55 protein-coding genes (1 of these 55 cut by a window edge) are annotated in these 55,687 nt (G+C 58.1%); 25 read left to right on the top strand and 30 right to left on the bottom strand.

The genetic code is table 11. The annotated features are described in order from the left end of the window. On the bottom strand, positions 1-2,496 hold the 5' portion of the coding sequence (adhE, locus tag EHO01S_RS14580) for a bifunctional acetaldehyde-CoA/alcohol dehydrogenase (protein WP_024524655.1). The gene continues 174 nt to the left of window position 1, outside the view; 2,496 of the gene's 2,670 nt are visible here — the first part of the coding sequence; its start codon is at positions 2,494-2,496; its stop codon lies beyond the left edge, outside the window. 492 nt (positions 2,497-2,988) lie between these two features. On the opposite strand from adhE, the gene EHO01S_RS14575 reads away from it, so the two are divergent. The 6 genes from EHO01S_RS14575 (at position 2,989) to oppF (ending at position 9,923) form a co-directional block, all read left to right on the top strand. Continuing rightward, positions 2,989-3,633, top strand: coding sequence for a YchE family NAAT transporter (locus EHO01S_RS14575; protein WP_024524654.1), 645 nt, complete (start codon positions 2,989-2,991; stop codon positions 3,631-3,633). 749 nt (positions 3,634-4,382) lie between these two features. Next, entirely contained in the window at positions 4,383-6,020 is a 1,638-nt protein-coding gene (gene oppA / locus EHO01S_RS14570; RefSeq protein ID WP_024524653.1) for an oligopeptide ABC transporter substrate-binding protein OppA, read from the top strand. A 75-nt stretch (positions 6,021-6,095) separates the two neighbouring features. Beyond that, positions 6,096-7,016, top strand: coding sequence for an oligopeptide ABC transporter permease OppB (oppB, locus tag EHO01S_RS14565; protein ID WP_024524652.1), 921 nt, complete (start codon positions 6,096-6,098; stop codon positions 7,014-7,016). Between the two features lie 12 nt (positions 7,017-7,028). Next, entirely contained in the window at positions 7,029-7,937 is a 909-nt protein-coding gene (gene oppC / locus EHO01S_RS14560; RefSeq protein WP_024524651.1) for an oligopeptide ABC transporter permease OppC, read from the top strand. A 13-nt stretch (positions 7,938-7,950) separates the two neighbouring features. Beyond that, positions 7,951-8,922 carry an ABC transporter ATP-binding protein gene (locus tag EHO01S_RS14555; RefSeq protein WP_024524650.1) on the top strand — a complete coding sequence of 324 codons (972 nt, stop codon included), beginning with the start codon at positions 7,951-7,953 and terminating at the stop codon, positions 8,920-8,922. After that, positions 8,919-9,923 carry a murein tripeptide/oligopeptide ABC transporter ATP binding protein OppF gene (gene oppF / locus EHO01S_RS14550; RefSeq protein ID WP_024524649.1) on the top strand — a complete coding sequence of 335 codons (1,005 nt, stop codon included), beginning with the start codon at positions 8,919-8,921 and terminating at the stop codon, positions 9,921-9,923. The genes EHO01S_RS14555 and oppF overlap by 4 nt, the downstream gene beginning before the upstream one ends. Before the next feature lie 80 nt (positions 9,924-10,003). On the opposite strand, the gene EHO01S_RS14545 is transcribed toward oppF, so the two are convergent. Then, complete coding sequence (locus tag EHO01S_RS14545) at positions 10,004-10,333, bottom strand: HI1450 family dsDNA-mimic protein (RefSeq protein ID WP_035370700.1); 330 nt, start codon at positions 10,331-10,333, stop codon at positions 10,004-10,006. A 48-nt stretch (positions 10,334-10,381) separates the two neighbouring features. Then, on the bottom strand, positions 10,382-11,842 hold the full coding sequence (gene cls / locus EHO01S_RS14540; protein WP_024524647.1) for a cardiolipin synthase: 1,461 nt from the start codon (positions 11,840-11,842) through the stop codon (positions 10,382-10,384). A gap of 208 nt (positions 11,843-12,050) precedes the next feature. Here cls and EHO01S_RS18450 point away from each other — a divergent pair, with 208 nt between their 5' ends. Further along, positions 12,051-12,227: a YciY family protein gene (locus EHO01S_RS18450; RefSeq protein ID WP_071523921.1), complete on the top strand. Its 177-nt coding sequence runs from the start codon at positions 12,051-12,053 to the stop codon at positions 12,225-12,227. Between the two features lie 33 nt (positions 12,228-12,260). Here EHO01S_RS18450 and EHO01S_RS14535 read toward each other — a convergent pair whose 3' ends face one another. Both EHO01S_RS14535 and EHO01S_RS14530 read right to left on the bottom strand, forming a co-directional pair. Next, the gene (locus EHO01S_RS14535; RefSeq protein ID WP_035370686.1) at positions 12,261-12,752 is read right to left on the bottom strand and encodes a Dps family protein; all 492 of its coding nucleotides are present in this window, start codon (positions 12,750-12,752) and stop codon (positions 12,261-12,263) included. A 589-nt stretch (positions 12,753-13,341) separates the two neighbouring features. Then, on the bottom strand, positions 13,342-13,638 hold the full coding sequence (locus EHO01S_RS14530) for a YciI family protein (protein WP_024524645.1): 297 nt from the start codon (positions 13,636-13,638) through the stop codon (positions 13,342-13,344). 244 nt (positions 13,639-13,882) lie between these two features. Here EHO01S_RS14530 and EHO01S_RS14525 point away from each other — a divergent pair, with 244 nt between their 5' ends. Beyond that, a complete protein-coding gene (locus tag EHO01S_RS14525) occupies positions 13,883-14,788 on the top strand; it encodes a TonB family protein (protein ID WP_232238224.1) in 906 nt (301 codons plus the stop codon). Positions 14,789-14,834: 46 nt separating this feature from the next. Here EHO01S_RS14525 and yciA read toward each other — a convergent pair whose 3' ends face one another. Both yciA and EHO01S_RS14515 read right to left on the bottom strand, forming a co-directional pair. Beyond that, a complete protein-coding gene (yciA, locus tag EHO01S_RS14520) occupies positions 14,835-15,263 on the bottom strand; it encodes an acyl-CoA thioester hydrolase YciA (protein WP_024524643.1) in 429 nt (142 codons plus the stop codon). A 78-nt stretch (positions 15,264-15,341) separates the two neighbouring features. Beyond that, the gene (locus EHO01S_RS14515) at positions 15,342-15,881 is read right to left on the bottom strand and encodes a septation protein A (RefSeq protein ID WP_024524642.1); all 540 of its coding nucleotides are present in this window, start codon (positions 15,879-15,881) and stop codon (positions 15,342-15,344) included. A 245-nt stretch (positions 15,882-16,126) separates the two neighbouring features. On the opposite strand from EHO01S_RS14515, the gene EHO01S_RS14510 reads away from it, so the two are divergent. Together EHO01S_RS14510 and EHO01S_RS14505 are read left to right on the top strand one after the other, a co-directional pair. Beyond that, a complete protein-coding gene (locus tag EHO01S_RS14510) occupies positions 16,127-17,860 on the top strand; it encodes a SulP family inorganic anion transporter (protein WP_024524641.1) in 1,734 nt (577 codons plus the stop codon). 222 nt (positions 17,861-18,082) lie between these two features. After that, the gene (locus EHO01S_RS14505) at positions 18,083-19,561 is read left to right on the top strand and encodes a sodium:solute symporter family transporter (RefSeq protein ID WP_024524640.1); all 1,479 of its coding nucleotides are present in this window, start codon (positions 18,083-18,085) and stop codon (positions 19,559-19,561) included. Here EHO01S_RS14505 and EHO01S_RS14500 read toward each other — a convergent pair. After that, complete coding sequence (locus EHO01S_RS14500; protein ID WP_024524639.1) at positions 19,519-20,268, bottom strand: YciC family protein; 750 nt, start codon at positions 20,266-20,268, stop codon at positions 19,519-19,521. The genes EHO01S_RS14505 and EHO01S_RS14500 overlap by 43 nt on opposite strands. 106 nt (positions 20,269-20,374) lie before the next feature. Beyond that, complete coding sequence (locus EHO01S_RS14495) at positions 20,375-20,779, bottom strand: YkgJ family cysteine cluster protein (RefSeq protein ID WP_024524638.1); 405 nt, start codon at positions 20,777-20,779, stop codon at positions 20,375-20,377. A gap of 283 nt (positions 20,780-21,062) precedes the next feature. Here EHO01S_RS14495 and ompW point away from each other — a divergent pair, with 283 nt between their 5' ends. Then, positions 21,063-21,701 carry an outer membrane protein OmpW gene (gene ompW, locus EHO01S_RS14490; protein ID WP_024524637.1) on the top strand — a complete coding sequence of 213 codons (639 nt, stop codon included), beginning with the start codon at positions 21,063-21,065 and terminating at the stop codon, positions 21,699-21,701. 91 nt (positions 21,702-21,792) lie between these two features. Here ompW and EHO01S_RS14485 read toward each other — a convergent pair whose 3' ends face one another. From EHO01S_RS14485 to EHO01S_RS14455, 7 genes are all read right to left on the bottom strand, one after another. Beyond that, positions 21,793-22,107, bottom strand: a complete 315-nt coding sequence (locus tag EHO01S_RS14485; protein ID WP_024524636.1) for a BON domain-containing protein — start codon at positions 22,105-22,107, stop codon at positions 21,793-21,795. A 137-nt stretch (positions 22,108-22,244) separates the two neighbouring features. After that, positions 22,245-23,051: a tryptophan synthase subunit alpha gene (trpA, locus tag EHO01S_RS14480; protein WP_024524635.1), complete on the bottom strand. Its 807-nt coding sequence runs from the start codon at positions 23,049-23,051 to the stop codon at positions 22,245-22,247. Further along, entirely contained in the window at positions 23,048-24,241 is a 1,194-nt protein-coding gene (trpB, locus tag EHO01S_RS14475) for a tryptophan synthase subunit beta (RefSeq protein ID WP_024524634.1), read from the bottom strand. The genes trpA and trpB overlap by 4 nt, the downstream gene beginning before the upstream one ends. Positions 24,242-24,284: 43 nt before the next feature. Next, positions 24,285-25,658, bottom strand: a complete 1,374-nt coding sequence (trpCF, locus tag EHO01S_RS14470; RefSeq protein WP_024524633.1) for a bifunctional indole-3-glycerol-phosphate synthase TrpC/phosphoribosylanthranilate isomerase TrpF — start codon at positions 25,656-25,658, stop codon at positions 24,285-24,287. Positions 25,659-25,678: 20 nt separating this feature from the next. After that, a complete protein-coding gene (gene trpD / locus EHO01S_RS14465) occupies positions 25,679-26,695 on the bottom strand; it encodes an anthranilate phosphoribosyltransferase (protein WP_024524632.1) in 1,017 nt (338 codons plus the stop codon). Continuing rightward, positions 26,695-27,318, bottom strand: coding sequence for an aminodeoxychorismate/anthranilate synthase component II (locus EHO01S_RS14460; RefSeq protein ID WP_024524631.1), 624 nt, complete (start codon positions 27,316-27,318; stop codon positions 26,695-26,697). Before EHO01S_RS14460 ends, trpD begins: the two co-directional genes overlap by 1 nt. Then, positions 27,318-28,892 carry an anthranilate synthase component 1 gene (locus tag EHO01S_RS14455; RefSeq protein ID WP_024524630.1) on the bottom strand — a complete coding sequence of 525 codons (1,575 nt, stop codon included), beginning with the start codon at positions 28,890-28,892 and terminating at the stop codon, positions 27,318-27,320. The genes EHO01S_RS14460 and EHO01S_RS14455 overlap by 1 nt, the downstream gene beginning before the upstream one ends. Positions 28,893-29,246: 354 nt before the next feature. On the opposite strand from EHO01S_RS14455, the gene rnm reads away from it, so the two are divergent. From rnm to EHO01S_RS14440, 3 genes are read left to right on the top strand one after another with little or no spacing between them, the layout of a single operon-like run. Then, entirely contained in the window at positions 29,247-30,158 is a 912-nt protein-coding gene (rnm, locus tag EHO01S_RS14450) for an RNase RNM (protein ID WP_024524629.1), read from the top strand. Then, positions 30,155-30,775, top strand: coding sequence for an L-threonylcarbamoyladenylate synthase (locus EHO01S_RS14445; RefSeq protein WP_024524628.1), 621 nt, complete (start codon positions 30,155-30,157; stop codon positions 30,773-30,775). Before rnm ends, EHO01S_RS14445 begins: the two co-directional genes overlap by 4 nt. Positions 30,776-30,828: 53 nt before the next feature. Next, positions 30,829-31,080, top strand: a complete 252-nt coding sequence (locus EHO01S_RS14440) for a DUF2766 family protein (RefSeq protein ID WP_024524627.1) — start codon at positions 30,829-30,831, stop codon at positions 31,078-31,080. Between the two features lie 158 nt (positions 31,081-31,238). Here EHO01S_RS14440 and EHO01S_RS14435 read toward each other — a convergent pair whose 3' ends face one another. The 6 genes from EHO01S_RS14435 to EHO01S_RS14410 all read right to left on the bottom strand — a co-directional run bounded on the left by EHO01S_RS14435 (position 31,239) and on the right by EHO01S_RS14410 (position 35,165). Then, entirely contained in the window at positions 31,239-31,937 is a 699-nt protein-coding gene (locus EHO01S_RS14435) for an amino acid ABC transporter permease (RefSeq protein WP_024524626.1), read from the bottom strand. A 60-nt stretch (positions 31,938-31,997) separates the two neighbouring features. Continuing rightward, positions 31,998-32,768 carry an amino acid ABC transporter substrate-binding protein gene (locus EHO01S_RS14430; protein WP_024524625.1) on the bottom strand — a complete coding sequence of 257 codons (771 nt, stop codon included), beginning with the start codon at positions 32,766-32,768 and terminating at the stop codon, positions 31,998-32,000. Between the two features lie 189 nt (positions 32,769-32,957). Continuing rightward, positions 32,958-34,073 carry an SLC13 family permease gene (locus EHO01S_RS14425; protein ID WP_024524624.1) on the bottom strand — a complete coding sequence of 372 codons (1,116 nt, stop codon included), beginning with the start codon at positions 34,071-34,073 and terminating at the stop codon, positions 32,958-32,960. A 12-nt stretch (positions 34,074-34,085) separates the two neighbouring features. Beyond that, positions 34,086-34,481 (bottom strand): helix-turn-helix domain-containing protein, encoded by a 396-nt coding sequence (locus tag EHO01S_RS14420; protein ID WP_024524623.1) that lies wholly within the window; start codon positions 34,479-34,481, stop codon positions 34,086-34,088. Positions 34,482-34,527: 46 nt separating this feature from the next. Then, positions 34,528-34,755 (bottom strand): DNA polymerase III subunit theta, encoded by a 228-nt coding sequence (locus tag EHO01S_RS14415; protein ID WP_024524622.1) that lies wholly within the window; start codon positions 34,753-34,755, stop codon positions 34,528-34,530. A gap of 110 nt (positions 34,756-34,865) precedes the next feature. Beyond that, positions 34,866-35,165, bottom strand: coding sequence for a hypothetical protein (locus EHO01S_RS14410; protein ID WP_024524621.1), 300 nt, complete (start codon positions 35,163-35,165; stop codon positions 34,866-34,868). A 345-nt stretch (positions 35,166-35,510) separates the two neighbouring features. Here EHO01S_RS14410 and rluB point away from each other — a divergent pair, with 345 nt between their 5' ends. The 3 genes from rluB (at position 35,511) to EHO01S_RS14395 (ending at position 37,960) form a co-directional block, all read left to right on the top strand. Then, positions 35,511-36,386, top strand: a complete 876-nt coding sequence (gene rluB, locus EHO01S_RS14405; protein WP_024524620.1) for a 23S rRNA pseudouridine(2605) synthase RluB — start codon at positions 35,511-35,513, stop codon at positions 36,384-36,386. A 230-nt stretch (positions 36,387-36,616) separates the two neighbouring features. Then, positions 36,617-37,354 carry an adenosylcobinamide-GDP ribazoletransferase gene (cobS, locus tag EHO01S_RS14400; protein ID WP_024524619.1) on the top strand — a complete coding sequence of 246 codons (738 nt, stop codon included), beginning with the start codon at positions 36,617-36,619 and terminating at the stop codon, positions 37,352-37,354. A 9-nt stretch (positions 37,355-37,363) separates the two neighbouring features. Beyond that, on the top strand, positions 37,364-37,960 hold the full coding sequence (locus EHO01S_RS14395; protein WP_024524618.1) for an adenosylcobalamin/alpha-ribazole phosphatase: 597 nt from the start codon (positions 37,364-37,366) through the stop codon (positions 37,958-37,960). Positions 37,961-37,965: 5 nt separating this feature from the next. Here EHO01S_RS14395 and cobO read toward each other — a convergent pair whose 3' ends face one another. Both cobO and EHO01S_RS14385 read right to left on the bottom strand, forming a co-directional pair. Further along, positions 37,966-38,556 carry a cob(I)yrinic acid a,c-diamide adenosyltransferase gene (gene cobO / locus EHO01S_RS14390; protein ID WP_024524617.1) on the bottom strand — a complete coding sequence of 197 codons (591 nt, stop codon included), beginning with the start codon at positions 38,554-38,556 and terminating at the stop codon, positions 37,966-37,968. 68 nt (positions 38,557-38,624) lie between these two features. After that, positions 38,625-39,407, bottom strand: a complete 783-nt coding sequence (locus EHO01S_RS14385) for a YciK family oxidoreductase (protein WP_024524616.1) — start codon at positions 39,405-39,407, stop codon at positions 38,625-38,627. A 227-nt stretch (positions 39,408-39,634) separates the two neighbouring features. Between EHO01S_RS14385 and sohB the strand changes: the two genes are divergently transcribed. After that, the gene (gene sohB / locus EHO01S_RS14380; RefSeq protein WP_024524615.1) at positions 39,635-40,681 is read left to right on the top strand and encodes a protease SohB; all 1,047 of its coding nucleotides are present in this window, start codon (positions 39,635-39,637) and stop codon (positions 40,679-40,681) included. Between the two features lie 44 nt (positions 40,682-40,725). On the opposite strand, the gene EHO01S_RS14375 is transcribed toward sohB, so the two are convergent. Beyond that, the gene (locus EHO01S_RS14375; protein WP_024524614.1) at positions 40,726-40,977 is read right to left on the bottom strand and encodes a YciN family protein; all 252 of its coding nucleotides are present in this window, start codon (positions 40,975-40,977) and stop codon (positions 40,726-40,728) included. A gap of 400 nt (positions 40,978-41,377) precedes the next feature. Between EHO01S_RS14375 and topA the strand changes: the two genes are divergently transcribed. From topA to rlmA, 5 genes are all read left to right on the top strand, one after another. Next, complete coding sequence (topA, locus tag EHO01S_RS14370; protein ID WP_024524613.1) at positions 41,378-43,978, top strand: type I DNA topoisomerase; 2,601 nt, start codon at positions 41,378-41,380, stop codon at positions 43,976-43,978. A 209-nt stretch (positions 43,979-44,187) separates the two neighbouring features. Continuing rightward, the gene (gene cysB / locus EHO01S_RS14365; RefSeq protein ID WP_024524612.1) at positions 44,188-45,162 is read left to right on the top strand and encodes an HTH-type transcriptional regulator CysB; all 975 of its coding nucleotides are present in this window, start codon (positions 44,188-44,190) and stop codon (positions 45,160-45,162) included. Positions 45,163-45,925: 763 nt separating this feature from the next. Further along, positions 45,926-46,042, top strand: coding sequence for a DUF2627 domain-containing protein (locus tag EHO01S_RS18445; protein ID WP_071818514.1), 117 nt, complete (start codon positions 45,926-45,928; stop codon positions 46,040-46,042). Between the two features lie 41 nt (positions 46,043-46,083). Beyond that, a complete protein-coding gene (gene cspE, locus EHO01S_RS14360; RefSeq protein ID WP_024524611.1) occupies positions 46,084-46,293 on the top strand; it encodes a transcription antiterminator/RNA stability regulator CspE in 210 nt (69 codons plus the stop codon). Between the two features lie 182 nt (positions 46,294-46,475). Next, positions 46,476-47,339: a 23S rRNA (guanine(745)-N(1))-methyltransferase gene (rlmA, locus tag EHO01S_RS14355; protein ID WP_024524610.1), complete on the top strand. Its 864-nt coding sequence runs from the start codon at positions 46,476-46,478 to the stop codon at positions 47,337-47,339. A gap of 235 nt (positions 47,340-47,574) precedes the next feature. Here the strand turns inward: rlmA and EHO01S_RS14350 are convergent, their stop codons facing one another. The 4 genes from EHO01S_RS14350 to manX all read right to left on the bottom strand — a co-directional run bounded on the left by EHO01S_RS14350 (position 47,575) and on the right by manX (position 50,802). Next, positions 47,575-48,036: a DUF986 family protein gene (locus EHO01S_RS14350; RefSeq protein ID WP_024524609.1), complete on the bottom strand. Its 462-nt coding sequence runs from the start codon at positions 48,034-48,036 to the stop codon at positions 47,575-47,577. Positions 48,037-48,098: 62 nt separating this feature from the next. Continuing rightward, on the bottom strand, positions 48,099-48,962 hold the full coding sequence (locus tag EHO01S_RS14345) for a PTS mannose transporter subunit IID (RefSeq protein WP_024524608.1): 864 nt from the start codon (positions 48,960-48,962) through the stop codon (positions 48,099-48,101). 17 nt (positions 48,963-48,979) lie between these two features. Then, a complete protein-coding gene (locus EHO01S_RS14340; RefSeq protein WP_024524607.1) occupies positions 48,980-49,780 on the bottom strand; it encodes a PTS mannose/fructose/sorbose transporter subunit IIC in 801 nt (266 codons plus the stop codon). Positions 49,781-49,836: 56 nt separating this feature from the next. Next, a complete protein-coding gene (gene manX, locus EHO01S_RS14335; RefSeq protein ID WP_024524606.1) occupies positions 49,837-50,802 on the bottom strand; it encodes a PTS mannose transporter subunit IIAB in 966 nt (321 codons plus the stop codon). Positions 50,803-51,449: 647 nt separating this feature from the next. Here manX and EHO01S_RS14325 point away from each other — a divergent pair. Further along, a complete protein-coding gene (locus tag EHO01S_RS14325; protein WP_024524604.1) occupies positions 51,450-53,009 on the top strand; it encodes a TerC family protein in 1,560 nt (519 codons plus the stop codon). Here the strand turns inward: EHO01S_RS14325 and EHO01S_RS14320 are convergent. Continuing rightward, on the bottom strand, positions 53,006-54,598 hold the full coding sequence (locus EHO01S_RS14320) for an EAL domain-containing protein (RefSeq protein WP_024524603.1): 1,593 nt from the start codon (positions 54,596-54,598) through the stop codon (positions 53,006-53,008). The genes EHO01S_RS14325 and EHO01S_RS14320 overlap by 4 nt on opposite strands. 549 nt (positions 54,599-55,147) lie before the next feature. Between EHO01S_RS14320 and EHO01S_RS14310 the strand changes: the two genes are divergently transcribed. Next, entirely contained in the window at positions 55,148-55,525 is a 378-nt protein-coding gene (locus tag EHO01S_RS14310) for a YgiW/YdeI family stress tolerance OB fold protein (protein ID WP_024524601.1), read from the top strand. The last annotated feature ends 162 nt before the right edge of the window (positions 55,526-55,687 follow it).

Here is a 55,687-nt window from a genome sequence, read left to right as displayed (position 1 = left end):
CAGCTTGTCCACTTTCGCCAGGAAGTCGGCTTCCTGTACGCCCGCTTCACGGATGGAGGCCGGGATACCCAGTTCAGCCTTGATGCTTTCCAACCAAGCCAGCAGTTTCTCGATCTTTTGCGCGGTGCGGTCGCCCGGTGCGCTCAGACCCAGGTGGTCGGCGACTTCCGCATAACGACGACGCGCTTGCGGACGGTCGTACTGGCTGAATGCGGTCTGCTTGGTCGGGTTGTCGTTCGCGTTATAGCGGATGACGTTGGAGATCAGCAGGGCGTTGGCCAGACCGTGCGGGATGTGGAACTCGGAACCCAGCTTGTGGGCCATAGAGTGACATACCCCGAGGAAGGCGTTGGCGAATGCGATACCGGCGATGGTGGCGGCGTTGTGTACACGCTCACGCGCTACCGGATTCTTGGCCCCCTCTGCATAGCTGGCTGGCAGGAACTCTTTCAGCAGTTTCAGGGCTTGCAACGCCTGGCCGTCAGAGTATTCGTTCGCCAGTACGGAGACGTAGGCCTCCAGGGCGTGAGTCACCGCATCCAGACCGCCGAAGGCGCACAGGGATTTCGGCATATTCATCACCAGGTTGGCATCGACGATGGCCATATCCGGCGTCAGTGCATAGTCGGCCAGCGGGTACTTCTGACCGGTAGCATCATCGGTAACGACGGCGAACGGCGTAACTTCAGAACCGGTACCGGAGGTGGTGGTAATGGCGATCATCTTCGCCTTCACGCCCATTTTCGGGAACTTGTAGATACGCTTACGGATGTCCATAAAGCGCAGCGCCAGCTCTTCGAAGTGGGTTTCCGGGTGCTCATACATCACCCACATGATCTTGGCTGCGTCCATCGGAGAACCGCCGCCCAGCGCGATGATGACATCCGGCTTGAAAGAGTGCATCTGCTCGGCACCCTTGCGCACGATGCTTAGGGTCGGGTCAGCTTCGACTTCGAAGAACACTTCGGTTTCGATGCCGTGTGCCTTCAGCACATTCGTTACCTGATCGGCATAACCGTTGTTGAACAGGAAACGGTCGGTCACGACGAAGGCGCGTTTGGCACCGTCGGTTGCCACTTCATCCAGCGCGATCGGCAGCGCGCCGCGACGGAAGTAGATAGACTTCGGAAGTTTATGCCACAACATGTTTTCTGCTCGCTTCGCTACCGTTTTTTTGTTGATCAGGTGCTTCGGACCCACGTTTTCAGAGATGGAGTTACCGCCCCAGGAGCCGCAGCCCAGCGTCAGGGAAGGTGCCAGCTTGAAGTTGTACAGGTCACCGATCCCCCCTTGGGAAGCCGGGGTATTGATCAGGATACGGGCGGTTTTCATCTTCTCGCCGAAGTAGTTGACGCGAGCACCCTGGTTGTCTTGGTCGGTGTATAGGCAAGAGGTGTGGCCGATACCGCCCATGGCGACCAGTTTTTCCGCTTTGCTTACGGCGTCTTCGAAGTCTTTGGCACGGTACATCGCCAGGGTCGGAGAGAGTTTCTCGTGGGCGAACGGCTCGGAGTCATCAACCACGCTGACTTCACCGATCAGGATCTTGGTCCCTGCCGGTACGGTGATGCCAGCCATCTCGGCGATTTTCGTCGCCGGCTGCCCAACGATAGCCGCATTCAGCGCGCCATTTTTCAGGATGATGTCTTGAACGGCTTTCAGCTCTTTACCTTGGAGCAGGTAGCCGCCGTGGGTGGCGAAACGCTCACGGACTGCGCCGTAGACAGCGTCGACCACGATGACGGACTGTTCAGAAGCACAGATGACGCCATTGTCGAACGTCTTGGACATCAGAATAGAAGCAACGGCACGTTTGATGTCAGCAGTTTCGTCGATCACGACCGGTGTGTTACCCGCGCCGACGCCGATCGCCGGCTTACCGGAGCTGTATGCGGCTTTCACCATACCCGGGCCGCCAGTGGCCAGGATCAGGTTGATGTCCGGGTGGTGCATCAATGCATTGGACAGCTCGACGGACGGCTCATCGATCCAGCCGATGATGTCTTTCGGTGCGCCGGCGGCGATGGCTGCCTGGAGTACGATGTCAGCCGCCTTGTTGGTGGCCTGCTTGGCGCGTGGGTGCGGAGAGAAGATGATACCGTTGCGGGTCTTCAGGCTGATCAACGCCTTGAAGATTGCGGTAGAGGTCGGGTTAGTGGTCGGTACGATACCGCAGATCAGGCCAGTCGGCTCGGCGATGGTGATGGTGCCGAAGGTGTCGTCTTCAGACAGAATGCCGCAGGTCTTCTCGTCTTTGTAGGCGTTGTAGATATATTCGGAGGCGAAGTGGTTCTTGATTACTTTATCTTCCACGATGCCCATGCCGGATTCGGCGACGGCCATCTTAGCCAGCGGAATGCGAGCATCGGCCGCGGCCAGCGCAGCAGCGCGGAAGATTTTGTCGACTTGTTCCTGTGAGAAGTTAGCAAACTCGCGTTGGGCGTTTTTTACACGGGCGACCAGCGCATCGAGTTCAGCAGTATTGGTTACAGCCATGAATGCTCTCCTGATAATGTTAAACTTTTTTAGTCAATCAGCCGCACAAGGCACACAAGTATAGCTGGCGGTGTCACCTTTGCCGGGTTATGGCTGCCGCCCGGGCTGCTAATTTGCTAAAACAGCTTAAGCTACGAGGTAAGACGCTCAGGCATACAGCCGTTTCACCTTACCAAGATGCTCATCCCTAATTCATCTTTTTTGATGTAACGAAGCTTACTCATTCTTGGGTATTTGTTTTGTGATTAGAGTCACGAAAACGCCAAGCTGACTCCATTCAGCATGGCGTAATTGATAATGATTATTAGTAGCGTGAAAAAAGCAGTGCTTAACGGTTAAAATCACGGCGCGGCGTATCGCACACAATGGAGAGTAGGATAAGCGGCATCTCTGGTTAAATGACAAAATTCTATGGCGGGATGATAGATCGGCGCAGGTATTTCTATTACATTAGCGCGCGATGACCATCATCTTTAACTTGTGGAGCGCATAGTGAGTCAGTCTCTGCTGGACTTGTCCGGGTATATCAAATTTTTTATTGGCCTGTTCGCCTTGGTAAACCCGGTAGGGATCTTGCCCGTCTTCATTAGTATGACCAGCTATCAGGCCGTTGCAGCGCGCAATCGGACTAACCTGACCGCGAATCTCTCAGTGGCGATCATTCTGATTACCGCGTTGTTGCTGGGGGACTCCATCCTCTATTTCTTCGGTATTTCCATCGACTCCTTCCGTATTGCGGGCGGTATCCTGGTGGTGACCATCGCCATGTCGATGATCAGCGGTAAGTTGGGGGAGGATAAACAGAACAAACAGGAGAAGTCGGAGACGGCAATCCGTGAAAATGTTGGCGTGGTACCACTGGCGCTGCCTCTGATGGCCGGCCCTGGCGCCATCAGTTCGACCATCGTCTGGAGTTCACGTTACCACGGCTGGCAGAACCTGCTGGGCTTCTCGCTGGCGATTATCTTATTTGCCTTTTGCTGCTGGCTCTTGTTCCGTGCTGCACCGTTGTTGGTGCGGTTGCTGGGCCAGACCGGGATCAACGTGGTAACCCGTATCATGGGGCTGTTGCTAATGGCCTTGGGGATTGAGTTTATCGTGACCGGGGTGAAGGCGATCTTTCCGGGATTATTGTAAGTCCGTCGGCGGTGTGGCGTGTCGCTTGCGGCGCGCCTAACCAAGGGACGGCGCTTTTTATAGGCTATCTATTTTTTAATATATTTTATCATTTTCTATTTTGTTTTCCTCTCTAACTATTACTCAGGGTTAATTCACCTATTCCCGTCCTAATTACGCAAAATTGTCCTACACAATCGTTGCTATTGTGTACATTCTTCCGCGTTTAGCCGAAAAATTCTCACTAACAATTAGTCTTTATATCTAGAAAAAAGACATGAATTGTAATTTTATTTTGCTTTTTTTCTGTTCGGCGAAACATTAGCCAATTCAAATGGTGGTTAGTGTATATTTTATTTTATATCAGTAAGTTAAGATTGATTTTTGTCATGGCTGAGGGCAGTCTGTGAGAAAGCACGGATTAAAACAGTGCATTGGGCAGTGAGTCGACTCAAGGCGTGCGCTATGTGGCCATGCGTGGCTGTCGGCATTACAGAGGGTTCTCTCGGTATGGCATGTTACAGCGCCAGCGCGCTGATTATGCGTCCTCTCCCGTGGTGTCATTGCGCGTACTGCGCCGCTCCTGTCCACCATTAACCTTACGGCGTATGACGTCGTGATTTCGTTACCCGGCAACAATAATGCCGACGCTCCCATGAGGGCGCGTCAGGCCAGCCGTCGCGCGGACTCGTTCCTCCGGTGCGATAGCCATAACTCATCATGTTGACCAGCCTGCAAACAGGCTTCCTTTGAATACGGGAGTGGTAGTAATGAGCAAACACATCATCAAAAAACCTATGTTAACCCTCGCCATCTGTAGTGCACTGGGCGGCATCGTTTTTTCGGCCTCGGCGGCCGAGGTGCCGGCCGGTGTAAAGCTGGCGGCGAAGCAGGAACTGGTCAGGAATAATGGCTCCGAAGTCTCTTCCCTCGATCCGCATAAAATCGAAGGGGTGCCGGAAAATAACGTCACCAACGACCTGTTGGAAGGGCTGACGCAGCACGATCCGCAGGGGCATACCATTCCCGGCGTGGCCGAGCGCTGGGAGAGCAAAGATAACAAGGTGTGGGTCTTCCATTTGCGCCCGGATGCTAAGTGGTCGAATGGGGAGCCGGTCACCGCCGAAGATTTCGTCTATAGCTGGCAGCGGATGGCCGACCCGAAGACGGCGTCGCCCTATGCCAGTTATCTCCAGTATGCTCATGTCGCCAATGTGGATGACATCATCGCCGGCAAAAAAGATAAGTCGACCTTGGGCGTGAAAGCGCTGGATGATCACACCTTCCAGGTAACCCTGAGCGAGCCGGTGCCCTATCTGCCGGAGATGACCGCGCACTACGCGATGAAGCCGGTCAATAAGGCGGCGGTCGAGAAGTACGGTGAAAAGTGGACCCTGCCGCAGAACTATGTCAGCAATGGTGCCTATAAATTGAAAGACTGGGTCGTCAACGAACGCATCGTGCTGGAGCGTAACCCGCTGTACTGGGATAACGCTAAGACAGTGATCGACAAAGTGACCTTCCTGCCGATCGCCTCGGAAGTGACGGATGTGAACCGTTACCGGACTGGCGAGATCGACATGACCTACAACAACATGCCGATTGAGATGTTCCAGAAGCTGAAGCGCGAAATTCCCGAGCAGGTCAAGATCGATCCTTACCTGTGTACCTACTACTACGAGATCAACAACCAGAAGCCGCCGTTTAATGATCCGCGCGTGCGTGAGGCCCTCAAGCTGGGGTTGGATCGCGACATCATCGTCAACAAGGTGAAGAATCAGGGCGATCTGCCGGCCTATAGCTTTACCCCTCCCTATACCGATGGTGCCAACCTGACGCCGCCAGCCTGGTTTGGCTGGACGCAGGAGCAGCGTAACCAACAGGCGAAGAAGCTGCTGGCCGAGGCAGGCTATGGCCCGGACAAGCCGCTCACCTTCAACCTGTTGTACAACACCTCGGATCTGCATAAGAAGCTGGCGATCGCCGCCGCCTCTATCTGGAAGAAGAACCTGGGCATCGACGTGAAACTGGAGAACCAGGAGTGGAAGACCTTCCTCGACTCGCGTCACCAGGGGAACTACGACGTGGCGCGTGCGGGCTGGTGTGCTGACTATAACGAGCCGAGTTCCTTCCTCAACATGATGTTGTCCAACAGCAGCAACAACACGCCGCATTACAAGAGCGCGGCCTTCGATCGCATCATGGCCGGCGCCCTACAGGCGAAGGATAAGGCCGAGCGTGCGCAGGTCTATCAGCATGCCGAGCAGCAGTTGGATAAAGACTCCGCCATCGTGCCGGTCTATTACTATGTTAACGCCCGTCTGGTGAAACCTTACGTCGGTGGCTACACCGGCCAGGATCCACTGGATTATGTCTACGATAAGAATCTCTACATCATTCAACACTAATAACTGTGCGGCCGGGTGACCGGCCGCCGGGTAGACGACCACCGGCCATTGCGGCCGGCGTACAGGGTTTGGGCCATGCTAAAATTCATATTTCGTCGCTTCTTGGAAGCGATACCGACACTGTTCATCCTGGTGACCATCTCTTTCTTTATGATGCGTTTAGCACCGGGCAGCCCGTTCACCGGGGAGCGCACGCTGCCGCCTGAGGTGATGGCCAACATTGAGGCTAAGTATCATCTCAACGATCCCATGTGGAAGCAGTACGGCCACTATTTGTTGCAACTCTCCAAGGGAGACTTTGGGCCATCGTTCAAATATAAGGATTATTCGGTTAACGATCTGCTCGCCGCTTCTTTTCCGGTCTCTGCCAAGTTGGGGCTGGCCGCCTTTGTGATGGCGCTGGTGTTTGGGATTTCGGCCGGTGTCATCGCCGCCTTGAAGCAGAATTCACGCTGGGACTATTTGGTGATGACCTTTGCCATGACCGGCGTGGTGATCCCCAGTTTCGTGGTGGCGCCATTACTGGTGTTGATCTTCGCCATCTCGTTGCATTGGCTGCCTGGCGGCGGTTGGAACGGCGGGGCACTGAAATACATGCTGTTGCCGATGGTGGCCTTGTCGCTGTCGTATATCGCCGGCATCGCGCGTATCACCCGTGGCTCGATGATCGAGGTATTGCACTCGAACTTCATCCGTACCGCACGCGCCAAGGGGCTACCGATGCGGCGCATCGTGTGGCGTCACGCGCTGCGTCCGGCGCTGTTGCCGGTGCTCTCCTACATGGGGCCCGCTTTCGTCGGTATTATCACCGGTTCGATGGTGATCGAGACTATCTACGGCCTGCCGGGGATCGGCCAATTGTTTGTCAATGGGGCGTTGAATCGTGACTATTCACTGGTGCTCAGCCTGACCATCCTGGTCGGTACGCTGACCATTCTGTTTAATGCCATCGTTGACGTGCTGTATGCCGTAATCGATCCCAAGATCCGCTATTAACAGGAGGCGTTTATGCGAGTCAATAAGAGTAACGCCGCCGCGGTCGAGCGTTTCAGTGAGCAGTTGGATGTCGAGGGGCGCAGCCTATGGCAGGATGCCCGTCGCCGTTTTATGCATAATCGGGCGGCGCTGATCAGCCTCTTTGTCTTAACCCTGATCGCGTTGTTCGTCATACTGGCGCCGATGCTGTCATCTTTTGCCTATGATGACACCGACTGGAACATGATGTCCTCCGCGCCGGCATGGGAGGGGGGGCACTATTTCGGCACCGACTCCTCGGGGCGTGATTTACTGGTGCGCGTCGCCATCGGCGGGCGCATTTCGCTGATGGTCGGCGTCGCCGCCGCGTTGGTGGCGGTGGTGGTCGGCACGCTGTACGGCGCGCTCTCCGGCTACTTGGGCGGGAAGGTGGATTCGGTGATGATGCGTTTGCTGGAGATCCTTAACTCTTTCCCCTTTATGTTTTTCGTTATCCTGCTGGTCACCTTTTTTGGCCAAAACATCCTACTGATCTTCATCGCTATCGGCATGGTCTCTTGGTTGGATATGGCGCGTATCGTGCGCGGTCAGACCTTGAGCCTGAAACGTAAGGAGTTTATCGAGGCGGCGCAGGTTGGTGGGGTCAGTACCGGGCGTATCATCTTGCGTCACGTGGTGCCTAACGTATTGGGGGTGGTGGTGGTCTACGCCTCGTTGCTGGTTCCCGGCATGATCCTGTTCGAATCGTTCTTAAGTTTCCTCGGTCTGGGAACACAGGAGCCGCTCAGCAGTTGGGGCGCGTTGCTGAGTGACGGCGCTAATTCGATGGAGGTCTCTCCCTGGCTATTGATCTTTCCGGCCTCGTTCCTGGTGATCACCCTATTCTGTTTTAACTTTATCGGCGATGGGCTGCGTGACGCCCTCGATCCGAAAGACCGCTAAGGAGCGTGCACAGATGAAGTCCTGTTTGCTCGATGTCCGTGATCTTCGCGTGACCTTTGCTACGCCGGACGGTGATGTTACGGCGGTCAACGATCTTAACTTTACCCTGGCGGCCGGCGAAACCTTGGGGATCGTCGGCGAGTCCGGCTCCGGTAAGTCGCAGACTGCCTTTGCCCTGATGGGGCTGCTGGCGGCCAACGGGCGCATCAGCGGTTCGGCCCGTTTCGACGGGCGTGAGATCCTCAATCTGCCGGAGTCGGCGCTCAATCGGTTGCGCGCCGAGCAGATCGCCATGATCTTCCAAGACCCGATGACCTCACTCAATCCCTATATGCGGGTGGGGGAGCAGCTGATGGAGGTGCTGATGCTGCACAAGGGGATGAGCAAGGCGCAGGCGTTCGACGAATCGGTACGCATGCTGGATGCAGTGAAGATGCCGGAGGCGCGTAAACGCATGCGCATGTTCCCTCATGAATTTTCTGGCGGGATGCGGCAGCGAGTGATGGTCGCCATGGCGCTGCTGTGTCGCCCGCGCCTATTGATCGCCGACGAGCCGACCACCGCGTTAGATGTGACGGTGCAGGCGCAGATCATGACGCTACTCAATGAACTGAAGCGGGAGTTCAACACCGCCATCATTATGATTACTCACGATTTGGGCGTGGTGGCCGGTATCTGCGATAAGGTACTGGTCATGTACGCCGGGCGCACCATGGAGTACGGCCAGGCTCGCGATGTGTTCTACCATCCGTCTCATCCTTACTCCATCGGCCTGTTGAACGCGGTGCCGCGCTTGGATGGCGAAGAGGCGGCGCTGTTGACTATTCCCGGTAATCCGCCCAACCTGCTGCATCTGCCGGCAGGCTGTCCATTCCAACCGCGCTGTCCTTACGCCGATGCCGGCTGTGAGGCTACGCCGCCGTTGGCGGCCTTTGGCGACGGGCGCTTGCGCGCCTGCTTTAGAACGGTGGAGGAATTGGCATGAGTGGGCAGCTAAACGATAAGAAGGTCTTGTTGGAGGTGGCCGATCTGCGTGTGCATTTCGACATTCGTGACAGCCGGGCTTGGTTCTGGCAGCCGCCCAAGCGCCTTAAGGCGGTAGATGGGGTGACGCTGCGGCTGTATCAAGGCGAGACCCTGGGGGTGGTGGGGGAGTCGGGCTGCGGTAAGTCAACTTTCGCCCGCGCGTTGATTGGGCTAGTGAAGGCAACCTCCGGCAATGTCAGCTGGTTGGGGCGTGATCTGCTGGGGATGAACGAGGCGCAGTGGCGTGAAGTGCGTCGCGATATTCAGATGATCTTTCAGGACCCATTGGCTTCGTTGAATCCACGGATGACCATTGGCGAGATCATTGCCGAACCGTTGCGTACCTACCATCCCGAGATGGGGCGTACGGAGGTACGAGATCGTGTCAAGGCGATGATGATGCGTGTCGGCCTGTTGCCTAACCTGATCAACCGTTACCCGCACGAGTTCTCCGGGGGGCAATGTCAGCGCATCGGCATCGCGCGCGCCTTGATCCTGGAGCCAAAGTTGATCATCTGTGATGAGCCGGTATCGGCGCTGGATGTGTCAATTCAGGCGCAGGTAGTCAACTTGCTACAGGAGTTGCAGCGTGAGATGGGATTATCACTGATTTTCATCGCCCATGATTTGGCGGTGGTGAAACACATCTCCGATCGGGTGTTGGTGATGTATTTGGGGCATGCGGTAGAGCTGGGAACCTATGACGAGGTATACCACAATCCGCAGCACCCCTACACCAAGGCGTTGATGTCGGCGGTGCCAGTGCCGGACCCCGATAAGGAGCGCAATAAGCGTATCCAATTGTTGGAGGGGGAGCTGCCGTCACCGATCGATCCGCCCACCGGGTGCGTGTTCCGTACCCGCTGCCCGTTAGCTGGCCCGGAGTGTGCCGAGACACGGCCTTTGCTGGAGGGGAGCTTCCGCCATGCCGTCTCCTGTCTGAAGGTCGATCCGTTGTAAGCGCTCGGCATTGTCTTTGCGTCGCGTAATAAAAAACCGCCGAAATTGGCGGTTTTTTTTCAGGGTGCGCGCTGGTGGGTTTATTCCTTCCACAGAATGTGGCACAGCTTGTGATCTTTCTCGCGGCAGATCAGGACGCGGGCGAAGACATCGTCGATAGTATCGTTTTCGCCATCGCCGTTGGTGAGGCCAATGACCACTTCGGCGAAGAAATCGGGATTGAGGTCGAAGTCGACGTGCTCCTGCCAATCCTCCGCTGGGTCGAACAACTCGGCAGCGCCGCGCTGCTCAAACTGGAGATTGAACAGCAGCACATCGGCCGGATCCAGGTTGTCCGCCGCCAGCTCCAGGAAAATGTCGTAGGCCTGATCCAAGGTCTCTTCTTCGCTCAGGCGGTTGTTTAAGTCCATCATGTTACTATCTCACGAGGGCCGTAGCCCGGTTAAATACCCTGCATCTTACAGCAGGGGACTGAAAAAGTAGAATAGCCGCTCGACCATGCGTTGCCACAGCGGGCGCTTTAGCCAGGTCAGCGGATCCAGCAGGGTTGAGCGTGCGATGTAGTCATCTTGCACGCAAGCCAGATCGCTGCCGAACCCATCATCGTCGATCACCAGGGTAATCTCAAAATTAAGCCATAGGCTGCGCATATCCAGATTAACGGTACCGACCAGGCTCAGTTGACCATCGACCAGTACGCTCTTGGTGTGCAGCAGGCCGCCTTCGAACTGGTAGATCTTGACGCCGGCGGCCAACATCTCAGTGAAGAAGGCGCGGCTAGCCCAACCGACCATCATTGAGTCGTTTTTCTTCGGTACGATGATGGAAACATCCACCCCACGTTGTGCGGCGGTACAGATGGCGTGCAGCAGATCGTCGCTAGGGACGAAGTAGGGCGTCGTCATCACCAACTGCTGGCGGGCGGAGTAGACGGCGGTCAATAGTGATTGGTGGATTAGCTCCTCGGGGAAACCGGGGCCAGAGGCGATCACCTGGATGGTATGACCGGATTCTTTCTCGAACGGCAGGATACTACAGGTCGGCTCCGGTGGCAGGAGGCGTTTACCGGTCTCCATCTCCCAGTCAAAGGCATAGTAGATCCCCATGGTCGTCGCGACCGGCCCTTCCATGCGCGCCATGACATCGACCCATTGTCCGACGCCGGCATCCTGCTTGAAATAGCGCGGATCGACCAGGTTCATGCTGCCGGTGTAGGCGATGAAGTTATCGACCAATACCACCTTGCGGTGTTGACGCAGATCCATGCGGCGTAGGAAGACACGCAGCAGATTGACTTGTAGCGCCTCGACCACCTCGATACCTGCCTCACGCATCATCGCCGGATAGGGACTGCGGAAGAAGGCCACGCTGCCGGCCGAATCAAGCATCAGGCGGCAATGAACACCGCGCCGCGCCGCGGCCATCAAGGCTTCCGCCACCTGGTCGGCCAGTCCTCCCGGTTGCCAGATATAGAACACCATTTCGATGCTATTATGCGCTAGCTCGATGTCCCGGATCAGCGCCTTGAGGGTCTCATCGCTAGAGGTGAGCAACTGTAACTGGTTGCCTTTGACCCCGGCGATCCCTTGGCGGCGTTCGCACAGTTGGAACAAGGGAGCCGCCACCTCGCTGTTATGGGTGGCGAAGATGCTGCGACAGTTGCGTAAGTCGGCCAGCCAACGGGCCGTAGAGGGCCACATGGCGCGCGCCCGTTCGGCGCGCCGCTTGCCGAGATGCAGCTCACCAAAGGAGAGGTAGGCGATGATCCCCACCAACGGCAGAATATAAATAATCAGCAGCCAGGCCATTGCGGAGGGGACCGCACGGCGCTTCATTAAAATCCGTAATGTGACGCTGGCGATGAGCAACCAGTAGCCGAAGATCGCCAGCCAACTGATTACTGTATAAAAAGTGCTCATAATCGCAGAATGTCCTTACACAAATCGATCAATTGAGAGTGTACGCACAGATATAGAAAGAAGAAACCTTTAGCGGCTAAATATATAGCGAGGGGGGAGAAACAAGGCGAGAACGTGTACTCCCCGGCTTTTTTGTGGTGTGGTGGCGTCGGGACTTGGTTTGTCTTCCTAGGGGGGTATAATCGCAACGCAGCTATCTGGAGGAAGTATGCGACACAGTCGAAATGAAGTAGGGCGTTGGCGGATGCTGCGCCAGATCCATCGGCGCCGCAGCCATTGGTTGGAAGGCCAATCACGCCGTAATCGCCATATCTATTGCATTCGCCGTTTACACAGAATTCAGCATCATCGTTCCTTGCTCTATTCCGTTGCCTATGAGTGGTAAACGCTCAGCCCCGCTTCCGCGGGGCTGACGTCATTATTGGCCGAGATAGGCGTTCAACATCCACACCTGTTTTTCCTGCTGCTTAATATAGTCGCTCATCAACGCGACCGTCCCCTCATCGCCAGCCTCGGTGGCCAGTTGTAGGATTGCGCGTTGTTGTTCGAGCAGTAAGGCGTAACCGGAGAGCAGTCCGTGCAGCGTGCCGCGATCGTCACAGACCGCGACATCCTCTTTGATGGTGGCGATCTTCAAATAGTCGCTGAAGGCATGATGCGGCTGCTCCCCCAGGGTCAGGATGCGTTCGGCCAGTTCATCGACTTTCAACAACAGATCGTTGTAGGTCTCCTCAAACTTGACATGCAACGCGAAGAATTGCGGGCCGCTGATGTTCCAGTGATAGCCGCGTACGTTCATATACAGGATCTGATAGTTGGCCAGCAACGTGTTCAGGGCCGTGGCTAATTGGTTGGATTGTTGAGGATCGAGACCGATGGCGGTTTTCGTCAGCTGTTTGTTGTTTGCCATATTCATACTCTCCTTGAGGACGTGGGTATTGCGATAGGCGATACGGATGAAAACAGTATAAATAGTGCGGGATCCGGCTAATCCTCTTCATCCTGCCAGAGTCGGCGTGTGAGATCTAGCGTGTCATCGCGAGGAGTGACTCGCCTTCCGATGTGCGCCAGGAGGCGTTGCGCCATTGCCCGTGCGCGGCGCCGCTCATGTTGCTCGGTTGAGTGTGGGACTGGGGGGAGGCGTTACGCACGCATTGTTGCCAGGCTGCGCTGATGTGTCGCTGGCCTAAGGGGGTCGCTGTACGCGATGGTTATTCGCTAGCTGGCGGTGGTGGCGTCCATGTCGCTGGGATGGGGGAAGGTGACGGCAGCGTGTGGGAGTGAGAATAAAAGCAGCGAATGCATTTATCCTAATTATCATGATATTGCGGCGGCTGAGGAATCAGGGTAGACTGCCCGGCATCACAGCAATGTGACAGAAAAACGCATTTAGCATTTTAATGAAATCTTCATGTAGCCACGGCTAAGTGCGTTTCTCTGAGGTAAGGAAAAGCCCGCTTTATGCGGGCTTTTTTCGCGCCGTCGTCCGGTGGGTCGCGTCAGAAGACCTGCTTGTAAGGGGTGACACTGACTTGGCGGTAGACACCGGCGGCGACATAGGGATCGTTCCCTGCCCACGCCTGCGCCTCGGTCAGCGAGGCAAACTCGGCAATCACCGCCGAACCGGTGAAGCCGGCTGCGCCGGGATCGTTGCTATCGATGGCGGGCAAGGGGCCTGCCGTTAATAGGCGGCCTTGATCGCGCAGGGTCTGGAGCCTGGCCAGATGGGCAGGGCGGGCCGCCAGACGTTGCGCTTGTGTGTCGGGTGCATCCTGGGCATAAATCAGGTACAACATACTCATCTCCTTATCATGGGGTTCGGCGAATCGCGGGGCCGCTAAGGCACAGGTTAAGGTATCGGTGCAGGGGGGGCAATATTCCTGCCGCGCTCGACGTGGATAATCCGTGCCATCGCACAGTTTTTTCTCTCCGCTCAGCTCGTAGTTGAATATGATTGTCATTTGCATTTAAACTAATGTCTATACGCCATGTCCATTTACCCATTGAGTTATCCACATTTTGTCGGCTGATAAATCTATCTTGCAGCATTTTTTTCTGGTGCGTCGGCTTTCATGGCCGATGGCGCTGTCGCTAGCGCTGCACTCTTCGCTGATCGCCGCGCTGCTTTATGCCTCCTATCATGAGGTGCGTCCACTGCCGGTGAGCCGCCTCGGGCAGATCAACGCGATCATGGTCAACCCGGCGATGTTTGCCACGGTGGGGGGAGGCGCGACCGCCTCTGCAACGCCGTCGGCGCCAGCCTCTGTCGCCCGACCACCAGCGCCGGCCATGCCTCCGGCACCAGCGCAGAAAGCGCCGCCGGAGACGCGGAGCAAGTCGGTCGCGCCTTCACCGGTGGCGCGTGCGGAGGCGAAGGCTGTGCACAGCCCACCACAGCCAGCGCAGCGAGCCGAACAAGCCAAGCGCCAGGCGCTCGTGCCGCGCGCCGCGCGGCCGTCCACCGTTGAGCAAGCACCGACACCGACGCGCAGCCAGACGGCGCCGCGGACGCACAAGTCGCGCCAAGTCGTGGCGGCGCGTCATGCGTCGAGCGAAGCCGCGGATAGCGCTACGCCATCGTCCGTGGCAGCGGCAACGGCACAGGCGAGCCCAGCCATACCGTCATCGGCTCGTGGCGACGGCGGGTCGGGGGCGGCGGCGAATCGCCATAGCGCTGGCGGGCCGCAGGCCGTCAGCCGTCGGGAGCCGGATTATCCGGTCCGAGCATTGGCGCTGCATATCGAAGGGCGAGTTAAGGTCAGCTTTGATGTCGATGACAGCGGGCGGGTCGATAATGTGCGCATCGTGAGCGCCGATCCGGCGGGCGTGTTTGAGCGGGAAGTGAAGCGTGCCGTACGCCGCTGGCGCTACCAACCGGGCCGCCCTGGTCACGATGTGAGGGTGACGGTCTATTTCCGTATCGATGGGCGCAGCACGGTAGAATAAATGCAGTGGGCCGGCTGGTCAGCCAGCCCTGTCGGTGGGGCGGGGATTATTCATGCATCCCGTGGCGAAAGTTAGCCTTGCCGCTCGGTAAGGCTCGCGACTTGTTGTCATCGTTGACCGCAACATAGGTAAATACCGCCTCGGTAACGCATTCGCGCTGGCCGATGGGTTCAGAGGCGACCTTCTTCACCCAGACCTCAATATTGACGGTAATGGAACTGCGCCCGGTACGGATGCAGCGTGCGTAACAGCAGACCACATCGCCTACCGCCACCGGTTTTAGGAAGGTGATGGCGTTGACCGCCACCGTTACGACACGCCCTTCGGCGATCTCTTTGGCTAGGATTGCGCCGCCAATATCCATTTGTGACATGATCCAACCGCCGAAGATGTCCCCGTTAGCGTTGGTGTCGGCTGGCATCGCCAAGGTACGCAGAACAAGCTCACCTGCCGGTAAACGAAGTTTTTCGCTCATAGTTGTTGTCAGTCTTTACAGTATCAATGCCCAAACTCACGCCGACCGCTTGGGCCGGCGCCCACTCATCGTATTTATTTAATTTTTCTGCTCTTCCGCCATGTGTCGGTAGATGTAAATACCACTCAGCAGGGTAAACAGCAACGTCAGGATCGTTAGGCCAAAGACTTTAAAATCGACCCAAACACTCTGGGGCAACCAGAAGGCGACATAGATATTCGCCAAGCCGCAGGCCAGAAAGAACAGCGCCCAGGCCGTATTCAGTCGCGACCAGACGCTATCGGGTAATTGCAGCTCTTTCCCCAGCATGCGCTGGATCAGCGGCTTCTTCAGTACCAGTTGGCTGACCAGCAGTGCCAAGGCGAAAAGGGTATAAATTACGGTGACCTTCCATTTGATAAACAGATCGTTATGGAAGACCAGTGTCAGGGTGCCGAAGATGGCGACCATGATAAAGGTGATCAGCGTCATCTTCTCTACCCGGCGATACTTCAGCCAGGTCAACACCAAGGTGGCGGCGGTTGCCGCGATTAGCGCGCCAGAGGCGACATAAATGTCATACAGTTTGTAACAGACGAAAAATACCACCAGGGGTAAAAAATCTAACAGTTGCTTCATTCGGCAATCCATCCTTTCATCGACCGGGCGACTATACCTGATTCGGCGCGTCGACGGTATCTTTGTCAGCGCCGGAACGTGCGCCCACGTGTATTGATTATCTCCGATCCTGCATTATGCCGCCGAATGGGCGGCGGCTTTATTTTTTTGCAAAAGATTACATCCCATGGGGCGGCTGGGGCGACTTGACCAATGTCGCCCGACTTACCATGATGAGAGAGCGCACCTTTTAGGATAAATGGCTTATGCAATGGAATTTTTTGCGTCGTTGGATGCCGGGATTGTATCTATTAATGCACTATCGTCGCGAATGGCTCGGTGACGATCTCCGCGCCGGGTTGTCGGTGGCGGCGGTAGCCTTGCCGGTCGCGCTGGCTTACGCCGATCTGGTCGGTGTGAGCGCGGTGGTGGGGATTTATTCGTGCATCTTGCCGATGATCGCCTATGCGCTATTCGGCTCGTCGCGACAGGTGATCGTCGGGCCGGATACCGCCACCTGCGCGGTGATCGCCGCGGTGGTCACGCCGCTAGCGGCCGGCGATGTACAGCGTCAGTGGCAGTTGTGCGTCATGATGAGCCTGATGACCGGTATCTGGTGTCTGGTAGCCAGCCGTTTTCGGCTGGGCGCGTTGGCCGACTTGCTCTCCCGTCCCATTTTAACCGGGCTACTCAATGGCCTGGCGCTGACCATCATCGTCGATCAGTTGGCTAAGATGATGGGCTACCAGCCCGCCTCACGCGAGGTGATCGAGCGTATCTTATCCTTGCCCCATGATGTCCTCGGTAGCCATTGGCCGACGCTGTTGCTGTCGCTGCTGGTGCTGGCGGCATTACTGGCGCTACGTCGTTGGCGCCCCGGATGGCCGGCGGCGTTGTTGGTGATGATGCTGGCGATGTGTGTGATGGGGGGGTTCGATCTACGACGCTACGGGATTCAGACCATAGCGGGCTTCGACGGCGCGTTGCCACTGGTGCAGTGGCCCAGTTTTCAGCCGGCGTTGCTGCGCGATCTGGTGATGCCCTCCCTTAACCTGGCGTTGATCAGCTTCGTTAGCCTGATGCTGACGGCGCGTAGTTTCGCCAGTAAGAATGGTTATGACGTCAACGCCGATGACGAGTTTCGCGCTTTGGGGATGGCGAACATGGCTGCGGCCTTGTCTCAGGGATTCGCCATTAGTGGCGCCAGTTCACGCACCGCCGTCAATGATGCCAACGGCGGTAAGAGTCAACTGGTCTCCATCATCGCGGCGTTGACCATCGCCACGGTGTTGTTTTCCTTGGGCCACTTGCTGCATTACATTCCGGTGGCGGCATTGGGGGTGGTGTTGATCTACGCCTCATGGCTGTTGTTGGATATTCGCTCGCTGGCCGGGCTGCGTAAGCGTAACCCCTCCGCTTTTCGTCTGGCGCTGTTTACCTTCGCCAGCGTGCTGCTGGTGGGGGTCATGCCGGGGATCGGGCTGGCGGTGCTGTTGGGACTCTTGCAGTTTTTCCGTACTGTCTTTCGCCCCAGCGAACAGCTTCTGGGGGTGAACGACGAGGGAATGATCCACTCGCTCGGTAATGGCAATGCGGTGCGGGCGGTGGAGGGGGTGTTGATCTACCGCTTCAACTCGCCGCTGACTTATTTCAATATCGCCTATTTCAAGCGCCGGATCCTCAATCTGGTGGAGGGGATGCCTTTCCAGACGCGTTGGGTGGTGATCGACGCGGTATCCTGCTTTACCTACCCCGATGTCAGCGTGTTGGCGGGCATTGATGAGCTGAAGCGCGATCTGCGTCAGCGTAAGGTGCATCTGGTGCTGGCCGGGCGCAAGACCGATCTCAAACGCTGGTTTGGCCGCAATCGTGCGGCCGGTGAGGAAAAGGGGCTGCTATTTGTCGCCGATCTCTATCTGGCACTGAAGCTTATTCAGAGTAGCCAGTGCGCAAACGAAGCGCCGGCTCCCAGCGTAAATTCCGCCGCTATAGTGCGCTGATACCCGCGCGTTTTATGTTGCCTTCCGGCACGCCGTCGCGCAGCCCCATGCCGCGCGTGACAGTGGACGCGCGGCATGGGGCTGCGCAGACGCCGACACACCTATTGTGGTATAGCATGACATCAAAAACGACGCGGTAATCCGTGCGAGCATGGCGGACATAGTGCTGGGGGCGGTCCCCACTGGATGCCCCCATTCATCGTTGAGTCGCGGGTTATCGTCATGGAAAGCAATACCACGATTTATGTCATTATTGGCATCTACATGCTGGCGATGATTGGGATTGGCTTATATGCCAAACGTAAAATCAAAAATAGCGAAGACTATCATCTGGCGGGGCGGCGTCTTGGCCCCATCATGTTGGCGGGAACATTGGCGGCAACGGAAATCGGGGGTGGCAGCTCGGTCGGCGTCGCGGCGAAAGCCTATGGGGCTTGGGGGGTGTCGGCGGGGTGGTATGTCGTCGCGACCGGATTGGGAATTTTTCTGGTGTCGTTTATCGCTCCCTTTATGCGCCGCGCGTTGGCAACGACGGTGCCGGAAATTATCGGTCGCCGTTATGGTCAGGCCAGTTACCTCATTACCGCCATTCTGTCGTTATTCGCATTAGTGGCGCTGGGCGCGGCGCAGATCACCGCCACGGCGACCATCGTGCATGTCCTCACCGGCTTTAATAGTACCTATGCAACCATTATCTCTGGGGTGATCGTGGTGTTTTATACCTGGCTCGGTGGCATGTGGAGCGTGACGCTGACGGACTTTGTTCAGTTTTTCCTGATCGTGTTCGGTTTTGCCATCGCCATACCGGTGGCGCTGTCCATGTTGGATGGCGGCTGGCAGTTTGTCGTGCAGCGCGTGCCGGCACAGCAGTTTGAATTTACTCATCTGGGGTGGAAGACGATCATCGGATTGACAGTCATGTATTTTATGACCTTTGCGACGGGGCAGGAGGCGGTACAGCGTTATTATTCGGCACGTAATGAGCGCGTCGCGCTAGTCGGGTCGCTGTTGTGTAGCCTATTCATGGCGTTGTATGCCTTTATCCCCGCGGTTCTGGGACTGATCGCCTTAGCGGCATTTCCCGATATTAATCCGAACAATGCGCTCGCGATGGTTTCCAGCGGATTGCTGCCCCCCGTTATCGCCGGATTGTTGCTAGCGGCGGTGATCTCGGCGACGCTCTCTAGCGCCTCGGGCGATCTTCTGGGAGCGGCGAGCATCTATACGCGTGATATTCATCGTCACTATGTCGCACAGAGCATGACTCCTGAGCAAGAATTGATATTAAGTCGAGCGGTGGTCTTGGTGACTGGCCTGTTGTCGATCGCCTTAGCCCTGTGGCGTGGGGAGATTATCAGCCTGTTGATGTTCGCCTTTACGCTACGGGCCACGGGACCGTTCGCCGCTTATTTATTTGCCTTGCTATGGGAGCGGGCGACGCCGCATGCCGGCCTGTGGTCGATCCTCTTCGGTTGTGCGGCGGGGTTAGCCTGGCAACTGGCCGGAGAGCCTTATGGCATTATGGCGATCATCGTTGGTTCATTGGTTAGCCTGGTGGTTTTCCTAGGCGTGGCCTGGATTGAACGGTGTTTGGGGATTGCCCCGGCGCCCTCTGCCTACTTAACGGATTCCCCCGCTCAGGGGCGGGGGAGGCATGATCAAGCAGGGGTGCGCAGCAGCATATACAGGCGCGAGAGGTAGAGGATCAGTCCGACGGAGATCAGGTTGCTCAGCGTTCCCATGATCACCATCCCCAGTGTGGGGTGCAGTGCGGCGAGCGTATCGACCAGCAGCAGCAGTACCAGCTTCATTAGCATCCAGAGCAGGATGGCAGGACTTATCAGGCGCACATTGGCGAAAGAGAGGCGAAAACTGCTGCGGATCGCCGTGATGACGCCACAGCGCTCTGCGCTCATGATCATCGGCGACAACGCCAAGCCGACGGCCAGGATGATCCCCGGTAAGATAAACAGCGTGATACCCAATTGCACCATCAAGGTACACAGCAGCATCAGCAGCAGCAGACGGGGGAGCAGCGGTGCGGAGAGGCCGATCGCCCGTAAGGCGCTGAGGCGGGTGCCGCTCGATGCCTGGGCGATTAATACCAACATCCCCCCCAGTAACAAAACATTCCCAATCAGAACGGAAAAACTGGCGGCGGCGGACACTTTCAGCAGCGTCATCTGCTGCTCGGGGGTCATCTGGCGGATCATATCCTGTAACCCTCGCGCCGCGCTGACATGATCATCGTTAGCCAATTGGGTCAGTGCTTGGCTACTGGGGCTAAAGGTTTGGTTCAACGCCACGCTGATAAATGCCGTCAATAACGCCAACAGGATGATTGGGGTCATCTGGTGGCGGAAAAAGTTAACGCTGTCACGGTAAAGGCTCCGGGCCGTGATGGGCATGCAGTGCTCCTTGGCATCTCGCCGGGCGGTACAGGTAACGCCCGAGGTGAAAAGTATGATGCGCGATTGTACCCCGTTAACTGCGCCGGTGGCACCCCGCAATTTTTCAGCTGGCGATTTCTTCCGCGTTTGTTTGGCGTGCCCGCGTGTGGGGTGCGAGAGGTGGTAGGCCATAGGCGGCACGCGCCCGATCGCAGGCCGGATTCGGCTGGCCGTTTTCTCCGGCGGGGATAAACTCCCGGCACGGCGTTGGCCGTAGCGCATAGGCGCGGCAACTGACGGCTTGGCCGACCTCGCCGCACAGGTAGATACAGCGTGGCGCTTTACTGTTGGTACCTCGCATACAGCGCATCAATGATGAGATTTGCTCCGTATCGCAGGCGGGCAACTGGCCGCCGCCGTCATCGGCTTCGGCCCAGTAGAAGGAGACGCGAAAATAGGCGCAACAGGCACCGCAGTGGACACAAGGATTGGTTTGAATGGTGAGTGGAGTCAGCGTTGAATGAGCCATGATGATGTTTTACCTAGATTAATCACCGCTATCTGTCATTACGCTAATCCTTGATCTCCTCCGTCGTCAAGGTGCGATGGCGAGAAATTTGCGCGCTTACTTTTCGCTGTTATGGCGATTTTTGATGTGCATCAAAATACCTATCTTTGGTTAATTGGATTTTTTCCCAAAAATATCATTTTGTTTCTTTTCCATATAAAAGATGTGATCCGCGGCGGATCAAAAATCACCCGATGTGGTTATATTGCAGGCGCACACAATAACCATATAAAGGAAAGGGATGATGAAAAAGTTTAGCGTCGCGCTCTGTCTTGCTGCGGTCTTAGCGCCGGTGGTGGCCTCAGCTCATCAGGCGGGGGATTTTATTTTCCGTGCTGGCACCGCCACGGTGCGTCCGACCACCAGTTCCGATGACGTCTTGGGAATGGGGGAGTTTAAGGTCGATAACAATACTCAGCTGGGGTTGACCTTCGGCTATATGGCGACGGATAACATCGGTGTCGAGCTGCTGGCGGCCACGCCGTTTCGCCACAAGGTGTCGCTGGGGGGCTTGGGGAATATCGCCACCGTGCATCAGCTACCACCGACTCTGATGGCGCAGTGGTACTTCGGGCGTGCCGAAGACAAACTGCGACCTTATTTGGGGATTGGGGTTAACTACACGACCTTCTTCGATAATACCTTCGATCAGAATGCTAAGAATCTGGGGTTGAACGATCTCAAGGCGACCAGTTCGTGGGGCGTGGCCGGCCAGGCAGGATTGGATTATCTGGTCAGTGAGAACTGGATGATTAACGCCTCGGTGTGGTACATCAACATCGACACCAAGGTGAAATTCCGTGATGGGGCGGGCGATCAGACTAGCATCAAGACCGAGATCAATCCGTGGGTGTTCATGTTCGGTGCCGGTTATCGCTTCTAAGCTATACGCCCTGTTTAGCATTGGCGATGGCGGGGATGCCCCGTCGTTTATCATTCCCCGCCGCGCCGCGGCGGGGGAGTCCAGGACAAGCCTAGCGGATACGCATGTCGTTCTCGACCGAGCGCACCCCGTTGACCCCGCGGGTGATCTGCACCGCCCGTTGCGCATCGGCGCGGGAAGAGACAAATCCACTCAGTTGTACCCGTCCCTTATAGGTTTCGACGCTGATCTCGGTAGACTTGATGTTCTTGGCGTTGAGCAACGCGCTCTTCACCTTGGTGGTGATCACGGTGTCATCGATATAGTTGCCGGTACTCTCCTGGGTAGCCGATCCAGCACAGCCAGCCAGTGGCCCGGCTAACACAGCAGCCAGCCCGAGCGCATAGAGATGCTTCGACCATTTCATCTTGTTCTCCTTCGGCGGTAGCATGAAAGGCGCGCCGTGCAGCACGGCGTCCCGATACATCATTAATAATATCAATGAGTCGTCAGAGGGCAAGGTGAAATCGGCGACCGTGGGCGTGCGATCGCCGTGGCGGCGAGTTATGGATGTGCGGCGGCTCGCATCGTCTGAACGAAGTTGTGCAACTGGCGCAGCATTTGGGGCGGATCGTCGCGGTACTCGGCGATCAGGCTGACGACGGCCGAACCGGAGATGGCGCCTGCTGCCCCCGCCGCCAAGGCGGTGTGCACCTGCTCGGGAGTGCGGATGCCGAAGCCCTGCAACGCCGGGGCCCCGCCCAGCTCGCGTAAACGCTGGGTGAGATGGCGTAGTGGAGGCAGGTCGGCGTTTACGGCACCGGTGACGCCGGCGCGCGACAGCAGGTAGATATACCCTTGGCTATGATTCGCCAGGCGTTGCAGTAGCGCCTCGTCGGCGTTGGGCGGGCAGATATAGATCGGGGCGACCCCGTGGCGTAGTGCCGCCGCATGGAAGGGGGCGGACTCCTCCAGCGGCACGTCGGCGATCAGGACGGAATCGACCCCCACCTCGGCGCAGCGGCGGTAGAAGGCGTCGATACCCGGATTGACTATCAGGTTGGCATACATCAACAACCCGATGGGGAGCTGAGGGTACCTTGCCCGGATGCGGCTCAACAAGTCGAAGCAGCGTTCGGGCGTGACGCCGGCCTGGAGGGCGCGCAGGGTGGCGTTCTGGATCACCGGGCCGTCGGCTAACGGATCGGAGAAAGGAATCCCCAACTCCAAGGCATCGGCACCGGCCTGTACCAGCGTATCGATGATGCGTAGCGATAGCTCGGGCGTCGGATCGCCTAAGGTGACGAAAGGGACAAAAGCGCCTGCACCGTACTGGCGTAAGTGTGAAAACAGAGTCTGATAACGCGTCATTGCATTTCTCCCCGAGCTTGCAGAATGTCGTGAACGGTAAAAATATCCTTGTCGCCGCGCCCCGAGAGGTTTACCACTAACAGCTGCTCTTTTTCCGGCTGTTGGCGGATCAGCGTCAAGGCGTGGGCCAGGGCGTGAGCCGACTCCAGCGCCGGGATGATCCCCTCTTGGCGTGAGAGTTGCATGAAGGCCTGCAACGCCTCCTCGTCGCTGGCGGAGACGTAGTTGGCACGGCCGATGCTGTTCAGGTGGGCGTGCTGTGGCCCGACGGAAGGGAAATCCAATCCGGCGGAGAGGGAGTAGGACTCCTCGATCTGTCCATCGGCGGTCTGCATCATCGGTGAACGCATGCCGAAATAGATGCCGACCCGGCCATGCTTGAGCGGTGCGCCATGTTGACCGCTCTCGATCCCCAGTCCGGCTGGCTCGACCCCGATCAGGGCGACCTCGCTATCGTCGATAAAGTCGGCGAACATGCCGATGGCGTTGGAGCCGCCACCAACACAGGCCAGCACCGCATCGGGCAGTCGTCCTTCGGCTTGGAGGATCTGGCGACGCGTTTCGGCACCGATCATGCGCTGGAATTCACGCACTATCGTTGGGTAGGGATGGGGGCCGGCGGCAGTGCCCAGCAGGTAGTGGGCCTGGTCATAGTTAGCGGACCAGTCACGTAGCGCCTCATTACAGGCATCTTTCAGGGTGGCCGAGCCGCTGTGTACCGGGATCACCTCGGCGCCCATCAGGCGCATGCGGAACACGTTAGGGGATTGGCGGGCGACATCCTTGGCCCCCATATAGACCCGGCATTTCAGTCCTAATAGGGCGCAGGCGAGCGCCGTCGCCACACCATGCTGGCCGGCACCGGTCTCGGCGATGATCTCGCGTTTGCCCATGCGTTTCGCCAGCAGCGCTTGACCGAGCACCTGGTTCGTCTTGTGGGCGCCGCCGTGTAACAGGTCTTCACGCTTTAGATATAGCCGGGTAGCGGTGCCGGCGGTCAGGTTGCGGCACAGGGTCAGGGCGGTAGGGCGACCGGCATAGTTGTGCAGCAGATCGTGAAACTGGCGCTGAAACGCGGCATCGTCGCGTGCCGCTAAGAAGGCCGCCTCCAACTGATTTAGCGCTGGGATCAGAATCTGGGGCACGAACTGGCCGCCAAATTCGCCGAAGTAGGGGTTCAGTAAGCTCATAACATTATCATCCTGTTAGTAATGGCAAAAAGTTTCGCGGCGTTCAGGGGCGCAGCGCCAGAAACGCGGCCTGTAGCTTGGCGCGCGCCTTGATCCCTGGGCTGGATTCGAGTGCCGAATTAAAGTCGAGGCCGCAGACGCCGAGCGCCGCCGCCTGGCGGCAGTTATCGGCACCGATTCCCCCGGCCAGCATCACGTTATCCAATGCTTGACCGGCCAGTAGCCGCCAGTCGAAGGGGCGGCCGCCGCCGGGATGCGTCGCGTCAAACAGGTAGCGATCCACCAAGCGCAGGTTGCGCGCCGGCAGGGTGTCGCCTACCGCCAACGCCTTCCAGATCTGGCAATGCGCGGGTAGCAGGGGACGTAGGCGGTCGATATAGGCCTGATCCTCGGTGCCATGGAGTTGCACGGCGTACAGTCCCAGGCGTGTGGCTGTTAGTGCGACGCGCGACGCTGGGGCATCGCGAAAGACGCCGACGTAACGCAATGGGGCACCCTGCATGACGTGTTGCGCCGTGGCGAGGTCGACACAGCGCGCGGAGCGGGCGGCGAAGATCAACCCGCCATAGATCGCGCCGGCCTGATAGGCTGCGGCGGCATCCTCTGGTCGAGTCAGACCGCAGATCTTGTTGTCGCCAAAGCGTAGCCGACAGACGGCGGCGCGTAGATCCGCCTGCGCCATCAGGGCGCTACCGATCAGGAAGCCCTGGACGCGCCGGCCCAGATCGCGCAACTGGGCGTACTGGCGGATGCCGGACTCGGCGATCAGGGTGACAGAGGCTGGCGCCAGTGCCGCCAGATGGCGAGTACGTTCGGTATCGACGCTCAGGTCGTGCAGGTTGCGGTTATTGATGCCGATGACTCGGGCTCCCAGCGCCAGCGCGCGCGCCATCTCCGGTTCGTTGCTGACCTCGGTCAACACCCCCATCGCCAAGCTGGCGGCGATCGCGGCGAGTTGGCGATAGCGGTCGTCATCCAGTATCGACAGCATCAACAGGATGGCGTCGGCCCGATAGTGGCGCGCCAGGTAGATCTGGTAGGGGTCGATGATGAAGTCCTTGCAGAGCACCGGTTGCGTGACAACGTCACTTACTGCGCGTAGGTAGGCGAAGTCACCCTGAAAGTCATCGCTATCGGTCAATACCGAGATCGCCGCCGCGTGGTCGCGGTACACCCGGGCGATGGCCTGGGGATCGAAGTCGGCGCGGATCACCCCGCGTGAGGGGGAGGCTTTCTTACACTCCAGGATTAAGGCGCAGCGTTCGCCGCGGAGCGCGTGGTAAAAGTCGCGCTTGGCGGGCTGTAGCGTCGGGCGAAAGGTCGCCAACGGCTGGCGCTGTTGGCGCATGGCGATCCAACGTCGTTTATTCGCCACGATGCGTAACAGCAGGCTGGGGGGGGAGGTCAGGGTGGTCATCGTCAGCTCCTTGGATAACATTAGCCGCGCGCGGCCAGGGCGGTGACACAGTGATAGGCGCGACCGCTGCGTAGCGTCTCCAGCGCCAGACGGGCGTTGTCAGCCAGATTGTGCCGGCCAAACAGGCGTAGCAGCAGGGCGACATTGGCGGCGACGGCGCTTTGGTGTGCTGGTTCGCCGTGCCCTTGCAGCAGTCGGGTGAGCAGGTGCCGATTCTCCTCCGGCGCCCCACCGCGCAGGGCGCTCAGTGGGTAGGCCGGCAGCGCGAAGTCCTCGGCGGTCAGCTGGTAATGGCGGAGTGTGCCGTCATGCAGTTCGGCAACCTGGGTCGGCGCGTGCAGCGCGACTTCATCCAGCCCGCCGCCATGCACGACCGCCGCATGGTGGTAGCCCAGTTCACGTAGGCTCTCGGCCAGCGGTAAGACCAGTTCAGGACTGTAGACGCCGATCAAGGCGTGGCTTGGCCGTGCGGGGTTCACCAGCGGGCCGAGAAGATTGAAGATGGTACGCGTCTTCAACTGCTGACGTACCGGCATGGCATGGCGAAAGCCGCTGTGATAATGCGGGGCAAACAGGAAACATAATCCCAACTCGTCCAGTGCTTGGCGCGCCGCCTCGGCGCTCATGTCCAGGCGGATCCCCAACGCTTGCAGCACATCGGATGATCCACTCTGGCTGGAGACGCTACGGTTACCGTGCTTGGCGATACGTATGCCACAGGCGGCGGCGACGAAGGCGCTAGCGGTGGAGATATTGATGCTATTGCTGCCGTCGCCGCCGGTGCCGACGATATCGGCGAACGCATAACTCGGGCGGGGGAAGGGGTGCGCATGCTCCAGCAACGCCGTAGCGGCACCAGCGATCTCATCCGGATGTTCACCTCGGACTTTGAGGCTGATCAGCACCGCCGCCAGTTGGCTCGGCTCAAGCTGGCCGCGCATGATGGCGCTAAATAACTGTTGGCTCTCGGTACGGCTGAGCACCTGGGCCTGGTACAGTTTCTCCACGATCTGTTGTTGATAGGCGGTTAAGGGCATCAGGGTGCCTCCATGGTGAGAGGGAAAACGGTCGCTGCAACGTCGGCGGATTGCGCCCAGGCGATGCTCTGCTCCAGCAGTCGCGCACCGTGCGGGGTTAGCAGCGATTCGGGATGAAACTGGAAGCCACATACACGGTGGTGATCGTGACGCACCGCCATCACCATCTCTCCGGCCCAGGCATTGACGCACAGCGTGGCGGGGATCTGACTAGCGACCAGCGAGTGATAGCGCGCCACGGTCAACGGGACGGGCAGATCGGCGAACATCGCCTGGCCGTCGTGCTCAATGGCACAGGTGCGGCCATGGAGGATCTCGCGCGCCGGACTGACCTGACCACCATAGTGTTGGACGATAGCCTGATGACCAAGACAGATGCCGATGATCGGCAGACGACCACACTGGGCGCGCAATAGAGCGGGCATACAGCCGGCCTCGGCGGGAGTCCCGGGACCGGGAGAAAGCATCAGGATCGGGCGGCAGAGGTGAGCCAATTGATGCTGGATCGTCGCCAGATTGACGTTATTGCGGTAGATCACCACCTGATGGCCCGCGCTACGTAACTGATCGACCAGGTTGTAGGTGAAGGAATCGATATTATCGAGCAACAGAATGGTGGCCATCATCGTCCTCCCGGCGTGTGTTGATAGGCGTCATGCGCCTGGAGAATGGCGTTGAGCACCGCGCGCGCCTTGTTGCGCGTCTCTTCGGCTTCGGCCTGAGGCTGCGAGTCGAGCACCACGCCGGCGCCGGCTTGTACGCTGGCGATGCCATCTTCGACATAGGCCGCGCGGATGACGATACAGCTATCCAGATCGCCGTGTGCCGTGAGGTAGCCGACGGCACCGCCGTAGCTGCCGCGCCGCCGTCCCTCACAGGCGGCGATCAGCTGCATGGCGCGGACTTTGGGCGCACCGCTCAGGGTGCCCATGTTCATGCAGGCCTGGTAGGCGTGTAGGGCATCGAGATCGGCCCGCAGGGTGCCGACGACACGCGACACCAGGTGCATCACCACGGAGTAGCGATCGACGTGGGTTAACTCGGCGACGTAGCGTGAGCCTGGCTCGCAGATGCGCGCCAGATCGTTGCGCGCCAGATCGACCAGCATCAGATGCTCCGCCAACTCCTTAGGATCGGTGCGCATCTCCAGCTCCAGACGGCTGTCGAGATCCGCATCGAGGCGACCATCGGCGTGCCGTCCGCGCGGCCGGGTCCCGGCGATGGGATAGATTTCGATCTGTCGGCTGTCGGCGTCGTACTTCAACGCACTCTCCGGCGAGGCGCCAAATAGCGTGAAATCGCGATCCTGCATAAAGAACATGTACGGGCTGGGGTTACTTCGCTTCAACTGGCGGTAGGCCGCCAGCGGCGCCGGACAAGGTAGGGAGAAGCGGCGCGAGGGCACAACTTGGAAGATCTCGCCGGCGCGAATGGCTTGTTGCAGTGAGCACACCACTTCAGCGAAGGCGGCGTCATCCCGATCGACGCTTACCGTCAGAGGCGCCCCGCTCGGTACGGGGCAGGGTAGCCGTGGGCGCGCCAGCTGCGACTGGAGCGTCGCCAGGCGCTGGTTCAGCCGCCGCCGCTCGGCAGGATCGGCGCTGAACAGGCTGGCTTGCAGACGGGCGCTGCCCTGACGATGATCGAGGATCAATAGGCTTTCCGCCAGATAGAAGCAGAAGTCGGGACAGCGCGGTCCCGCGCTGAGGGACGGCAGTGCTTCAAAACCGGCGACCAGATCGTAGGCGAACAGGCCGCCGAGCAGCAGGGCTTCACGTTCATTCGGCGGTGTCGGCAGCGTGGCGAGCAGCGCACGTAGGGCATCGAACACCGAGGGACTGCGTAGCCGGCTCTCTTCGTCCAACTCGGCGCAGGGTACGGGAAAGGTGAGCAGATACCCCTGTGGCTGCCGCTGACAGGGGATTGTTGCGGGAAGTACGCTGTCCAGGTGAGCTAACAGCGCGTGACCATTGGCGCTTAGCGCCTCAAGGGTCACCTGACGTCCCCGGGCGGTGATGCGCAAGGCGCTGTCGATGATCAACAGGCTTCGCAGATGGCGCTTACTGGCGATCTCGGCAGATTCCAGCAATAGGGTAGATGGGCGTTGGCCGCATAGCTGCTCGAAGGGCAGTGTCGGATCGGCGGTGTAAACGGCGCGGCGCTGTAATACGGTGACGATGGGGTGACTCGAATGCATAACGGCAGATCCCTGGTGGCGATAGCGCGACGGGCAGAAAAAAGCCCGCTGGATGCGGGCGGTAGTTGCGTTGGCAGAGTGACGCTGCGCCTCAACAAACCGCCCAGGCATGAGAGCGACGCCAACCGCCGCAGAGGAGGAGAGCAAGGGGGGCGTTACGTGTCATCATGGACGACTCCTATCCGGTTATCAGTGATCTTGTGTACTAGTAAACTAGTTTAATGATTCGATGTCAACGCCATGGTGCACTTTTTCGCCATCGATGACGCCGGACGTGCCTCTGGTCTTGGATTGGGTTAGTGCCGTCGGGATTAACCCGCTATGATAGAGGGAGAAGTCAGAAGGCGGAGAGTCATGGTGTTAGCGAATTCCCCGGAGTCGCGTCCGGTATTGTTTGATCTGCACAGCCATAGCCAGGCGTCGGATGGCTTACTCACTCCCGAGGCGCTGGTGGCGCGCGCGGTGATGCGCGGTGTAAGCACGCTGGCCATCACCGATCACGATACGCTGGCGGGCATCGTCCCTGCGCGACAGGCGATCGTCGCACAGGCGTTGCCGTTGACCTTGGTTGCCGGCGTAGAGATCTCTACCTTATGGGAACATCATGAGATCCATATCGTCGGTTTGCAGGTGGAAACGACCAGCCCGGCGCTGGTCGACTTTCTGGCATTGCAGTCGCAGCGGCGTGACGCGCGTGCCGTCGAGATGGGGCAGCGCCTGGCACGCGCCCGTATCGAGGGGGCGTTGGAAGGCGCCCAGCGTCTGGCTCAAGGCGCACAATTGACCCGCGGTCACTTTGCCCGTTATCTGGTGGAACGCGGTTATGCCACCCGTTGTAGCGATGTGTTTAAACACTTTCTGGCGCGAGGTAAGACCGGTTATGTGCCGCCGTTATGGGGAGGCATGGCTGAGGCGGTGGCGGCGATCCATGCCGCCGGCGGCGTAGCGGTGTTGGCGCATCCGGGGCGTTATCGTCTCAGTGCCAAGTGGCTGAAGCGTTTGTTGACAGCATTCTGCGCCGCTGGCGGCGATGCGTTGGAGGTGGCGCAATGCCAGCAAGCGCCACATGAGCGTCATCAGTTGGCGTTGTTGGCACGCCAATTCTCTTTGTTGGCCTCGCAAGGCTCGGACTTTCATCAACCCACCCCCTATCTCGATCTGGGGCGGGCACTTTCCTTACCCGATGGGGTGACCCCCGTCTGGGCGCATTGGGCTCTGGCGCCACAGGCTCCCCAACCCGGCGCGAGTTTACTGGAGGCGTTATGAGTCAATTGTTTTACATCCACCCGGAGAATCCGCAACCGCGGCTGATCAAACAGGTGGTCGAGATCCTGCGTAAGGGAGGGGTGATTGTGTATCCCACCGACTCCGGCTATGCCCTGGGCTGCATGCTGGAGGAGAAAAACGCCATGGAGCGTATCTGCCGTATCCGGCGCATCGACAGTAATCATAACTTCACCTTGGTGTGTCGCGATCTCTCCGAACTATCCAGCTATGCCTTTGTCGACAATGCAGCTTTCCGCTTGTTGAAGAATAATACTCCGGGCGGTTACACCTTTATCCTTAAGGCGAGTAAAGAGGTGCCGCGTCGCCTGATGAGCGAAAAGCGCAAGACCATCGGGCTGCGTGTGCCCTCCAATCCGATCGCCCAAGATCTGTTGGCTGAGCTCGGCGAACCGTTGATGTCGACCACCTTGATGCTGCCGGACAGTGAGTTTGCCGAGTCCGATCCAGAGGAGATCCAAGAACGGCTCGGGAAGCGGGTCGATCTGGTTATCCACGGCGGTTACCTGGGACAGCAGCCAACCACGGTGATTGATCTGACGGACGATAACCCGCAGGTGGTGCGTGTCGGCTCCGGCGATCCTACCCCCTTTGAGTGAGGCGGCGAGCCAGAGCGTATGCCTCGTTAATCCATGATGAAAAAGGAAAAAAAATGTCGCAGATGTTGACTGAACGCGATGAGTTGGCCTCCGATCTGGTGGCTTGTCAGTTGGTGATTAAACAGATCCTGGATGTGATCGAGGTGATCGCGCCAGCCGAAGTGCGCAGTAAGATGGCGCAGCAACTGAAGAGCATCGATTTTACTCAGCCCGGCATCGATGCGGTGACGCAGCGAGGTGTGCAGAAGGCTATCGCGTTGATCGAGTTGAAGTTCAACCGGCAGGGTGATACGGCAGCACACTAAGGTGATGTTCTGCACAGTTTAACGCAAATAAATTGTTAAAAAAATGTAGTATGATAATCTCTGTTTGTTGAATAATATCGACATAGAGTTTCTCATTGTGTATTAGCCCGCAGGCAGCACCTGCGGGTTTTTTTTGGCGCCGAGTGGGATGGTGCGCGCTATTCATAGCGGCGGTAGTAACGCTCTAAGCGCAACTGGAGTTTGCCAAGTAGGGTGCTGAAGACCAGGTAGATCAACGCCGTCTCGCTGTAGATGATCAGTGGCTCGTAGTTAACGGCCACGATGCGTTGGGCGGCGAGGAACATCTCCGGCACGGTGATCACGGCGGCCAGCGAGGTGTCTTTGAGCAACGAGATAAAGGAGTTAGACAGCGGCGGTAGGCTGACAAAGACTGACTGCGGCAAAATTACGCGACGTAGGGTCTGACTAGCGCTCATCCCGATGGCACTGGCCGCTTCCCATTGTCCGCGCGGTACCGACAAGATAGCGCCGCGCATGATTTCCGAGCTGTAGGCGCCGACGTTCAGGGTAAAGCCGATCAACGCCGCCGGGAAAGCGTCCAGGGTAATACCGGCGCTCGGCAAGCCATAGAAGATCAGAAACAGTTGCACCAGCAGGGGTGTACCGCGGATCACCCAGACATAGAAGTCGGCGCAGATGCGTAGCGGCCAGGTGCCGTATAAGCGGATCAAGGCGGTGGCGAGCCCCAGTAATACGCCGCCGACAAAGGAGAGCAACGCCAAGGGCACGGAGAAACATAACGCGGCCGAGAGCAGGGGCCAAAACGCCTCCATCACCGGTTGCAGCCAGGCGGGATGAGGCAGGAGGTCGAACAGTGAGGATAACCAAACGGACATGGGTAAACTCCGTACAACATCCCGCCGGGGACGGCGGGATCAGCGAGAAACGAGCGAATGTTATTGGGAGACGTCGCTGCCAAAGTAACGCTGCGAGAGGGCGTGATAGCTGCCGTCAGCGCGGATCTCGCTCAACGCCTTGTTCAACGCCTGTACCAACTGTGGTTGATTCTTACGTACTAAGATAGCCGAGTCGGCGCCTTGTTCGGCGACGGCGACCACCTTGAGGGGGGCGTTCGGCTTATGCTGGCGAAAGTCGAGGTAGGAGAGGTTATCGTTCAGGGTCGCCGCCGCCCGCCCACTGATTACCAATGCCAGCGACTGGTTAAAACCGTCGGTCGGTACTAACTCCGCGCCATACTTTTCCGCCAGCTTGGCATAGTTGCTGGTTAGGCTCTGGGCTGCCTTTTGGCCTCGCAGATCGGCGAAGCTTTTGATCTGATCGTTGTTGTCGCGCACGATCAGTACCGCTTTCGCGGTGATGTAGGGATCCGAGAAGGCGAACTTGGCTTGACGCTCCGGCGTGATCCCCACCTGGTTGATCACCGCGTCGTAACGCTTAGCTGATAGGCCGGCGATCAGTCCATCCCAGCGTCCTTCGACAAACACCGGCTTCACCCCCATCTTGGCGGCGACGGCCCGGGCGATGTCTACATCGAAACCAACCAGCTTACCGCTGGCGTCATGATAGCTGTAGGGCGGATAGGTACCCTCGGTGCCGAATTTAATGCTGCCGGCGGCTTGGATGGCGGCCAGTTCATTATCGCTTTGAGCCAGTGCGCTGCCACTGACTAGGGTGAGGGCCAGGAGTGCCCGGGCTGTGTTTTTCATCATGATCCGCCTCGTGTGTGATGGTGCGGCCGAGACTGGCCGATGGCAGCAGACTAACCGATGCATTACCGCCGGCTAAATCATATTGCGGGATTATTCATAACTAAATGGAATAAGACGGGGGGCGCGATGCAGCGAGATGTCCAGTTAGTCAGCGCTGGTACCGACGCCAGCGCAGGGCGCGGTCGCCTAGCACAGCCACCAGCCCGCCAGCGCCGCTACCAGCAGCGCCGGTAAGCTGTACAGATGAAATAGCCCCCAGATGCGGCGCTCACCGGCCATTCGCAGGGCGATCAGGTTGGCCATCGAGCCAAGCGCCAGCCCGAATCCGCCGATATTCACCGCGTAGGCCAGCGTCAGACTGGCGGGTTGGATCCCGAGCAACAGGATGGTGGCCGGCACATTGCTGATCGTCTGACTCAGGGCGATGGCGGAGAGATAGAGTGGGAGGCCTTGCATCGCCGCCGCCCGTTGGCTGAGGTCGGCCAGGGCGGGTAGACTGGTCAACAGGCGGACATCGATAAACATCGTGATGAACACCATCAGCAACGGCCAGTCGAGGCGGCGTAGGGTCGTCGGCGCAAGGTAGAGTAAGGCGGCCAGCAGCACCGCCAACCCGGCGAGCGCTTGACCGGCATCGATGGCGATGATGAAGAACGGGTAGAGGGCGAGACAGCTCCCGAGTTGGCGCCGCCGTAGGTTACCTGCCGCGGTGAAGGTCGGCAGGCAGAGCTGGAGCCGCGGGGTGGTGAACAGGGTCAGTGTGAGCAGTAACACGCTGAGTAACGCCGCCAGCGGCAGCATGGCACCGGTGAAGGTCCAGAATCCCCAGCCGGAGTGGCCCCATAGCAGGATGTTTTGGGGATTGCCGATGGGGGTGAGCAGTGAGCCGACGTTGACCGCCAACGCCTCTAAAATGATCAGGCGCGTCACGGCCAGGTTAGCGAGTTTCTTCAGCGTCAGGGTCAGCGGCACCACGATAAACAGCGCCACATCGTTGGTCAGCAGCGCCGCCAGCGGTAGGGAGGCACCGACCAACAGTAGCGCGATGGCGCGCTCGCTGTGCAGGCGGGTGAGTAGGCGTCGTCCCAGCCAGTCGAAGTAGCCGCTACCTTCGATCCCTTTACTCAGCAGCAACAGGCCGGTCAGGGTGATGAGGGTGCGCCAGTCGATCCCCGCCGCTAGCTCGCGCGCGCTGAGTGAGCTGAAAGGTAATAATAGCGCGGCCAAGAGCAGTGGCAGACTCAGCAGGGGATCGCGCAGCAGCGTCAGTAGGCGTCCGATGACGCACCGGTAGCGTATCACGGTGTGTCGACGTCAGGCGCTTTGTACCGTCGCATACTGTTGATGCAACGGCGCGGGGGGGGTAAACGGCAGATCGGTCAACAGACGGTAACGGGTTGGTGTCACGCCGAAGTGTTTGCGGAACATATAGGTAAAGTGGGATTGTGAGGCGAAGCCATAACATAGGGCGATGTCGATGATACCATCGTCGCTGTGACGTAGACGGCGCGCGGCACCGGTCAGCTTACGCAGACGGATGTAGCGCCCCAGCGATAGACCGGTGGTCTCCCGGAAGATCTTCTGCATATGCCACAACGAGTAACCGGAGTAGCGCGCCAATTCATCCAGGTAGATATCACGCCCCAGATGCTGCTCGATCCATTCGCTCAGGGCACAGACCAGAGCGGTGTTGCGTTGTTGCTGTGTCATGGGATCTCCGCGCGGGATGGAATGGGACGTCCGGGCTCGGAGAGGATTAGCGGCCACCGTCCGGTTCGTAAGGCAAGGTGGCGAGCGACAAGGTTCGGTAGTATTGCAAACGCTCCCGAAAATAGCCACGCAACGCCTCGGGTTGCTCGCGCTCGACCTGTTCGGCGATCACCGGCATATGGTAACGCTCCTTGTAGGATACGCCCCCGGCTGCCAGATCGACATTAACGCGATCCATCTGCTCTTGGGATAGCGTGGCCAGATTAAAACTCATAACAGCCTCCTCTCGATACCGGGCTATTATTTCAGAATTTAGCGCTGGGAAAAAGAGTCGTCAGGCGTGAGGCGTATCCGCCCGGTTGACCGGGCGGTGGAATGCGGGGCTCAGAAGGGATTCGAATGGCGTGGGCCGCGCATGATTGGACGACGCGGGCGGAATAGCGCGAGCACGCCCCCGATCAGGGCGACGCTCAGCGCCAGCAGATTGAATAGCAAGAAACCGGCCATTAACAGGGCCATCATCAGCACGGCACTCAGTAGCATCACGGCCTGGCGCAGCTTGCCCTCCAGCCCCACCTTGCGCGATTGGCGCGCCAGATACATCCGCCAGTACTGCATCTGCTGCTGGAAGAAGGCACGCAGACGGCGGGTGGTTGAGGAAGAAGTAGAAGAAACGTCGGTCATAGAGACTCCTTTAATTCCCGCAGGATTTCCGCAGGATGGATGCAGCCTATGCGATCCGGGGCGTATGGCCCAGCGGATTTAGGCAATTTTACGCCCCTGACAAAACCTGACACGGTCGTCGGCGTACGGTTATTACACCCGCATAATCTTAAGGATTACTTAGGGCGCTGGACTTTCTTCGCGCAGGCAAATTATTCACGGCATATATCCCGATTTCGTGTAAAATGAGCGCCCGCGTCAGGCTGGGTTGCGGCCCGGCGTGCTGAACGCCTGTTTTAGCATCGGTCGCCGCGGCGGCCGGTCGACAATAACGACGCCTGTGAAGGCGACAGCTGAGGTTGCTCAATGAGCGAAAAATTACAGAAGGTTCTTGCCCGCGCCGGTCATGGCTCCCGCCGTGAAATCGAGGCGTTGATCAAAGAAGGGCGCGTGAGTGTGGATGGCAAACTGGCCACCTTGGGCGACCGCGTGGAAGTGACGTCCACCATGAAGATCCGCGTCGATGGGCGTGTCGTCTCCATTCGCGAATCGGAACAAGAGATTTGCCGTGTTCTGGCCTACTACAAACCAGAAGGTGAGCTGTGTACCCGCCGCGATCCAGAAGGGCGTCCGACGGTATTTGACCGTCTGCCCCGGCTGCGCGGTTCCCGTTGGATTGCCGTGGGGCGTCTGGACATTAATACCTCCGGCCTGCTGCTGTTTACCACCGACGGGGAGCTGGCGAACCGTTTGATGCACCCGAGCCGTGAGGTTGAGCGCGAGTATGCGGTGCGTGTCTTCGGCCAGGTGGACGAGGATAAGCTGCGTCAGTTGAGCCGCGGTGTGCAGTTGGAGGATGGGCCGGCCAGCTTTAAGAGCATCAGCTTCCAAGGGGGCGAGGGGCTGAACCAATGGTACAACGTCACTCTGACGGAAGGGCGTAACCGTGAGGTGCGTCGCCTGTGGGAGGCCGTTGGCGTGCAGGTCAGTCGCTTGATCCGTGTGCGCTATGGCGATCTGACGCTACCGAAAGGTTTGCCGCGCGGCGGCTGGCAGGAGCTGCCGTTGGAAAATATTAACTACCTGCGTGAATTGGTCGAGCTGAAGGCGGAAACCACCAGCAAGCTGCCGGTGGAGCGTGAGCGCCGTCGGATGAAAGCTAATCAGATCCGACGCGCCGTCAAGCGCCATAGTCAACATGGCGGCTCAAGCCGCCGTGCCCCGGCCGCCAAACGCGGCTAAGCGTCGCAAGCGCCGTCTCTTGACCGATAACCGCTCCTCGGAGCGGTTTTTTTATTGCGCTATGGCGGCATGCCCCTGCGCCGTCGCCGATTTTCCCCAGTCTGGGCTGGCATCGGGCGCAGAAAGTGGTATTACTAGTGGGGTATCAGTACGTTATTAGAGCGTGACCCGGCGCCATCGGCGTGACGTCAGGGGCGAGGCTTCCTTTTTTACGGACGAATCAACGGACAATGAAACTTTTCCTGGCGACCTTGCAGTTTATGACCCGCATCCCAGTCTCTCCGCGTTGCAGTGATGATCTGGCGCTTAGCGATTATCCGCGCGGCATTATTTACTTTCCCTTTGTCGGCCTGCTGGTCGGGGTGATCAGTGCATTGGCCTATGGCGTGCTGGCGACCACCTATGGCAGTTGGCTGGGCGCGCTGGCGGCGGTGCTGGCCAGCACGTTGGTGACTGGCGCCTTTCATCTCGATGGCCTCGCCGATACCTGCGATGGGCTCTTCTCTGCTCGCCCGCGCGATCGCATGCTGGAGATCATGCGCGACAGCCGTATCGGCACCAACGGTACTTTAGCGTTGATCTTCGTGATCCTGATGCAGATGCTGTTGATCCAGCGCCTGGCGGGATCGCCGTTGCACATCTATGCCGTATTGGTGGCCTTGCCGCTGGCGAGCCGCACCCTGCTGGCGGTGATGATGTACCGCCAACGTTATGCGCGTGAGAGCGGGATGGGCAATCTGTATATCGGCAAGATCAGCGGCAGTCACTATGCCTTGACCTTGGTGATCGGCCTACTGTTGACCTTTGGTCTGTTGCGCTGGCAGGGGCTGCTGGCTTTCTTCATCGCCTACCTGTTCGCCCTGATCTACCGCGCCTTTATCAATATGCGTCTGGGCGGGCAGACGGGAGATACCCTGGGCGCCGCTAACGAGTTGTGCGCGCTGGTGTTCCTGCTGGCGTTGTGCTGAGGCGCGGTAATGGAGTTGTATCTGGTACGTCATGGTCAAACCCAGGCCAACCTGGATGGCGTCTACTGCGGGCGTAGCGATTTACCGCTGACGGAGCGGGGACAGCAACAGGCACAGGCGGTCGCGCGCCAGTTACAGGGCATCGACTTCGCCGCCGCCTATGCCAGTCGGTTGCTACGTACGCAGCAGACTCTGCGGCCAATCATCGGTGCGCAGGGTGCCTTCCATGTCCACGCCGGGCTGGATGAGATGGATTTCGGTGCCTGGGAGCTGCGCCATCACCGAGCGCTGGCGGCTGAACAGAGTGCGGCTTACCAGGCATGGTGCTCTGACTGGCGTCATGCCGCCCCCCCACAGGGGGAGGGGTTCGCAGCCTTCAGCGCTCGGGTGGGCGCGACGCTAGACGAGCTGCTGGCGCGTCACGCCGGACAGCGGGTGTTGCTGGTCGCCCATCAAGGGGTGTTGGCGCTGTTATGCGCCCGTCTGCTGGGCCTGGCGGCGGATCAGCTGTGGCATTTCGCCTTCGCACAGGGATGCCATAGTTTAATCACTGTCGAGCACGACTTCGCGGTACTGCGCCGCCTCAACGATCGCGGCGCAGGTTAAGGCCATTACCAGTCGATACCTTTCTGCGCCTTGATGCCGGCGTTAAAGGCATGTTTTTCCGGGCGGATTTCGCTGACGGTATCCGCCAGGGCGATCAGTTCGCGGTGGCAGGCGCGTCCGGTGATGATCACCGATTGGTGGATAGGGCGGGCGCGCAGGGCGGCGATGACGGCCTCCAGCGCGAGATAGTGGTAACTGATCATATAGGTCAGCTCATCCAAGACCACTAGGTCGAGATGCGGGTCGGCCAGCATCCGTTGCGCATGGCTCCATACCTGTTCGGCGGCCGCGATATCGGCCTGACGATCCTGGGTTTCCCAGGTGAAGCCACTGGCCATGACCTGGAATTCGACGCCGTGCGGTTCCAGTAGGTTACGTTCGCCGTTCTCCCAGGTGCCCTTGATAAATTGCGCTACGGCGGCGCGCTTGCCATGGCCGACGCTACGGGCGACGGTGCCAAAAGCGGCGCTGCTTTTCCCCTTGCCGTTGCCGGTGAAGATGATCAGGATGCCGCGTTCATCGCGGGCGGCGGCGATGCGGGCATCGACCTTCTCTTTTAGGCGTTGCTGGCGCTGCTGGTGGCGCTGTTGATCCATCCTCGACTCCTTAATGTGATGTGACAGGTTGACCGTCCCAGCATGTATCGCCGGGGCAGACACTCGCGTTAGCCGGCTCGGCCAGGACGACGATTGGGCTGGGCGTCTAGGCTGCGGCCATGCTCGTTTTGGCTGTCATCTCCCATCAGGTAAAGATACAGCGGCATAATCTGTGCTGGGGTGAGCAGAGTGAGGGGATCCTCGTCGGGATAGGCGCTGGCGCGCATCGCGGTGCGTGTCGCGCCCGGATTGATGGCGTTGACCCGCACCGTCGTGGCTGCTAATTCCTCGGCCCAGACCTGCATCATCCCTTCGGTGGCGAATTTCGAGACGGCGTAGGCCCCCCAACCGGCGCGTCCCTGACGGCCAACGCTGGAGCTGGTGAAGATGAGCGAGGCGCGCGTGGCGCGCTGCAACAGTGGCAGCAGATCGCGCGTCAACAGGAATTGGGCGTTGACGTTGACCTGCATCACGGCTTGCCATTGGCGATAATCTTGCCGCGCCAGCGGGGCGAGATTGCCCAACAGACCGGCGCTGTGCAGCAGGCCGTCCAAATGCGTGACGCGCTGACTCAGATCTGCGGCTAAGGCGCGGCTCTGCGCCTCATCCAGCGTCAGCAGATCGCAGGAGATAAGATGCGGGTGCGGCGCACCCTCGGCGACGATCTGCTGAGCTAGTGCCGCTAAGCGTGCGCTGTCGCGCCCCAGTAAGATCAGATGCGCGCCGTGGCGGGCATAGCTAAGGGCCGCCTCGCGGCCGATGCCGGCGCTGGCGCCGGTCACGAGAATGATACGATCTTGTAACAGATCGGCGCGAGCACGGTAGGTTTGGCTTGGTGTGGACGCGGTCATGGTGAGCTCAAGATAAAGAAACAATGGCAGATCTATAGCCCGACGCTCCGTCTCGGGTCAACGAGAATCTCGTCCGAGCCGTGTGCCAGGTGGATTTACCAGCTGTTTACCTTCCAAGGCTTGCTATTTTACGGCGGCTCCTTAGTCTGTGTGGCGTACGTGACGCGTTTTCCGTGGTGACGGGCGCGTTCAGTGGTGTTAATAGCATGATGAACAAGGCGGTGAGTGTGGAGTGGTTATCCTTATATAGCCTGTTTTTGGCCAAGGCGGCGACGCTCGTGTTGGCGCTGGCGGCGCTGGTGTTGTTGGTGCTTGGGCTCCGTCAGCGTCAGGGGCATGGCGACGGTGAGCTGCAACTGACGGATCTGGGTGAACAGTACCGTGAGATGCAGCGCAACATGCGTAGCGCCCGTCTGCAAGGGGCCGCATTGAAGCAGTGGCGCCGTTTGCAAAAGAAGGTGGCGAAGGCCGAGGAGAAACAACGCAAGGCGGAGGCGCGTGGTGGGTTGTTGGCGGCGGAGAAACCCTGCCTCTATGTGCTGGACTTTAAAGGCAGCATGGATGCCCACGAAGTCGCCTCGTTACGTGAGGAGATCAGCGCGGTATTGGCGGTCGCCGGACCGCAGGATAGTGTGTTGTTACGCCTGGAAAGCCCCGGCGGGGTAGTGCATGGCTATGGACTCGCGGCCTCGCAGCTACAGCGCTTGCGTCAGGCAGGGGTTCGTCTGACCGTGGCGGTGGACAAGGTCGCGGCCAGTGGAGGCTACATGATGGCCTGTGTCGCCGATCGCATCGTGGCGGCACCCTTTGCCATCATCGGCTCGATCGGCGTCGTGGCGCAGATCCCTAACTTTAACCGCTGGTTGAAGAAGAATGATGTGGATGTTGAATTGCATACTGCCGGAGAGTTTAAGCGCACCCTGACGCTCTTCGGCGAAAACACGGCGGCGGGACGCGAGAAGTTTTGCCAAGAGCTGGATGAGACTCATCGCTTATTTAAGCAGTTCGTACAGCGTCAGCGGCCCGCGTTGGATATCGACGCGGTGGCGACGGGCGAGCATTGGTATGGCGAGCAAGCCTTAGAGAAAGGGTTGGTGGATGCGGTGAGTACCAGCGACGATCTGTTGATCGCCGAAATGGAGCAGGCCGAGGTGATCGCGTTACGCTATGTGCGCCGCAAGGGACTGATGGCCCGTATGGGGATCGCGGCCGCTCAGGGCATGGATAGCTTGCTGCTGCGTTGGTGGCAGCGTGGTCAGCGTCCTTTACCCTAAGCGCAGACGCTTGGCGCGCCCTTGTGGGCGCGCCAGTGCTGGTCTCAGTCCACCAGATGATACTTTTCCGACAGGGTGTGCGCCAGGTGTTTGAACATGTTGAAGGCGGCGGTGCTCTTTGGCGTCGGTAGTCCCGCTTCATCCAGGAAGAACTCTCCGCGGAAAACTAACACATGGCCTTTCTGTTCGACGTCGGTCGCTACCATTCCCTGCATGTAATCCTCGTGATCGCGGATGATCTGATTGGCCTCGGCCAACAGTTGCTCTCGGGTGATCGGGGCAGTTTCATGCAACATCTTTTTCTCTCCAACGAATACGTTTCCCGTATTTTACCCCGTCCGGCGAGGGCGGCAAGGGGGCGATGGCATCGGGTGAAAATTGGTAAAAATGTGCGGAGCGTGCTAATTAGGTTGCGTGGCGCTGACGATCGGGTAGAGTGAGGCACTTCTTGATTCTGACGGAATCTCTTGTTTACACTCTGCGCACACCGCTCGCTGTGCCGTGGAGGGCGTAAGCGGAATATTGCGCTAGATCAGCAAATTGAGCTGTGTCTGCACAACGATGAGGCGTTTAGGGCGGTGAGTCTTGATCTCTGCTGTACCTGTCGCAATATAAAAAAGAATTCTATACAGTGCCGGTTTAATGGCGAATTAAAGGCTTCTGGCAACAGAAGGATGCATTCAGGTAAAGAGAATTATGGGTAAAGCTCTCGTTATAGTTGAGTCCCCGGCAAAGGCCAAAACCATAAATAAGTATCTCGGCAGTGACTACGTGGTGAAGTCCAGCGTCGGTCATATCCGCGATTTGCCGACCAGTGGCTCAGCCAGTAAGAAGGGCGCTGCCTCGACCGACGATAAAACCAAGACCAAGGCCAAGAAGAACGAGCGCGATGCGCTGGTCAATCGCATGGGGGTCGACCCTTACCATGGCTGGCAGGCGCATTACGAAATTCTGCCCGGCAAGGAGAAGGTGGTCGCGGAGTTAAAGTCTCTGGCCGAAAAAGCCGACCACATCTATCTGGCAACTGACTTGGACCGCGAAGGGGAGGCCATTGCCTGGCATCTGCGCGAGGTGATCGGCGGCGACGATGAGCGCTACAGTCGCGTCGTGTTTAACGAAATTACCAAGAACGCTATCCAGCAAGCCTTTAGTCATCCCGGCGAACTGAATATCGATCGCGTCAATGCCCAGCAGGCGCGCCGCTTTATGGATCGTGTGGTCGGGTATATGGTGTCGCCGCTGCTATGGAAGAAGGTTGCGCGTGGCCTCTCGGCAGGACGAGTCCAGTCGGTGGCGGTGCGGTTGATCGTTGAGCGGGAGCGAGAGATTAAGGCCTTTGTGCCGGAAGAGTATTGGGAGTTGCGCGCCGATCTCGCCGTCGGTGCCGAGGCCAACTTCCAGGCTCAAGTGACCCACTACAACGATAAACCGTTTAAGCCGGTGAACGCCGAACAGAGCGAGGCCGCTGTTGCCGCCTTGCAGGGCGCTCGCTTCGTGGTGCGCGAGCGGGAAGATAAGCCGACCAGTAGCAAACCGTCGGCCCCCTTTATCACCTCCACCCTGCAACAGGCGGCCAGCACGCGTCTGGGCTTCGGGGTGAAGAAGACCATGATGATGGCGCAGCGCCTGTACGAGGCGGGCTACATCACCTACATGCGTACCGACTCGACCAACTTGAGTCAGGATGCCCTGAATATGGCGCGCGCCTATATCGGCGACAATTTCGGGGCCGAATACCTGCCGGCACAGGCCAATATCTATGCCAGTAAGGATAATTCGCAGGAGGCGCATGAGGCGATCCGTCCATCCGATGTGACGGTCTCTGCCGACGATCTCAAGGGCATGGAAGACGACGCGCTGAAACTGTATCAATTGATTTGGCGCCAGTTTGTGGCCTGCCAGATGACGCCAGCCAAATATGACGCCAGTACCATCACCGTGCAGGCGGCGGACTACACCCTGAAGGCCCGCGGGCGCACTCTGCGCTTCGACGGTTGGACGCGTGTGCTACCGCAACTGCGCAAGGGCGATGAGGATCGTACCCTACCGGCGGTGGCGAGCGGGCGAGTGCTCGATCTGTTGCAGTTGCAACCCAGCCAGCACTTCACCAAGCCACCGGCGCGCTTCAGTGAAGCTTCGCTGGTGCGCGAATTGGAGAAGCGTGGCATTGGCCGTCCGTCGACCTATGCGGCTATCATCTCCACCATCCAGGATCGCGGTTATGTGCGTAGCGATAACCGCCGTTTTTACGCCGAGAAGATGGGGGAGATTGTCACCGATCGCCTGGAGGAGAACTTCCGCGAGCTGATGAGCTACGACTTTACCGCCCACATGGAGGACGGTTTGGATCGGGTTGCCAACGCCCAGGCCGACTGGCGCGGGGTACTCGATGGTTTCTTTAGCGATTTTAGCCAGCAGTTGGAGGTCGCGGAGAAATCGCCGGAGGAGGGTGGCATGCGCCTCAACCCGATGGTGTTGACCAGCATCGCTTGCCCGACCTGCGCGCGACCCATGGGGATACGTACCGCCAGCACCGGGGTATTTCTCGGTTGTTCTGGTTATGCGCTGCCGCCGAAAGAGCGTTGTAAAACTACCATCAATCTGATCCCCGAAGCCGAAGTGCTCAACGTGCTGGAGGGGGAAGACGCCGAGACCAACGCGCTGCGCGCTAAGCGGCGCTGCCCGAAGTGTGGCACGGCGATGGACAGCTATCTGATCGACAATCATCGTAAGCTGCATGTTTGCGGTAATAACCCCGCCTGTGACGGCTATGAGGTGGAAGAGGGCGAGTTCCGTATCAAGGGATATGATGGCCCGGTAGTCGAGTGCGATAAGTGTGGCGCCGAGATGCACCTGAAGATGGGGCGTTTTGGCAAGTATATGGGCTGCACCAACGAAGCCTGTAAGAATACGCGTAAGATCCTGCGTAACGGCGAGGTGGCACCACCGAAGGAAGATCCGGTGCCGTTGCCAGAGCTGGCGTGCGAGAAGTCTGACGCCTATTTCGTGTTGCGTGATGGCGCCGCCGGCGTCTTCCTGGCGGCTAACACCTTCCCCAAATCACGTGAGACACGTGCGCCGCTAGTGGCGGAGCTGTTCCGCTTCCGCGACCGACTGCCGGAGAAGCTGCGCTATCTGGCTGATGCACCGCAGCAGGATCCGCAAGGAAATCCGACGCTGGTGCGCTTTAGCCGTAAGACGAAGCAGCAGTATGTCGCTAGCGAGAAGGAGGGCAAGGCCACCGGTTGGAGCGCCTTCTTCATCGATGGCAAGTGGGTCGAGAGCGAGAAGAAGTAAGCTACACGTGTTGACTGCGTCATGATGCCGGCCTTGGGGCCGGCATTTTTTGTACGTACGGCCGGCGATCGGCGGCGAGAAGAACCGGTTATCCGCTTATACGTTTAGTAACATAATGATATAGTAGTGATATAAAACCATTTCGTGGTTTTTTAGCGTTATCGGCCATGCGTCGCACTAACCAACGCACAATTAGGATGGCACCGGCTATGAAATTGCAGCAGCTTCGTTATATTGTTGAAGTTGTTAACCACAACCTTAACGTATCCTCTACCGCCGAGGGGCTCTATACCTCGCAACCCGGCATCAGCAAACAAGTTCGTATGCTGGAGGATGAACTGGGGGTTCAGATCTTCTCGCGCAGCGGTAAACACCTGACTCAGGTGACGCCGGCGGGGCAGGAGATCATCCGCATCGCCCGCGAGGTGTTATCCAAGGTCGAGGCCATCAAGGCGGTGGCGGGGGAGCATACCTACCCCGACCAAGGCTCGCTGTATGTGGCAACCACCCATACCCAGGCGCGCTATGCCTTGCCGGCGGTGATCCAAGACTTTATCCAACGTTATCCGCGGGTGTCACTGCATATGCACCAGGGCTCGCCCAGCCAGATCGCCGAGGCGGTCAGTAAAGGGAATGCGGATTTCGCCATTGCCACCGAGGCGTTGCATCTGTATGCCGATCTGGTGATGCTGCCTTGTTATCACTGGAATCGCGCCCTGGTGGTGCGTCCCGACCATCCGTTGGCTAAGAGTGGTAAGGTGAGCATTGAAGCGTTGGCTGAATATCCCCTCGTGACCTACACCTTCGGCTTTACCGGGCGCTCTACTCTTGATTTGGCGTTTAATCAGGCCGGGTTGACGCCGCACATCGTCTTCACGGCGACGGATGCGGATGTGATTAAGACCTATGTCCGTCTGGGCCTCGGGGTGGGGGTGATCGCCAAGATGGCGCTCGACCCACAGGTAGACGCCGATCTGGTGGCGCTCAACGCCAGCCATCTATTCGGCTTTAGCACCACCAAGCTGGGTTTTCGCCGCAGTACTTTCCTGCGTAGCTATATGTATGACTTTATCGCTCGCTTCGCTCCGCATCTGACGCGTGAGGTGGTCGATGCGGCGCTGGCGTTACGCAGTAATGAAGAGATCGAAGCGATGTTCCAAGATATCGCGCTACCGATGAAATAAGCGCAACCCAGTTTCACTATTCTCGTTGTCCTGTTCGGCGCCGTCTCTATTTGCGGCGCCTATTTTCATGCGGTGGCGTAAAATAGCCCTCTTCGCACCATGACGGCAGGGGCGGGGGGGATATTAGTGGTATCAAATAGGTCATATAAAATGACGGCAGGGTGAGCGTGCTTTTTTTCTGACAGGGGATAAATAATCCGCGCGCGGTAACGTTTATTTCGATGATTATTTTTTCAAATTATTATTCCGTTAATAATCAGAAAAGAAATATAAATATATTTATCAATGCATTAGCTTAACTTTTCTGTTTGGGCACACAGCGGCGCCTTTCTCATCCCCTCGGCGCCAGGTCATTTGGCACCGTTCTTGACTATAACGGTTAAAAAAGCATTTGTACTATGAATAATCTCACGTAACGGTGGAATAGCCCGGCGGAAAATAAGTGAAAAATGTATAACACATCTCATTTCAAACTTATTATTTGCTTTTTTTCACCGGGAAGAGGATGACGGATGCGCCAGAATAGCGTAAAAAGGAGGTCATGAGAGTCAGAGGAAAACGACCAGGAGATGTTGGAAAAGTGAACGCCGTCGAGACAGCAGAAAACACTGTTCATGGCAACTTATTTCAGCATAAACATGGCCAGTTTTCCGCCGACCGTTTTATTTCTGTGCGACATGTCGATCACTGCATAAAAATGGCTTGCCATTGAATAGAGAGTGTGTGATAACGCATTTGAGTAAAGCGAGGTACAGTTCTGTCTATGTGTGGCATTTTCAGTAAAGAAGTTCCCAGTAAAAACGTTTGCGTTGCTTACTACTTCTCTGCCGAACCTTATCTTAGTGCCTCAAGCAGTAACGACTCTAGTTTGTCTGTGTAACGCCTGCGGGCGGTTTAATCAATAGTAAGGAAATACGTAAGATGGCTAAGATCAAAGGTCAAGTGAAGTGGTTCAACGAAGCGAAGGGTTTCGGTTTCATCACCCCGGCTGACGGCAGCAAGGACGTGTTCGTTCACTTCTCTGCAATCCAGGGCAACGGTTTCAAAACTCTGGCTGAAGGTCAGCACGTAGAGTTCGAAATCCAGGATGGCCAGAAAGGCCCGTCTGCTGTTAACGTAGTCGCTATCTAACTCTACGTTAGTGGTTAGAAAACCCGCCGCCGGCGGGTTTTTTTATTGCTAGCGGTCCCGTACGAGACCGTGTCCTTCCAGGTCGCTTGCGCCCACCGTCGCCGCTCGGGATAATACCCGCATGATGGTCGCCGCTCGATGGCCGCCAGCCTCCTATCTCCCCTGTGAAAAGAGTAAACAGCATGCCGTACCAATGTCCCCTGTGTCACGCCGCGTTGCGTCTGGATGAGCGCCAGTGGAGTTGCCCCAACAATCACCGTTTTGACTGCGCCAAAGAGGGGTATGTCAATCTGATGCCGGTGCAGTTTAAGCATTCGCGCCAGCCGGGTGACAGCAGTGCGATGATGCAGGCACGCAGCGCCTTCTTACAGGCGGGGCACTACCAACCGTTGCGTGACGCGGTCCGGGAGGCGCTGGCACGCCATTTGCCGGCTCCCGGCTGTAACGTGCTGGATATCGGTTGTGGTGAGGGGTACTACACCGCCAGTTGGTGCGAGGCGGCGCAAGCGCAGGTTTATGGCCTGGATATTGCGAAAGTCGCCATTCGTTACGCGGCGCGTCGCTATCCTCGTGTACACTTCTGCGTCGCATCAAGCCAGCGTTTACCGTTCGCCGATGCCAGCATGGGGGGAGGAGTGCGTATCTATGCGCCTTGTAATGCGGCGGAGTTGGCGCGCGTCGTGGCCGTCGGGGGCTGCCTGGTGACCGTGACGCCAGCGGCGCGGCATCTCTACCAGTTGAAGGCGTTAGTCTATCCTCAGGTCCACCTACACGAACAGAAAGAAGAGGCGTTAGCCGGCTTTACCCTGGTAGAGCAGCAGCGTCTGGCCTACGAGATGAACCTCAGCGGCCCGCAGGCGGCCGATCTGTTGCAGATGACGCCCTTCGCTTGGCGCGCGTCACCAGGCGTCGCTGAGGCCCTACGTGCACGCAGTCGACTAACGTGTGAAACGGATTTCTTGATCCGAATCTATCGACGTGACGCGCCACAAGCGGTACCGCTCGGGTCGCTTGGTACCGAGTTTAGCGCAGGCAGTTCCGTGTAAACTGCGCGCGGCCAGCGTGTACCGCTAGCCTGACGAGTGCGAGCCGGTGAGGTTTCCTGGCCCGCACGCCGTCAGCTTGCTACCCTGTGCCGCCGCACATGGCCTTGTTATTGCGCTCTTGGCGATTACCGTGCGCCCCGGCGCGTCAGAGTCGTGCCGTGCGATGCGGCGCAAGAGGAGATAAACGTGGTGCTGAAAGGGCGGAGGGGGCGCGCTGTGGCGCCCGTTGCGGTGTTTACGCCTGGTGCTCCAGCATAAACTGATAGATGTCGTCCAGTGAGTCGAGCTTGGCGACCTGGATCAGTAGGCGCCGTTTTTCTAACTCGATCACCAGAATGCCGTCTTCCGACAGATTCATGCCGCGGATGCGTGCATAGTCGATAAACACGTTGCCATAATAGAATCCCTGCGCCTTAAACAGCAGTTTGGGCCAGCGTAGATAGAAAATATAGATCGAGACGATTATCAGGCTAGCTAACAGCCAGGTGGTAAAGGGAGCGCCCTGATCGCTGATGTTACGGTAGGCTAGGATGGCTAACAGACCGATAAAGATAACGCTGTCGGCTTTGTTGCGCCGCTTCAGATTGACGCGCAGCAGCGTCGCGCCACGTTGGCGCGGCATGATCGCCTCATCGTAGATGGCGTAGAGCAGGAACAGCACGATAAAGACCAACAGGGCGATATCGGTTAAAGACATGAACAACTCCGAGGTAGCGATGAAACGACACCGGACGGCCTAGGCCGTCCGGTGTGGGGCGATTACTGACCGAGTAGCCCGATCCAGTAACCAAAGATACCGATGAAGAAGAAGCCCACGATGATCCACAGGGCGTTCACCTTCCGGCGCAGCAGCCACATACAGCCGAAGGTCAGCAGCAGCGGCACCAAGCCCGGCATCAACTGATCCAGGATATTCTGAACCGTGGTGACGGTGGTGTGGCCCTCTTGGTTGGTTACCTTAGAGACCACCAACGGAATGTTGACGTGGGTCCACTTGTTCACCAAGGCTCCCATGACAAACAGGCCGAGGATGGACGCCCCTTCCGTCATTTTCTGTAGGAAACCACCGCCCATATCGGAGACGATGTCGACCCCTTTCTTATAGCCGTAGGCGACGCCGTAGTAACGCACCAGCAGACGCACCAGGTTGAACAGCACAAAGAACAGGATCGGGCCAAGCAGGCTACCGGTCATTGCGATGCCAGCACCGAGGGCGGCGAATACCGGACGGACGGTACCCCAGAAGATCGGGTCACCGACACCGGCCAGCGGCCCCATCAGACCGACCTTGATACCGTTGATCGCGGCATCGTCGATCGGTGCGCCGTTAGCACGCTCCTCTTCCATCGCCATGGTAACGCCGAGAACCGGCGCCGCGACGAACGGTTGGGTGTTAAAGAACTCCAGATGGCGGCGGATGGCCTGGCGGCGTTCTTCGCTGTTTTCCGGGTACAGGCGACGGATCACCGGTACCATGGAGAAACAGAAACCCAGCGCCTGCATACGTTCGAAGTTCCATGAACCTTGGAAAAGGTTAGAGCGCAGGAATACACCGCGAATATCGCCAGCGGTCAGCCTCTTCTCACCCTGAGACGGGGTTACAGATGAAGTCGTATCAACCATTTTTCTCACCTTCTCTCTTAGTCCAGTTCGTTGTCGAGATCGTTATTGCCGTTGGCAGCGGACTGTACCACCTGCGCCTTGTTGTATTTCGGGCTGAGCTGGATATACAGGATGGCCATGACCAGACCCAACACACCCAGTGCAACCAGGTTGAAGTTGGTGAATGCCGCGGTTACGAAGCCCAGGTAGAAGAACGGCATCAGGTAGCCAGCACGCATCATGTTGATGACCATGGCGTAACCGACGACGACGATCATCCCGCCCGCGATACCCAGACCGGTGGTAACCACCTCAGGAATGGCGCTCAACATGGAGTGAACGGCATCGGTGCCCACGGAGATGGCGACGATCACCGCCGGAATGGCGATACGCATCGCTTGCAACAGCAGGGCGGAGCAGTGCAGGTAAGAGATAGCGCGCAGATCCCCGCGCTCCGCAGCGCCGTCGGCCGCGTGCTGGAAGCCCACGGTGATGGTACGCACGATGATGGTTAATACCTGGCCTGCGGCTGCCAACGGGATCGCCAGCGCGATACCGGCGCCGATGCTTTGCCCGCCGGCGATGACCAGGATGGTGGAGATGATGGAGGCCAGAGCCGCATCAGGGGCCACGGCGGCACCGATGTTCATCCAACCCAGGGCGATCATTTCCAGGGTACCCCCGATGATGATGCCGGTTTTCATGTCGCCGAGCACGATACCGATCAAGGTACAGGCGATCAGCGGACGGTGGAACTGAAACTCATCGAGGATAGAGCCCATCCCCGCAATACATGCCACGATAAATATCAGCACAATCTGAAGAGTGGTAATCTCCATTGTACTTCTCCTTTTACCAAAGAGCTGAGTTAGTTAAATCAATGCCTTGCGGCATATCAGTTCATTTTACTAATGAGGTCCATCATCTTCAGACGCGGATCGTTGGATACCTTACGCACCTCCAGCTCAATGCCGCGGGCATCCAGCTTCTTGAAGGCTTCGATATCCGTTTCATCGACGGAGACAGCATTGTTGACCTGGGTTTTCCCCTGGCGAAACGCCATACCACCGATGTTCACCGAGGTGATCTTGACGCCATTCTCGACCAGACGCTCGACATCGGTCGGGTTGGTAAATAGCAGCATCACGCGATCGTTCGCGTATTTCGGGTTGTTGTAAACGCGGATCATCTTAGCGATATCCACGACGTGGGCGGTGACGCCCGGAGGAGCCACCTGCTTGAGCAGGGTGGAGCGAACGTGGTCCTGGGCGACTTCATCGCTGACGACGATGATGCGAGAGACCCCGGTTTCCTTGGTCCAGCGGGTGGCGACCTGACCGTGGATCAGGCGATCGTCGATACGCGCCAGACCAATGGTCATGTGATCTTCGGGATTCAGCGGCTTAGCGGGGGCGGTCGGTGCCGGTGCGGCCGGTTTGGCGGCGCTGGCGGCCGGCGCCTCTTCTTTAGCACGCAGGGCGCGTACGCCTTCACGCCCGGTTTCCAGGGCGATGGCAACGAGCTCATCAAAAGTGGGGTTATCGTCGCGCGCCATAAAGGTTTCGACCAGCATCGGCACGTTGACGCCGGTGATCACTTCATAGTGTGCTTTGTCCAGCACGATCCGGCTGGCGGCGTTAAACGGGCTACCGCCCCAGGTGTCTACCAGGAAGAGAACCCCGTCGCTGGTATCCATCTGTGCCAGTTTCTGACTGTACTTTTCGATCAATGTTTCGGCATTTTCACCGGGCACGAAGTCGATAAAGCCAACATTACTCTGTTCGCCCAACAACATTTCGGCGGTCTTTAACAACTGCTCCGCCGCGGCCCCGTGAGTACCGATCATAATAGCAATACTCACTCGCTACCTCCTCTGCTTTCCTTGATACTTTCACGCCGTGAAATAAACCCGACGCACCGTATGCAATTAAAGATACGAACTGTTTAACGAAACATCCATGTTGAGTCACTGCCTACTGAAATTTCTTTGATCTTGCCGACATAGTGATCATGCCTTACAAATCAATCAATTAAATCTATGAATCGATTCAGGCGCCGTCTGCAATCGGTTTCAGCAGGATTTATTTTAGTCAGTAAAAAAAATTTTTATGTGACGCCCATCGGTTATTAGTACATATCGTGAATAAATGTAGCGCGCATGACGCTTTTTTGTACGCCGACTTTTACGATTTTGTGCACGATCACGATAAAATGTTACCGCCCGCCCCATAGTATGACGCGCCGTTTCTTGTTACAGTAAACGACCTATTTAAACGAAGGAGTATTGGGTTAAACCCAACCTATGGATCGTCACCGACGCCGTTGCACCATTCTGTTATCTTTCCCGATTTTTTCTCGTTCCCGCTATTTATCGTCGTATGCTTGCCGCCTGGCCGGCCCGATTCACGTTGCCTGGTCTTGGTCTTTGCGCCAGCCGCCTCGCCAGCGCAGCATCACGTTGGCCGCTGGCGTGCTGACTAACGCCGTCGGTTTCGCGGGGTAAACACGATGGAACTGTTACTCGATCCTTCTATTTGGGCCGGCCTGCTGACGTTGGTGCTGTTGGAAATCGTGCTGGGCATTGACAACCTGGTCTTCATCGCCATCTTGGCAGAGAAGGTACCGCCGCAGCAGCGCGACAAGGCGCGCCTTATCGGGCTCGGTTTGGCGCTGATCATGCGCTTGGGGCTGTTGTCGCTGATTTCGTGGATGGTGACGCTCACCCGGCCACTGTTCAGTATCGCTCAATTCTCCTTCTCCGGGCGCGATCTGATCCTATTAGCGGGCGGGCTATTCCTGTTATTCAAAGCCACCATGGAGCTGCACGAACGCCTAGAAGGGCGGGTGCATGCGGTGAGCCAGAAGGGCTACGCCAGTTTCTGGTCGGTGGTGGTACAGATTGTGATCTTGGATGCCGTCTTTTCACTGGATGCGGTGATCACCGCCGTCGGTATGGTCGACCATCTGGCGGTGATGATGGTGGCAGTGGTGATCGCTATGGCGATCATGCTATTGGCCTCCAAGGCGCTGACCCGCTTTGTCAACGCCCACCCGACCGTGGTGGTGCTGTGCCTCAGCTTCTTGTTGATGATCGGCTTGAGCCTGTTGGCCGAAGGCTTTGGCTTGCCTATCCCGAAAGGTTATCTGTATGCCGCGATTGGCTTCTCGATCCTGATCGAGATGTTCAATCAGATCGCCCGGCGTAACTATTTACGCCATCAACAGCGTAAGCCAATGCGCCAGCGTACCGCGGAAGCCATCATGCGTCTGATGGGCGGCGTGCGTGGCACGCCGTCAGATACGGTGAGTGAGGGAATTTTGGCACCTGGCGAAGCGGGCACCTTTGCCGCTGAGGAGCGCTATATGATCAGCGGGGTGTTGACGCTGGCCTCACGCTCGTTGCGTACCATCATGACGCCACGCAACGAGATCTCATGGATCGATTGTCGCCAATCGGCCGACGACATCCGCCGCCAACTATTGGAAACCCCGCATAGCCTGTTTCCGGTATGCGCCGGCAGCCTAGATCAGCTGTTGGGCGTGGTGCGTGCCAAGGATTTACTCATGGCGTTGAAGCAGGGTGTACCGTTGGCGGAGTTTGCCGCACAGCATACCCCTATCGTGGTGTTGGAGAGCCTGGACGTCATCAATGTACTGGATGTGTTGCGTCAGGCTAAGGGGCGTCTGGTGATGGTCAGCGATGAGTTTGGCGAAGTGCAAGGCTTGGTCACGCCACTGGATGTGCTGGAGGCTATTGCGGGTGAGTTCCCCGACGAAGACGAGACGCCGGATATTGTCACCAACGAACGCGGCTGGCTGGTCAAGGGGAGTACCGATCTTCACACCCTGGAGCAGACGTTGGACGTACAGGGCCTGGTATTGGGTAGCGGTACGCAGTACGCCTCATTAGCGGGACTGCTGCTGGCACATTTCGATCGGATGCCGGCGGTTGGGGCTGCCCTGACCCGACATGGACTGCGCTTCACCGTCGTCGAGGTGGAGGAGTATCGCATCGAGAAGGTGCAGATTGAACGTCTGGCGGGCGATCCGTCGTCGACGCAAGATTAAGCCTGGCACGGGCCAGATCTCCCCGCGACGGGCTGACACGCCCCGCGCTGCGCGAGCCAGCGCGGGAATTCACTCAACGGCATCGGGCGGGCGAACAAAAACCCTTGCAGCGCATAAACCCCTTTGTCACGCAGGTAGTCGGCCTGTTGCTCATTCTCGACGCCTTCAGCCACTAAGTGCAGGTGTAGCTGATGCGCCAGATCGATCAGTGAATCCAGTACGGTGGCGTTGATGGCATCGCTGCCGATGGTCGCGCAGAAGGTGCGATCGAGCTTCAGAATATCGGGTTGTAGATCTTGCAGATAACTTAGCGACCCCTGGCCTGTGCCGAAGTCGTCCAGCGCCAGCCAAATCCCCAGCTCCCGCAGCCGTGCGCGTTGCGCATAATCTTGGCCAGCCAGATGGGTGCGTTCGGTCAGCTCGACCATCAGTCGCTGTTGCGGTTTGACGCTGAGCCACAGCTGTTGGATATCTTGAACCAACAGCCCCTGAGCCACATGCTCTGGGGCGACGTTGATGCTGAGGTAGAAATTCGCATCGGCGGGGAACAGGTGGCGCTGCGCCGCCAGCATCGTTAACAGGTAGCGGGTCAACGGAATGATCAGCCCATTCTGCTCGGCCAAGGGAATGAACACCTCCGGGGAGGTCCAACCGTGGCGTGGATGGTACCAACGCAGCAGGATCTCGACGCCTTCGCAATCGCCGCTCTGGGTCCGAATGATCGGCTGGCAATAGAGCTGGAGCTCACGTCGCTGCATGGCCTGCGTGAGGGGGTAGGTCAAGCGCATGCGATTGGCCGAGGCCAGGTAGACCAGGCCCGTTACCAGCAGGAATAGGAGCAGCACCAGCGGCACGTGCTGGGGAAGACGTTGTAGCGCCAGTGTGCGGGGCGAGGGCGCGAACAGGCTGATGGAGAATGGGTAGGCCGTCGAATGCAGCTCCAGTTGCGGGGCGGTGCCCAGTAGCGCGGGGTAGGGTAAGATGCGCCGCTCCTGGAAGTGTAAGGTATGTCCGGCAACATTCAACGCCATAGCCTCAACATATGGGGTATGCGGCGCCAGGATAAATGAGGAGAGGGTGGCGATGTTGAAGATATGCACGATGCCGCTGTCTGGCTCTTGCGCTGTCGGTAACCAGAGTAACAATACCGGGGTACCACGGTTAAATAGCTGGGCTGGTCGTAATACCAGGGTTCGTTTAGCCGCGTGTAGTTCGGGGTAGACGCTATACAACGATTTACGCGGCTGGTGCAGTAGATTGGAGCAGGTGATCAGACCGTTTTTAACCCACAGTACCGCGCGGATAGTTTCCAGATGGATAGCCATACTGCTGAGCTGCGGGTTAATGAACTCGCAGTTCTCATCGCGCCAGCCTAGCCCATTCTGGCTAATGCGTTCGGCGTGAGCCAGTTGATCATCGAGTTGCGCAATGGCCATATTGGCGGCCTCGCGCTGAATCTGACCTATCGCGCCCAGTTCCTGTTGATAGCGTACGGCAAGCGCGCCGATGCCGACCAACCCCCCCAGCAGAATGGCTAATAGCAGACGATACCAGCGATAGCGTTGACCCACCTGAGTGGAATTATGCATCAGGATGTGCTCTTTCTTTTTTCCGCGTGTGATGATTGGGGTGCACCCATGTGCCGCCAGCCTGCTGGCTGGCTCGCCCACCCACCCGTTACAACCGATGGGTTACTGCCGTGTCGTCGTGTCTGCTGCGTGCCTGTTATCGCCGTCGGCGTTGCGGCAATGGCACGCACACCGTGGCAATCACTAGACGTAATTACTGATAAAGAGAATAACCTAGCGCTTGAGGAAAACATCTCCGACCACTATCAGCATACGCGATTTCTGGCGTGCGGCGTCGGGTCAGGCATGTATGGCGGGAGAATTAGGATAAACCTTAAGACCAAGCCTTGCGGCAACGGAGGGCGCAACGTCCATCGCTTGGGCATTAACGTAACAGGGCGGGAAGACGGGGGATGCATTGACCCGTTTTTTCCGCTCTCGGAAGTTGCTTAAGGTGAAACGATGGCTTACTGTGACTATAATGGTCTGGATAAACAAATAGATATCAATATGGTTTGCGGCTGTTGCTCGGCCAGCAGACCGCATACCGCGTGGATAAGGAGTGGTAAGATGAGTAACTCGCTCAAGGGGATGATCCTGGCGCTATCGGTACTCGGGTTGGCGGCGTGCACTACCCCACCGCAGACGTCGTTGGGGGGCGGTTTCGACGGCCCGCATCAGCAGACGGTGATGACGGTCAGTCAGGTAGAGAAAGCCAGCGTGATCGACGAAGGACAAATGGTTTTGTTACGCGGACATATCGTGCAGGCTTTGGGGGGCGAAGACTATCGCTTCCGCGATGAGAGCGGGGAGATGACGCTGATCGTGCCTAACAGCGCCTGGGCAGGGCGCGTGGTGACGCCGCAGCAACGCGTCAGCGTGCAGGGGCGTATTATCAAGGAGTTCGATGGCGTGAAGCTGTATACCATCGCCATCCGTCTCGATTAATGGCGCCAGGTGGCCGGGCGTCCGCCGGTCACCTCTGCTCCCATGGAGCGTGAGCGAGGCAATGCGATCAGGCGCGTAACACGATTTTAATCATCTCATCGTGGGCATTTTTGCTGGAAAACAAGGAAGATAGCGCGGGAAGCGTGCGATGGAAAAATGCGA

Origin of the sequence: Edwardsiella hoshinae NBRC 105699 = ATCC 33379, from assembly GCF_000474215.1 — a bacterium.
GTDB classification, from domain to species: domain Bacteria; phylum Pseudomonadota; class Gammaproteobacteria; order Enterobacterales; family Enterobacteriaceae; genus Edwardsiella; species Edwardsiella hoshinae.
Note: the sequence above shows the minus strand (reverse complement) of the source record. Positions and strands in the feature narration are given on the sequence as shown.

What these genes read in the sequence shown, in the direction of transcription:
- EHO01S_RS14555 (WP_024524650.1), top strand. Translation starts at nt 7,951, where the DNA reads ATGAAGTCCTGTTTGCTCGATGTCCGTGATCTTCGCGTGACCTTTGCT.
- rluB (WP_024524620.1), top strand. Translation starts at nt 35,511, where the DNA reads ATGAGCGAAAAATTACAGAAGGTTCTTGCCCGCGCCGGTCATGGCTCC.
- EHO01S_RS14325 (WP_024524604.1), top strand. Translation starts at nt 51,450, where the DNA reads ATGGAACTGTTACTCGATCCTTCTATTTGGGCCGGCCTGCTGACGTTG.
- EHO01S_RS14530 (WP_024524645.1), bottom strand. Translation starts at nt 13,638, where the DNA reads ATGTTGTACCTGATTTATGCCCAGGATGCACCCGACACACAAGCGCAA.
- EHO01S_RS14545 (WP_035370700.1), bottom strand. Translation starts at nt 10,333, where the DNA reads ATGGACTTAAACAACCGCCTGAGCGAAGAAGAGACCTTGGATCAGGCC.
- trpD (WP_024524632.1), bottom strand. Translation starts at nt 26,695, where the DNA reads ATGCCCTTAACCGCCTATCAACAACAGATCGTGGAGAAACTGTACCAG.
- EHO01S_RS18450 (WP_071523921.1), top strand. Translation starts at nt 12,051, where the DNA reads ATGCGACACAGTCGAAATGAAGTAGGGCGTTGGCGGATGCTGCGCCAG.
- EHO01S_RS14495 (WP_024524638.1), bottom strand. Translation starts at nt 20,779, where the DNA reads ATGGCTCATTCAACGCTGACTCCACTCACCATTCAAACCAATCCTTGT.
- EHO01S_RS14485 (WP_024524636.1), bottom strand. Translation starts at nt 22,107, where the DNA reads ATGAAATGGTCGAAGCATCTCTATGCGCTCGGGCTGGCTGCTGTGTTA.
- EHO01S_RS14420 (WP_024524623.1), bottom strand. Translation starts at nt 34,481, where the DNA reads ATGACACAGCAACAACGCAACACCGCTCTGGTCTGTGCCCTGAGCGAA.
- cobS (WP_024524619.1), top strand. Translation starts at nt 36,617, where the DNA reads ATGAAACTTTTCCTGGCGACCTTGCAGTTTATGACCCGCATCCCAGTC.
- EHO01S_RS14435 (WP_024524626.1), bottom strand. Translation starts at nt 31,937, where the DNA reads ATGTCCGTTTGGTTATCCTCACTGTTCGACCTCCTGCCTCATCCCGCC.
- EHO01S_RS14395 (WP_024524618.1), top strand. Translation starts at nt 37,364, where the DNA reads ATGGAGTTGTATCTGGTACGTCATGGTCAAACCCAGGCCAACCTGGAT.
- EHO01S_RS14510 (WP_024524641.1), top strand. Translation starts at nt 16,127, where the DNA reads ATGCAATGGAATTTTTTGCGTCGTTGGATGCCGGGATTGTATCTATTA.
- trpA (WP_024524635.1), bottom strand. Translation starts at nt 23,051, where the DNA reads ATGACGCGTTATCAGACTCTGTTTTCACACTTACGCCAGTACGGTGCA.
- oppA (WP_024524653.1), top strand. Translation starts at nt 4,383, where the DNA reads ATGAGCAAACACATCATCAAAAAACCTATGTTAACCCTCGCCATCTGT.
- EHO01S_RS14320 (WP_024524603.1), bottom strand. Translation starts at nt 54,598, where the DNA reads ATGCATAATTCCACTCAGGTGGGTCAACGCTATCGCTGGTATCGTCTG.
- EHO01S_RS14410 (WP_024524621.1), bottom strand. Translation starts at nt 35,165, where the DNA reads ATGACCGACGTTTCTTCTACTTCTTCCTCAACCACCCGCCGTCTGCGT.
- EHO01S_RS14385 (WP_024524616.1), bottom strand. Translation starts at nt 39,407, where the DNA reads ATGACCGCGTCCACACCAAGCCAAACCTACCGTGCTCGCGCCGATCTG.
- EHO01S_RS14430 (WP_024524625.1), bottom strand. Translation starts at nt 32,768, where the DNA reads ATGAAAAACACAGCCCGGGCACTCCTGGCCCTCACCCTAGTCAGTGGC.
- ompW (WP_024524637.1), top strand. Translation starts at nt 21,063, where the DNA reads ATGAAAAAGTTTAGCGTCGCGCTCTGTCTTGCTGCGGTCTTAGCGCCG.
- EHO01S_RS14375 (WP_024524614.1), bottom strand. Translation starts at nt 40,977, where the DNA reads ATGTTGCATGAAACTGCCCCGATCACCCGAGAGCAACTGTTGGCCGAG.
- EHO01S_RS14455 (WP_024524630.1), bottom strand. Translation starts at nt 28,892, where the DNA reads ATGCATTCGAGTCACCCCATCGTCACCGTATTACAGCGCCGCGCCGTT.
- oppB (WP_024524652.1), top strand. Translation starts at nt 6,096, where the DNA reads ATGCTAAAATTCATATTTCGTCGCTTCTTGGAAGCGATACCGACACTG.
- EHO01S_RS14445 (WP_024524628.1), top strand. Translation starts at nt 30,155, where the DNA reads ATGAGTCAATTGTTTTACATCCACCCGGAGAATCCGCAACCGCGGCTG.
- EHO01S_RS18445 (WP_071818514.1), top strand. Translation starts at nt 45,926, where the DNA reads ATGTGTGGCATTTTCAGTAAAGAAGTTCCCAGTAAAAACGTTTGCGTT.
- cysB (WP_024524612.1), top strand. Translation starts at nt 44,188, where the DNA reads ATGAAATTGCAGCAGCTTCGTTATATTGTTGAAGTTGTTAACCACAAC.
- EHO01S_RS14505 (WP_024524640.1), top strand. Translation starts at nt 18,083, where the DNA reads ATGGAAAGCAATACCACGATTTATGTCATTATTGGCATCTACATGCTG.
- EHO01S_RS14310 (WP_024524601.1), top strand. Translation starts at nt 55,148, where the DNA reads ATGAGTAACTCGCTCAAGGGGATGATCCTGGCGCTATCGGTACTCGGG.
- EHO01S_RS14460 (WP_024524631.1), bottom strand. Translation starts at nt 27,318, where the DNA reads ATGGCCACCATTCTGTTGCTCGATAATATCGATTCCTTCACCTACAAC.
- rnm (WP_024524629.1), top strand. Translation starts at nt 29,247, where the DNA reads ATGGTGTTAGCGAATTCCCCGGAGTCGCGTCCGGTATTGTTTGATCTG.
- EHO01S_RS14535 (WP_035370686.1), bottom strand. Translation starts at nt 12,752, where the DNA reads ATGGCAAACAACAAACAGCTGACGAAAACCGCCATCGGTCTCGATCCT.
- EHO01S_RS14440 (WP_024524627.1), top strand. Translation starts at nt 30,829, where the DNA reads ATGTCGCAGATGTTGACTGAACGCGATGAGTTGGCCTCCGATCTGGTG.
- yciA (WP_024524643.1), bottom strand. Translation starts at nt 15,263, where the DNA reads ATGAGCGAAAAACTTCGTTTACCGGCAGGTGAGCTTGTTCTGCGTACC.
- EHO01S_RS14415 (WP_024524622.1), bottom strand. Translation starts at nt 34,755, where the DNA reads ATGAGTTTTAATCTGGCCACGCTATCCCAAGAGCAGATGGATCGCGTT.
- trpCF (WP_024524633.1), bottom strand. Translation starts at nt 25,658, where the DNA reads ATGACCACCCTGACCTCCCCCCCCAGCCTGCTGTTACGCATCGTGGCG.
- oppC (WP_024524651.1), top strand. Translation starts at nt 7,029, where the DNA reads ATGCGAGTCAATAAGAGTAACGCCGCCGCGGTCGAGCGTTTCAGTGAG.
- topA (WP_024524613.1), top strand. Translation starts at nt 41,378, where the DNA reads ATGGGTAAAGCTCTCGTTATAGTTGAGTCCCCGGCAAAGGCCAAAACC.
- trpB (WP_024524634.1), bottom strand. Translation starts at nt 24,241, where the DNA reads ATGAGCTTACTGAACCCCTACTTCGGCGAATTTGGCGGCCAGTTCGTG.
- oppF (WP_024524649.1), top strand. Translation starts at nt 8,919, where the DNA reads ATGAGTGGGCAGCTAAACGATAAGAAGGTCTTGTTGGAGGTGGCCGAT.
- cls (WP_024524647.1), bottom strand. Translation starts at nt 11,842, where the DNA reads ATGAGCACTTTTTATACAGTAATCAGTTGGCTGGCGATCTTCGGCTAC.
- cobO (WP_024524617.1), bottom strand. Translation starts at nt 38,556, where the DNA reads ATGGATCAACAGCGCCACCAGCAGCGCCAGCAACGCCTAAAAGAGAAG.
- EHO01S_RS14340 (WP_024524607.1), bottom strand. Translation starts at nt 49,780, where the DNA reads ATGGAGATTACCACTCTTCAGATTGTGCTGATATTTATCGTGGCATGT.
- EHO01S_RS14345 (WP_024524608.1), bottom strand. Translation starts at nt 48,962, where the DNA reads ATGGTTGATACGACTTCATCTGTAACCCCGTCTCAGGGTGAGAAGAGG.
- rlmA (WP_024524610.1), top strand. Translation starts at nt 46,476, where the DNA reads ATGCCGTACCAATGTCCCCTGTGTCACGCCGCGTTGCGTCTGGATGAG.
- EHO01S_RS14515 (WP_024524642.1), bottom strand. Translation starts at nt 15,881, where the DNA reads ATGAAGCAACTGTTAGATTTTTTACCCCTGGTGGTATTTTTCGTCTGT.
- EHO01S_RS14500 (WP_024524639.1), bottom strand. Translation starts at nt 20,268, where the DNA reads ATGCCCATCACGGCCCGGAGCCTTTACCGTGACAGCGTTAACTTTTTC.
- cspE (WP_024524611.1), top strand. Translation starts at nt 46,084, where the DNA reads ATGGCTAAGATCAAAGGTCAAGTGAAGTGGTTCAACGAAGCGAAGGGT.
- EHO01S_RS14350 (WP_024524609.1), bottom strand. Translation starts at nt 48,036, where the DNA reads ATGTCTTTAACCGATATCGCCCTGTTGGTCTTTATCGTGCTGTTCCTG.